General features: G+C 58.4%; 52 protein-coding genes (2 of these 52 cut by a window edge). 24 read left to right on the forward strand and 28 right to left on the reverse strand.

Going from position 1 to position 57671, the window contains the following annotated elements:
• A protein-coding gene (locus tag HBN61_RS08410) for an NADPH-dependent 2,4-dienoyl-CoA reductase (RefSeq protein ID WP_170046493.1) crosses the window boundary here: on the forward strand, positions 1-326 show its end. It extends 1711 nt beyond the left edge of the window; the window shows 326 of its 2037 coding nt (coding positions 1712-2037); its start codon lies off the left edge, out of view; it ends in the stop codon at positions 324-326.
• 108 nt (positions 327-434) lie between these two features.
• A complete protein-coding gene (locus tag HBN61_RS08415; RefSeq protein WP_170046494.1) occupies positions 435-1361 on the forward strand; it encodes a 1-aminocyclopropane-1-carboxylate deaminase/D-cysteine desulfhydrase in 927 nt (308 codons plus the stop codon).
• Here the strand turns inward: HBN61_RS08415 and HBN61_RS08420 are convergent.
• Positions 1358-1906, reverse strand: a complete 549-nt coding sequence (locus HBN61_RS08420) for a cytochrome b (RefSeq protein ID WP_170046495.1) — start codon at positions 1904-1906, stop codon at positions 1358-1360. The genes HBN61_RS08415 and HBN61_RS08420 overlap by 4 nt on opposite strands.
• Before the next feature lie 93 nt (positions 1907-1999).
• Complete coding sequence (locus HBN61_RS08425) at positions 2000-2956, reverse strand: DUF1853 family protein (protein ID WP_170046496.1); 957 nt, start codon at positions 2954-2956, stop codon at positions 2000-2002.
• A 104-nt stretch (positions 2957-3060) separates the two neighbouring features.
• Here HBN61_RS08425 and HBN61_RS08430 point away from each other — a divergent pair, with 104 nt between their 5' ends.
• From HBN61_RS08430 to pepN, 6 genes are all read left to right on the forward strand, one after another.
• Positions 3061-3951: an NAD(+) kinase gene (locus HBN61_RS08430; RefSeq protein WP_170046497.1), complete on the forward strand. Its 891-nt coding sequence runs from the start codon at positions 3061-3063 to the stop codon at positions 3949-3951.
• Positions 3951-4922, forward strand: a complete 972-nt coding sequence (locus tag HBN61_RS08435; protein ID WP_169964745.1) for a metallophosphoesterase — start codon at positions 3951-3953, stop codon at positions 4920-4922. The genes HBN61_RS08430 and HBN61_RS08435 overlap by 1 nt, the downstream gene beginning before the upstream one ends.
• Positions 4919-5791, forward strand: a complete 873-nt coding sequence (locus HBN61_RS08440; RefSeq protein WP_169964747.1) for a rhomboid family intramembrane serine protease — start codon at positions 4919-4921, stop codon at positions 5789-5791. The genes HBN61_RS08435 and HBN61_RS08440 overlap by 4 nt, the downstream gene beginning before the upstream one ends.
• Positions 5792-5866: 75 nt before the next feature.
• Positions 5867-6127, forward strand: a complete 261-nt coding sequence (locus HBN61_RS08445) for a YeaC family protein (protein WP_047276494.1) — start codon at positions 5867-5869, stop codon at positions 6125-6127.
• On the forward strand, positions 6124-6954 hold the full coding sequence (locus tag HBN61_RS08450) for a DUF2797 domain-containing protein (protein WP_178088787.1): 831 nt from the start codon (positions 6124-6126) through the stop codon (positions 6952-6954). Before HBN61_RS08445 ends, HBN61_RS08450 begins: the two co-directional genes overlap by 4 nt.
• 12 nt (positions 6955-6966) lie before the next feature.
• Positions 6967-9624, forward strand: coding sequence for an aminopeptidase N (gene pepN, locus HBN61_RS08455; protein WP_170046498.1), 2658 nt, complete (start codon positions 6967-6969; stop codon positions 9622-9624).
• A gap of 66 nt (positions 9625-9690) precedes the next feature.
• Here the strand turns inward: pepN and HBN61_RS08460 are convergent, their stop codons facing one another.
• Together HBN61_RS08460 and HBN61_RS08465 are read right to left on the reverse strand one after the other, a co-directional pair.
• On the reverse strand, positions 9691-10407 hold the full coding sequence (locus HBN61_RS08460; protein WP_094993949.1) for a FadR/GntR family transcriptional regulator: 717 nt from the start codon (positions 10405-10407) through the stop codon (positions 9691-9693).
• 124 nt (positions 10408-10531) lie between these two features.
• The gene (locus HBN61_RS08465) at positions 10532-12268 is read right to left on the reverse strand and encodes an IlvD/Edd family dehydratase (protein ID WP_094993950.1); all 1737 of its coding nucleotides are present in this window, start codon (positions 12266-12268) and stop codon (positions 10532-10534) included.
• 188 nt (positions 12269-12456) lie between these two features.
• Between HBN61_RS08465 and HBN61_RS08470 the strand changes: the two genes are divergently transcribed.
• The 6 genes from HBN61_RS08470 to HBN61_RS08495 all read left to right on the forward strand — a co-directional run bounded on the left by HBN61_RS08470 (position 12457) and on the right by HBN61_RS08495 (position 22751).
• Complete coding sequence (locus HBN61_RS08470; RefSeq protein ID WP_094993951.1) at positions 12457-13779, forward strand: MFS transporter; 1323 nt, start codon at positions 12457-12459, stop codon at positions 13777-13779.
• A gap of 21 nt (positions 13780-13800) precedes the next feature.
• Positions 13801-14793, forward strand: coding sequence for an AraD1 family protein (gene araD1 / locus HBN61_RS08475; RefSeq protein ID WP_170046499.1), 993 nt, complete (start codon positions 13801-13803; stop codon positions 14791-14793).
• Positions 14794-14806: 13 nt separating this feature from the next.
• The gene (locus HBN61_RS08480; protein ID WP_170046500.1) at positions 14807-16387 is read left to right on the forward strand and encodes an aldehyde dehydrogenase (NADP(+)); all 1581 of its coding nucleotides are present in this window, start codon (positions 14807-14809) and stop codon (positions 16385-16387) included.
• Positions 16388-16512: 125 nt separating this feature from the next.
• Positions 16513-21231: a dermonecrotic toxin domain-containing protein gene (locus tag HBN61_RS08485; RefSeq protein WP_170046501.1), complete on the forward strand. Its 4719-nt coding sequence runs from the start codon at positions 16513-16515 to the stop codon at positions 21229-21231.
• A gap of 58 nt (positions 21232-21289) precedes the next feature.
• Complete coding sequence (locus HBN61_RS08490; protein WP_094993955.1) at positions 21290-21589, forward strand: DUF5629 family protein; 300 nt, start codon at positions 21290-21292, stop codon at positions 21587-21589.
• Positions 21579-22751 carry a lactonase family protein gene (locus tag HBN61_RS08495; protein ID WP_170046502.1) on the forward strand — a complete coding sequence of 391 codons (1173 nt, stop codon included), beginning with the start codon at positions 21579-21581 and terminating at the stop codon, positions 22749-22751. Before HBN61_RS08490 ends, HBN61_RS08495 begins: the two co-directional genes overlap by 11 nt.
• An 80-nt stretch (positions 22752-22831) precedes the next feature.
• Here HBN61_RS08495 and HBN61_RS08500 read toward each other — a convergent pair whose 3' ends face one another.
• From HBN61_RS08500 to HBN61_RS08545, 10 genes are all read right to left on the reverse strand, one after another.
• Positions 22832-23425, reverse strand: a complete 594-nt coding sequence (locus tag HBN61_RS08500; protein ID WP_170046544.1) for a glutathione S-transferase — start codon at positions 23423-23425, stop codon at positions 22832-22834.
• Positions 23426-23427: 2 nt separating this feature from the next.
• A complete protein-coding gene (locus tag HBN61_RS08505; protein WP_170046503.1) occupies positions 23428-27069 on the reverse strand; it encodes an AAA family ATPase in 3642 nt (1213 codons plus the stop codon).
• Entirely contained in the window at positions 27066-28310 is a 1245-nt protein-coding gene (locus HBN61_RS08510) for an exonuclease SbcCD subunit D C-terminal domain-containing protein (RefSeq protein ID WP_169964757.1), read from the reverse strand. The genes HBN61_RS08505 and HBN61_RS08510 overlap by 4 nt, the downstream gene beginning before the upstream one ends.
• A gap of 70 nt (positions 28311-28380) precedes the next feature.
• On the reverse strand, positions 28381-30015 hold the full coding sequence (locus HBN61_RS08515) for a BatD family protein (RefSeq protein WP_094993959.1): 1635 nt from the start codon (positions 30013-30015) through the stop codon (positions 28381-28383).
• Complete coding sequence (locus tag HBN61_RS08520) at positions 30012-31745, reverse strand: tetratricopeptide repeat protein (protein WP_170046504.1); 1734 nt, start codon at positions 31743-31745, stop codon at positions 30012-30014. Before HBN61_RS08520 ends, HBN61_RS08515 begins: the two co-directional genes overlap by 4 nt.
• On the reverse strand, positions 31742-32818 hold the full coding sequence (locus HBN61_RS08525) for a vWA domain-containing protein (RefSeq protein WP_170046505.1): 1077 nt from the start codon (positions 32816-32818) through the stop codon (positions 31742-31744). The genes HBN61_RS08520 and HBN61_RS08525 overlap by 4 nt, the downstream gene beginning before the upstream one ends.
• The gene (locus HBN61_RS08530) at positions 32811-33305 is read right to left on the reverse strand and encodes a DUF4381 domain-containing protein (RefSeq protein ID WP_094993962.1); all 495 of its coding nucleotides are present in this window, start codon (positions 33303-33305) and stop codon (positions 32811-32813) included. Before HBN61_RS08530 ends, HBN61_RS08525 begins: the two co-directional genes overlap by 8 nt.
• Positions 33302-34246: a DUF58 domain-containing protein gene (locus HBN61_RS08535; RefSeq protein ID WP_094993963.1), complete on the reverse strand. Its 945-nt coding sequence runs from the start codon at positions 34244-34246 to the stop codon at positions 33302-33304. The genes HBN61_RS08530 and HBN61_RS08535 overlap by 4 nt, the downstream gene beginning before the upstream one ends.
• A 3-nt stretch (positions 34247-34249) precedes the next feature.
• Positions 34250-35209 carry an AAA family ATPase gene (locus tag HBN61_RS08540; protein WP_016780594.1) on the reverse strand — a complete coding sequence of 320 codons (960 nt, stop codon included), beginning with the start codon at positions 35207-35209 and terminating at the stop codon, positions 34250-34252.
• A gap of 150 nt (positions 35210-35359) precedes the next feature.
• Positions 35360-36256 carry a LysR family transcriptional regulator gene (locus tag HBN61_RS08545; RefSeq protein WP_094993964.1) on the reverse strand — a complete coding sequence of 299 codons (897 nt, stop codon included), beginning with the start codon at positions 36254-36256 and terminating at the stop codon, positions 35360-35362.
• Between the two features lie 146 nt (positions 36257-36402).
• Here HBN61_RS08545 and HBN61_RS08550 point away from each other — a divergent pair, with 146 nt between their 5' ends.
• A complete protein-coding gene (locus HBN61_RS08550) occupies positions 36403-37164 on the forward strand; it encodes an iron-containing redox enzyme family protein (RefSeq protein WP_169964765.1) in 762 nt (253 codons plus the stop codon).
• A 32-nt stretch (positions 37165-37196) separates the two neighbouring features.
• Positions 37197-38027 carry a DMT family transporter gene (locus tag HBN61_RS08555; RefSeq protein ID WP_170046545.1) on the forward strand — a complete coding sequence of 277 codons (831 nt, stop codon included), beginning with the start codon at positions 37197-37199 and terminating at the stop codon, positions 38025-38027.
• An 18-nt stretch (positions 38028-38045) separates the two neighbouring features.
• Here the strand turns inward: HBN61_RS08555 and HBN61_RS08560 are convergent, their stop codons facing one another.
• Together HBN61_RS08560 and HBN61_RS08565 are read right to left on the reverse strand one after the other, a co-directional pair.
• Entirely contained in the window at positions 38046-38417 is a 372-nt protein-coding gene (locus tag HBN61_RS08560; RefSeq protein WP_170046506.1) for a hypothetical protein, read from the reverse strand.
• A 4-nt stretch (positions 38418-38421) separates the two neighbouring features.
• Positions 38422-38613 (reverse strand): hypothetical protein, encoded by a 192-nt coding sequence (locus HBN61_RS08565; RefSeq protein ID WP_170046507.1) that lies wholly within the window; start codon positions 38611-38613, stop codon positions 38422-38424.
• Between the two features lie 313 nt (positions 38614-38926).
• Here HBN61_RS08565 and HBN61_RS08570 point away from each other — a divergent pair, with 313 nt between their 5' ends.
• Positions 38927-43783, forward strand: a complete 4857-nt coding sequence (locus HBN61_RS08570) for an NAD-glutamate dehydrogenase (RefSeq protein WP_170046508.1) — start codon at positions 38927-38929, stop codon at positions 43781-43783.
• A 75-nt stretch (positions 43784-43858) separates the two neighbouring features.
• Here the strand turns inward: HBN61_RS08570 and HBN61_RS08575 are convergent, their stop codons facing one another.
• Complete coding sequence (locus HBN61_RS08575; RefSeq protein ID WP_094993970.1) at positions 43859-44122, reverse strand: DUF4404 family protein; 264 nt, start codon at positions 44120-44122, stop codon at positions 43859-43861.
• Between the two features lie 313 nt (positions 44123-44435).
• Here HBN61_RS08575 and HBN61_RS08580 point away from each other — a divergent pair, with 313 nt between their 5' ends.
• From HBN61_RS08580 to rssC, 3 genes are all read left to right on the forward strand, one after another.
• Positions 44436-45125, forward strand: coding sequence for an MlaA family lipoprotein (locus HBN61_RS08580; protein ID WP_094993971.1), 690 nt, complete (start codon positions 44436-44438; stop codon positions 45123-45125).
• A 337-nt stretch (positions 45126-45462) separates the two neighbouring features.
• Positions 45463-46647 (forward strand): two-component system response regulator RssB, encoded by a 1185-nt coding sequence (gene rssB, locus HBN61_RS08585; RefSeq protein ID WP_094993972.1) that lies wholly within the window; start codon positions 45463-45465, stop codon positions 46645-46647.
• Positions 46644-47126: an anti-sigma factor antagonist RssC gene (gene rssC, locus HBN61_RS08590; protein ID WP_094993973.1), complete on the forward strand. Its 483-nt coding sequence runs from the start codon at positions 46644-46646 to the stop codon at positions 47124-47126. The genes rssB and rssC overlap by 4 nt, the downstream gene beginning before the upstream one ends.
• 60 nt (positions 47127-47186) lie before the next feature.
• Here rssC and dusA read toward each other — a convergent pair whose 3' ends face one another.
• Positions 47187-48197, reverse strand: a complete 1011-nt coding sequence (gene dusA / locus HBN61_RS08595; protein WP_170046509.1) for a tRNA dihydrouridine(20/20a) synthase DusA — start codon at positions 48195-48197, stop codon at positions 47187-47189.
• Positions 48198-48299: 102 nt separating this feature from the next.
• Here dusA and HBN61_RS08600 point away from each other — a divergent pair, with 102 nt between their 5' ends.
• A complete protein-coding gene (locus HBN61_RS08600) occupies positions 48300-49424 on the forward strand; it encodes a site-specific integrase (protein ID WP_170046510.1) in 1125 nt (374 codons plus the stop codon).
• A gap of 1 nt (position 49425) precedes the next feature.
• Here the strand turns inward: HBN61_RS08600 and HBN61_RS08605 are convergent, their stop codons facing one another.
• The 10 genes from HBN61_RS08605 to HBN61_RS08650 all read right to left on the reverse strand — a co-directional run bounded on the left by HBN61_RS08605 (position 49426) and on the right by HBN61_RS08650 (position 55541).
• Positions 49426-49701 carry a pyocin activator PrtN family protein gene (locus HBN61_RS08605; RefSeq protein ID WP_047294219.1) on the reverse strand — a complete coding sequence of 92 codons (276 nt, stop codon included), beginning with the start codon at positions 49699-49701 and terminating at the stop codon, positions 49426-49428.
• Positions 49698-49916: an Arc family DNA-binding protein gene (locus HBN61_RS22810; protein ID WP_170046511.1), complete on the reverse strand. Its 219-nt coding sequence runs from the start codon at positions 49914-49916 to the stop codon at positions 49698-49700. Before HBN61_RS22810 ends, HBN61_RS08605 begins: the two co-directional genes overlap by 4 nt.
• A complete protein-coding gene (locus HBN61_RS08615; RefSeq protein WP_170046512.1) occupies positions 49913-50155 on the reverse strand; it encodes a hypothetical protein in 243 nt (80 codons plus the stop codon). The genes HBN61_RS22810 and HBN61_RS08615 overlap by 4 nt, the downstream gene beginning before the upstream one ends.
• Positions 50156-50241: 86 nt before the next feature.
• Positions 50242-51063: a hypothetical protein gene (locus tag HBN61_RS08620; protein ID WP_170046513.1), complete on the reverse strand. Its 822-nt coding sequence runs from the start codon at positions 51061-51063 to the stop codon at positions 50242-50244.
• 26 nt (positions 51064-51089) lie between these two features.
• Positions 51090-53810 (reverse strand): toprim domain-containing protein, encoded by a 2721-nt coding sequence (locus HBN61_RS08625; RefSeq protein WP_170046514.1) that lies wholly within the window; start codon positions 53808-53810, stop codon positions 51090-51092.
• Between the two features lie 5 nt (positions 53811-53815).
• On the reverse strand, positions 53816-54049 hold the full coding sequence (locus tag HBN61_RS08630; protein ID WP_170046515.1) for a hypothetical protein: 234 nt from the start codon (positions 54047-54049) through the stop codon (positions 53816-53818).
• 72 nt (positions 54050-54121) lie between these two features.
• Positions 54122-54493, reverse strand: a complete 372-nt coding sequence (locus HBN61_RS08635) for a hypothetical protein (protein WP_097192443.1) — start codon at positions 54491-54493, stop codon at positions 54122-54124.
• Positions 54490-54780 (reverse strand): Ogr/Delta-like zinc finger protein, encoded by a 291-nt coding sequence (locus HBN61_RS08640; RefSeq protein ID WP_094993981.1) that lies wholly within the window; start codon positions 54778-54780, stop codon positions 54490-54492. Before HBN61_RS08640 ends, HBN61_RS08635 begins: the two co-directional genes overlap by 4 nt.
• Positions 54777-55250, reverse strand: coding sequence for a YmfL family putative regulatory protein (locus tag HBN61_RS08645; RefSeq protein WP_094993982.1), 474 nt, complete (start codon positions 55248-55250; stop codon positions 54777-54779). The genes HBN61_RS08640 and HBN61_RS08645 overlap by 4 nt, the downstream gene beginning before the upstream one ends.
• 39 nt (positions 55251-55289) lie before the next feature.
• Positions 55290-55541 carry a hypothetical protein gene (locus tag HBN61_RS08650; protein ID WP_170046546.1) on the reverse strand — a complete coding sequence of 84 codons (252 nt, stop codon included), beginning with the start codon at positions 55539-55541 and terminating at the stop codon, positions 55290-55292.
• 101 nt (positions 55542-55642) lie between these two features.
• Here HBN61_RS08650 and HBN61_RS08655 point away from each other — a divergent pair, with 101 nt between their 5' ends.
• The 3 genes from HBN61_RS08655 to HBN61_RS08665 form a co-directional block, all read left to right on the forward strand.
• A complete protein-coding gene (locus tag HBN61_RS08655) occupies positions 55643-56053 on the forward strand; it encodes a helix-turn-helix domain-containing protein (RefSeq protein WP_262498734.1) in 411 nt (136 codons plus the stop codon).
• Between the two features lie 170 nt (positions 56054-56223).
• Positions 56224-57123, forward strand: coding sequence for a hypothetical protein (locus HBN61_RS08660; RefSeq protein ID WP_170046517.1), 900 nt, complete (start codon positions 56224-56226; stop codon positions 57121-57123).
• Positions 57120-57671: the 5' portion of a hypothetical protein gene (locus HBN61_RS08665; protein WP_170046518.1), read on the forward strand. The gene runs 93 nt beyond the window's last position; only the first 552 of its 645 coding nucleotides appear in the window; the start codon lies at positions 57120-57122; the stop codon falls past the right edge of the window. Before HBN61_RS08660 ends, HBN61_RS08665 begins: the two co-directional genes overlap by 4 nt.

Raw genomic sequence — 57671 nt, forward strand, 5'->3', positions numbered from 1 at the left:
CCAAGGTGGGCGACGGGCTGGGCAAGACCACGGGCTGGATCCACCGCACGGGCCTCAAAAACAAGCATGTGCAGATGCTCAACAGCGTTGAGTACCTGAGCATTGACGATGACGGGCTGCATATCCGCATAGGCGACGGTGAGCCTCAATTGCTCGCGGTGGACAACATCGTGATCTGCGCCGGTCAAGACCCGCTGCGTGACTTGCAAGCAGGTTTGGAAGCCGCCGGGCAGCGCGTGCATCTGATTGGCGGCGCGGATGTGGCGGCCGAACTGGATGCCAAGCGCGCGATCAATCAGGGATCGCGACTGGCGGCCGAGTTGTAGGCGCGCCCTGTGTAGCCGCTACGCGATGCCTGGGCTGACACAAGCAGCGGTAGCGGCTATAGAAAAACGTATGGTTTAAACTCCGTTCATTTTTGAGCGGAGTGTGCCATGAGCGTGCCTTTGATTGATTGGGAGCCCCGCGCACCCCTGCAACGTTTGCACCTCGACTGGCTGGTTAGCGCCGGGGTTGAGGTTGCAGTCCTGCGGCTGGACCTGATCGACCCGCTGATCACTGGCAACAAATGGTTCAAGCTCAATCACCCGCTGCAGGCGGCCCATGCTACGGGTGCTCACGGGCTAATTAGCCTGGGCGGCGCACACTCCAACCATCTGCACGCGTTGGCGGCAGCGGGTAAACGCTTTGGTTTTACCACGGTAGGCCTGCTGCGCGGGCACCCTCAAGAAACTCCCACCACTCGAGACCTGCAAGCCTTCGGCATGCACCTGCATTGGCTAGGGTTCGCCGGTTATCGCGCCCGGCATGCGCCTGATTTCTGGCAACCCTGGCAAGCGCTGTACCCGCATTTGCACACCGTGCCCGAGGGCGGCGCAAGTTTGGCGGGCGCGCAGGGGTGCTCACCGTTGGTCAAACAGGTGCGTGAACAACTGGCCGGGCTGGGCTGGGCAGATTACGACGCGTGGTGGCTGGCCGCTGGCACGGGCACGACGCTGGCCGGTGTGGTGCTGGCCGAAGCAGGGCGGCGCAGGGTCTACGGTGCAATGGCGGTCCCCGAGGACCATGGCGTCGCGCGCAATGTGGCATCCATTCTGCAATCGGCGGGCAGGGAGGCTGGCGATTATCAGTTGATCGATGCCAGTCGCGGCGGTTTTGCACGGGTCGATGAGACCTTGCTGGATTTCATTGGGGTCAGCGAGTTGGCGTGTGGCGTGCCCTTGGAGCCGGTGTACACCGGCAAAGCCTTACTGGCACTCAAGGAGGCGATTGAAACGGGACGCGTGGAACGAGGTCAGCGAGTGGTGTTTGTGCACACCGGCGGCTTGCAGGGCCGCCGGGGTTTGGAACAACGTGCTTAGCCGCGTTTAGGCAGCATGCGTAGCAACGTGTTGTCCTTGATCACGTAGTGGTGAAACAGCCCGGCCACTGCATGCAAACCAATCAGCCAGTACCCGATGCTGCCCCCCAGTTCGTGCCAGCCTTTGATCTGTTTGGCCATGTCCACGTCCTTGAGGGTCAGGGGCGGCAGGTCGATGCCATAAAAGAAGACCGGCTTGTCGCTGTAGCTCAGGACCAGATAGCCCATCACCGGCATGGCAATCATGAACACATACAGCGCCCAGTGCATAAGGGTCGCCAACGCCGTTTGCCAAGTGGGCGGGGTGGGGGTGATTTTCGGCGCCACGCCAAGCGTGCGGGCCAGTAAACGCAGCCAGACCAAAGCGAATACGGTTAAACCCAGCATGAAGTGGGCATCTTTCATCAGGGTGCGGCCGTCACTGTCTTTGGGGAAAATCCCGCGAAACTCAATGGCGGCGTAAATCAGTACAAACAACAGCACCATGACCCAATGCAGGGCAATGGACATGCGACTGTAGCTGTCGTTGGAGCTTTTCCAGGACATGGTGTTTCCTCACGGTTGGGTATCCAGCCTCCGTTCTTGTATGACGGAGTACCTTTACAGTAATACGTTTGTGCAACTTTGCGCTGAGGTGCATCAGTTTTCAGGGTTACCCGGCACGCGGGGCCACTGATCCGAGACTAAAAACAGGCGTTCGGCTTCTTCCCAGTCCCCTCCGTGCGTTTGCGTCAGTCGTACCAGCAACTGAGCAGGGGCCTGCGGGTGCAGCGCAGCCAGCCAGTCCTGCAATTGCGTGTCACGCCAAATCGCGTCGGGGCCGTAGTGCGCAGGGGCCAGCCAGGCATGCCGCGGCAAGGGCTGCCAGCACCCGGCGGGGCGTTGATGGACAAACGCTGACCAATCGCGTTGATGCAGCCAGCGGCCGCGTAAGTGCAGCGGATGCGCGCCGGCCGGGGGCTGCGCTTCGCCGGGCCACGGATACAGCAGGTAGCCGCCCAGCCACAGGTGCGCACTGAAATGCTGAATGTCCAGACCCGCCAGAATGTCGCGGCATTCAGGGCGGCTGGACATCGGTAACTGATGCTGGCTGAAATGCGTAAGTTTGCGGTCCAGCCGATCATTACTGCCTGGCCCCAGCCAGTGCGCCGGGTCGTGCCCGTCGCCGTGTTGCGGGCCGAGGTACAGCTTGATCGCCAGCTCCAGATGGTGCGCGCCATCGCGATCACGCAGCAGCATATCCAGCTCGCCCAGTGTATGACCGCCCACGCGAATGGGCAGGTTGGCGGCCACCAGCTCGACACCGGGGGCGTGGGTTACGGCGAACTGCCACAGCCGCTCGTAGTAACGACCCAGCCTGCGGGTGGTGGCCTGCGCAAGCCACTGCTGCAACGGCTCGCTGTGCCGGTCAAGGTCGCGTAGCCAGCCCTCCAGCCGGTGCGGGGCCTGCACCCAGTCGCTACCGGTCAACGGATGCCGTTGAGGCCAGGGCGTTTCGCTGAGCATGGGCGGGGCCAGCATCACCCACGCCAAATCACGCACCTCGGGGTGACGTAACTGTCGGGGCAGGTTGAGCAAGTCGGGGAAGAGGGTCATTCTGCGAGCATAGCCTTTTGCTCACGGGCTGAAAGGGTTTTGTCTATCGTGTCCTTTCGCCCATAATCGCTGTTTTCGCCCGTCACGTACCTCGCAGGAGCCTCATGGAGCAATTTCGTAATATCGGCATCATTGGTCGTTTGGGCAGTTCTCAAGTGCTCGACACGGTTCGCCGACTGAAAAAATTCCTACTCGAGCGGCACATGCACGTGATCCTCGAAGACACCATCGCCGAAGTCTTGCCCGGCCATGGCCTGCAAACCTCGTCGCGCAAAATGCTCGGTGAAGTGTGCGACATGGTGATCGTGGTCGGCGGCGACGGCAGTTTGCTCGGCGCGGCCCGTGCGCTGGCGCGGCACAATGTCCCGGTGCTGGGCATCAACCGGGGCAGCCTTGGCTTTTTGACCGATATCCGTCCCGATGAGCTGGAAGTCAAAGTCGCTGAAGTGTTTGATGGCCACTATCTGGTTGAAAACCGGTTTCTGCTGCAAGCCGAAGTGCGCCGTCACGGCGAAGCCATTGGCCAGGGCGACGCCCTCAATGACGTGGTGCTGCACCCCGGCAAATCCACGCGCATGATTGAATTTGAATTGCACATCGATGGGCAGTTCGTGTGCAGCCAGAAGGCCGACGGCCTGATTGTGGCCACGCCTACCGGATCCACCGCCTACGCCATGTCGGCTGGCGGCCCGATCATGCACCCCAAACTGGATGCCATCGTCATCGTGCCCATGTACCCGCACACCCTGAGCAGCCGCCCGATTGTGGTGGACGGCAACAGCGAACTGAAAATCGTCGTGGCCAAGGACATGCAGATCTACCCGCAAGTGTCCTGCGACGGTCAGAACCATTTCACCTGCGCGCCGGGCGATACCATCACCGTGAGCAAAAAAGCGCAGAAGCTGCGCCTGATTCATCCCTTGGACCACAACTACTATGAAGTGTGTCGAACCAAGCTTGGCTGGGGCAGCCGACTGGGCGGCAGGAGCGACTGATGCTCGATCCGGCGCGCAGTTACGATCTGATCGGTGACGTGCATGGCTGTGCTCATACCCTTGAGCATCTGTTGGAGCGTCTGGGCTATCGCAAACTTGCCGGTGTCTGGCGGCATCCGCAACGCATGGCGGTGTTCCTCGGTGACATCATTGACCGTGGCCCGCGCATCCGCGAATCGCTGCACATCGTGTACGACATGGTTCAAGCCGGTCAGGCGCTGTGCCTGATGGGCAACCATGAATTCAACGCGCTGGGCTGGTGCACACCGGCGCCTGCGGGCAGTGGCAAGCAGTTTGTGCGCGAGCACAACCCGCGTCACACCCGACTGATCCACGAAACCCTGGAGCAATTCGCGCAGTACCCCGGCGAGTGGCGCGAGTTTGTGCAGTGGTTTTACGACATGCCACTGTTTGTCGACGCCGGTCGGTTCCGCGTGGTGCATGCCTGCTGGGACGCCGACGTGATTGCGACCCTGCGTGCACAATTTCCCGATGGCTGCATCGATGAACATTTCCTGCAAGCGGCGGCCGAGCCCGATAGCTTTGCAAGCATGAGCTTTAACCGCCTGTTGCGCGGCACGGACATGCGCCTGCCCGACGGTATGACCTTGACGGGTGGGGATGGCCTGACGCGTTCGTTCTTCCGCACCAAATTCTGGGAAGACGACCCCAAAACCTACGGCGACATTGTGTTCCAGCCGGACGCCTTGCCGGAGCGGGTGGCCCGCAAGCCGCTATCGCCTTCCGAAAAAAGCGCCTTGCTGCGTTATGGCATTGAAGAACCGATGTTGTTCGTCGGTCACTACTGGCGCAGCGGCAAACCCGCGCCGATCCGGCCTAACCTGGCCTGCCTGGATTACAGCGCCGTGCTATACGGCAAGTTGGTGGCCTACCGCCTGGATCAGGAAAAACACCTCGATCCGCACAAATTTGTATGGGTTGAGGTTGAACGCCCGGAGGCTATTCAATGAGTGCTGTAGAGGTTTTACGATTGCCCCTGTCCATTGACCTGAGCGGCTTTGTCAGCCTGCTCAAGCGCATGCAAGTACCGCATCGGGTCAGTGAGGAGGCGGGTGAGCAAGTGATATGGGCGCCCGAAAGCATCGCTGAGGATGTGCGCAGCCTGTATGCGCGTTTTCCTGAGGGTGATCCCGAGGGCCAATTGCCCATCGTTGAGCGCCCGCCCGCCATGGCGCGTCCGGGCCTTATCCAGCAGTTGCGTGACAGCCCGGCCACCGCGACCATCCTGTTGCTGTGCGTGATGGTGGCAGTGGTGACGCAACTGGGTGAAAACCTGCCGCTCCTCAGCGGTCTGACGTTTCTTGATTTCAGCATCCGGGGCCAATACATCCAGTTCACACCTTTGTCGGATAGCCTGGCGGCGGGCCAGTGGTGGAGATTGTTTACCCCGATGCTGATCCACTTCGGTTTCCTGCACATTGCCATGAACGGCATGTGGTACTGGGAACTGGGCCGACGCGTTGAACTGCGTCAGGGCAGCATTAACCTGATCGGGCTGAGCTTGCTGTTCAGCCTGGTGTCCAACTTCGCCCAATATTTGTTTGGCGGCCCAAGCCTGTTCGGCGGAATGTCCGGCGTCCTGTACGGCTTGTTGGGGCATGTGTGGATTTACCAGCTCATGGCGCCGAACCCGCTGTATCGCCTGCCTCGCGGTGTGCTGGTGATGATGCTGGTCTGGCTTGCCGTGTGCATGTCCGGCCTGGTATCGCTGATCGGTTTCGGCCAGATCGCCAATGCCGCACACGTCGGCGGGCTGTTGATCGGCTGCCTCACCGGCTTGCTCGGCGGGCTGTGGGCGCGCCGCAAGCAGGCTAAATGAAACACCTGTGGTCGCGGCCTCGCGCTGGCAGTGGCCACAAACACCTCATCTGATTTTCACGAGTGGAAAAGAACCATGTCCTCTTTCAACGAAATGATCCAAAACATCACCCCCGAGATCTATCAGAGCCTGAAACTGGCCGTGGAAATTGGCAAATGGGCAGACGGCAACAAACTGACTGCCGAACAGCGAGAGTTGTCGTTGCAGGCCATGATCGCCTGGGAAGTGCAAAACCTGCCCGAAGAAGAACGTACCGGTTACATGGGCCCGCAAGAGTGCAGCTCCAAATCCATTTCGGTGCCTAACATCCTGTTCAAATCGGATGCTATCCATTGATTGAGATTGGTCGCGGTGCAATCAGCAAGATGTCGGCCAGCCTTGAGGCGCCGACCGTTCAATACGCATTTCGTTTGGGTGATACCGAGGTGCCGGTCAATCCGTTGATCGGCAGCAAGTTGCGCCTGGAGTTTCTGGGCACTATCAACTGCACCCATTGCGGGCGCACTACCAAGAAAAGCTTCAGCCAGGGGTATTGCTACCCGTGCATGATCAAACTGGTGCAGTGCGACGTGTGCATCATGAGCCCGGAGCGTTGCCACTATGACGCGGGCACCTGCCGTGATCCTTCGTGGGGCGAACAGTTTTGCATGACCGATCACGTGGTGTATCTGGCCAACTCGTCCGGGGTCAAGGTCGGCATCACCCGCGCCACGCAGTTGCCCACCCGCTGGCTCGATCAGGGCGCCAGTCAGGCCTTGCCGATTGTGCGGGTCGCTACGCGTCAGCAATCGGGGTTTGTCGAAGACCTGTTCCGCTCCCAAGTAGCCGACCGGACCAACTGGCGTGCACTGCTCAAGGGCGATGCGGCCCCGGTGGACCTGGTTGCAGTGCGAGCGCAACTGTTTGAGAGCTGTGCCCAGGGCCTGCAACAACTGCAGGAGCGTTTTGGTCTGCAAGCGGTCCAACCCTTGCATAGCGTCGAGCCTGTCGAGATTCGTTACCCGGTGGAGCAGTACCCGAGCAAGATCGTCAGTTTCAATCTGGACAAAGACCCGATCGCCGAAGGCACGCTGATGGGGATCAAGGGTCAATACCTGATCTTCGACACCGGCGTTATCAACATTCGCAAATACACGGCTTACCAGCTCGCCGTGCATCAGTAAAAGGACTCCAGCATGCGCACCGAACAACCGAAAATGATCTACCTCAAGGACTATCAGGCGCCCGAGTATCTGATCGACGAAACGCACCTGACCTTTGAATTGTTCGAGGACCATTCGTTGGTTCATGCGCAGCTGAGGATGCGCCGCAACCCGGACCGTGGCGCTGGCCTGCCACCCCTGGTGCTCGATGGGCAGCAGTTGGAGCTGCTGTCGATCACACTCGATGACGTGGAACTCAGCGCAGAGGATTATCAGCTCACCGATAGCCAGTTGACCCTGCACCCGCAGCGCGAGCAGTTTGTACTGGACACCAGTGTCAAGATCCATCCTGAGACTAATACCGCATTGGAAGGCCTGTATAAGTCCGGCAGCATGTTTTGCACCCAGTGCGAGGCTGAAGGCTTCCGCAAAATCACCTATTACCTTGACCGCCCGGATGTGATGAGTGTCTTCACCACCACGGTGATCGCAGATCAGCACAAGTACCCGGTTCTGCTCTCCAACGGCAACCCGGAGGGCAGCGGCCCCGATGGCGACGCTCGGCACTGGGCCACGTGGCATGACCCGTTCAAAAAGCCAGCCTACCTGTTTGCCCTGGTGGCCGGTGATCTGTGGTGTGTCGAAGACACCTTCACCACCCAGAGCAACCGCAACGTAGCGCTGCGTATTTATGTCGAGCCGGAAAACATCGACAAATGCCAGCACGCGATGAACAGCCTGAAAAAATCCATGCGCTGGGACGAAGAGACCTACGGCCGCGAATACGATCTGGACATCTTCATGATCGTGGCCGTCAATGACTTCAACATGGGCGCCATGGAAAACAAGGGCCTTAACATCTTCAACTCAAGCGCGGTGCTGGCCCGAGCCGAAACCGCCACCGACGCTGCGCACCAGCGGGTCGAAGCGATTGTGGCCCACGAATACTTCCACAACTGGTCGGGTAACCGTGTGACCTGCCGCGACTGGTTCCAGTTGTCGCTCAAGGAAGGTTTCACCGTGTTCCGCGACGCAGGCTTCTCGGCGGACATGAACTCGGCCACGGTTAAACGCATTCAGGACGTGGCGTACCTGCGCACCCACCAGTTTGCAGAAGACGCAGGCCCCATGGCCCATGCCGTGCGTCCTGACAGCTTTATCGAAATTTCCAACTTCTACACCCTGACCGTGTATGAAAAAGGATCAGAAGTAGTCGGCATGCTTCACACCTTGCTGGGGGCTGACGGTTTTCGCAAAGGCAGTGACCTGTATTTCGAGCGTCACGACGGCCAGGCCGTGACCTGCGACGACTTTATCAAAGCCATGGAAGACGCCAATGGCGTGGACCTGACCCAGTTCAAACGCTGGTACAGCCAGGCCGGTACGCCGCGTCTGAATGTCAGTGAACACTACGATGCCGCTCACCAGACCTACAGCCTGACCTTCGCCCAAAGCTGCCCGGCCACCCCCGGTCAGACTGAAAAACTGCCTTTTGTGATTCCGGTGGCGCTGGGGCTGCTGAACGCGCAAGGCGAAGAACTCCCGTTGCAATTGCAGGGTGAATCCTCGGCGGTGGCGACCCATCGCGTGGTGTCGGTGACCGAAGCCCAACAGACGTTCACCTTCACCGGCATCACCCGGCAGCCGCTGCCGTCCTTGCTGCGCGGCTTCTCGGCGCCGGTCAAATTGCACTTCCCGTACAGCCGTGACCAACTGATGTTCCTGATGCAACACGACACCGACGGTTTCAACCGTTGGGAAGCCGGCCAGCAGTTGGCGGTGCAGGTGTTGCAAGACTTGATTGGCCAGTATCAGCGCGGTGAAGCACTGGTCATGGACCCGCCTCTGGTCGAGGCCTTGCGCAGCGTGTTGGGCAATGGGCAACTGGATCAGGCGATGGTGGCTGAGATGCTGTCCTTGCCGGGCGAGGCGTACCTGGCCGAAATCAGCGAGATCGCTGATGTCGACGCCATTCACGCCGCCCGCGAGTTTGCCCGCCAGCACCTGGCCGAAAGCCTCCATGACGCCCTGTGGGCGCGTTATCAGGCCAACCGTGAGGTGTCCAAAGCCACGCCGTACGTCGCGCAAGCCGAACACTTTGCCCGCCGCGCACTGCAAAACATTGCCCTGTCGTACCTGATGCTCAGCGGCAAGCCTGAAGTGCTGGCGGCGGCTCTGGAACAGTTCGAACACAGCGACAACATGACGGAACGCCTCACGGCGCTGGCGGTGTTGGTCAACTCGCCGTTCGAGGACGAGAAGGCCAAGGCCCTGGCCAGCTTCGCCGAGCACTTCAAGGACAATCCGCTGGTCATGGATCAATGGTTCAGCGTGCAGGCCGGCAGCACCTTGCCCGGCGGCTTGCAGCGCGTGCAGGCATTGATGCAGCACCCGGCATTCAACCTCAAGAACCCGAACAAAGTGCGGGCGTTAATCGGGGCTTTTGCGGGGCAGAACCTGATCAACTTCCATGCTCAGGACGGTTCCGGCTATCACTTCCTGGCGGATCTGGTGATCCAGCTCAATGCCTTCAACCCGCAGATCGCCTCGCGGCAGTTGGCGCCACTGACCCGCTGGCGCAAATACGACAGTGCACGTCAGGCCCTGATGAAGGCCGAACTGGAGCGCATCCGCAACGCGGGTGATTTGTCCAGTGACGTGTTTGAGGTGGTGAGTAAAAGTCTGGCGTAACGGCGCCGGGTGACGCTTCGCTCCGGTGGGTTGACTGACCGGGGCGAAGCTGGCGTGATCGGCCGGCTAGTGGTTCTGCCCCAGGACGGTATCCAGCGCAGTGCGCGCATCATCGAGCTGCACCAGGGTGGCATGGCGTGCGCCGAGCGCGTCGTGGTTTTCGATGGCGGTCAAAATCGCCTTGTGCCGGGGCAGCGCCAACTCATGCAGGTTGGGTCGGCGGTTCGAATGCTTCAGTGCCTCGCGCAATGCCAATGACAGCATGTTGCACAAATTGGCCAACAGGTCGTTGTGGGTGGCATCGGCGATGCGGCTGTGAAAGTCCAGGTCGGGTTGCAGCAGGGCTTCAGGGGTGGGGGCCTTTTCCATGCGTTCATAGGCTTCGCGGATCGACGCCACGTCCTCTGCAGTCGCGTGCTGGGCGGCGAGGGCGGCGACGGCGGGTTCTATGATGCTGCGCACGCTGGTCAGCAAGGCAAAGAATTCGTTTTGCGGCGAGCACTGCATCAGCCAGTGCAGCACGTCCGGGTCGAGCATGTGCCATTCGCGGCGCGGCTTGACCACGGTGCCGACCCGAGGCTTGGAATACACCAGGCCCTTGGCCAGCAACACCCGGGTTGCTTCGCGCAACACCGGGCGGCTGACGGCGTACTCCTCGCACAGCAAGGCTTCGGCCGGCAATTTCTCATCCGGTTTAAAACGCCCGGAAACAATCTGCATGCCGAGTTCTTGAACGATGCGCGCGTGCATGCTTTTGCGCTCGGAAGGCTGACGGTAATCCATTGGGGGCGAGTCGATCCTGTGGGTGGAAGGCGCCGATCATAGCAGGCGAGGGCTCAAGGCTTATATACCTTGAGCCGACGCTCATGGCGCAACGCAGCGCCGCGCCATGACCGGTGACTGTCGGTCAATGGGAATGACGCGGCACTTCAGAACCGCGGCACCCCACCAGGAAGTCAAAGTCGCAGCCCTGATCGGCCTGCATCACGTGATCGATGTACAACTGACGATAGCCCCCAATCAGCAGGTTTTTCGGGGGTTCAATATCCGCCAATCGACCCGCCAGCTCGGCGTCGCTGATGTCCAGATGCAATCGCCCGCTAGCGCAGTCCAGTTCAATCCAGTCACCTTCCTGTACGGCGGCCAACGGCCCGCCCGCTGCGGCTTCCGGCGCCACATGCAGCACCACGGTGCCATACGCCGTGCCGCTCATGCGTGCATCGGAGATGCGTACCATGTCTGTCACACCCTGGGCCAGCAACTTGGCGGGCAATCCCATATTGCCGACCTCCGCCATGCCCGGGTAACCCTTGGGGCCGCAGTTCTTCATGACCAGAATCGAATCGGCAGTGACGTTCAGGTCGGGATCATTGATGCGTGCTTTGTACATGTCGAAGTTTTCAAACACGACCGCCTGACCGCGATGCTTCATCAGCGCGGGGGTGGCGGCCGAGGGTTTGAGCACAGCGCCCAGAGGGGCTAGATTGCCGCGCAGTACACAAATGCCGCCATCGGCCACCAGCGGGTTTTCGATGGCGCGGATGACTTCGTCGTCGCCATAAATCGGTGAGTTTTTAACGTTGTCCCACACGCTCTGGCCGTTGACGGTCAGGGCGTTAGGGTGCGGGATCAGGTTGTGTTCACCCAGGCGCCGCAGAACCGCAGGCAGCCCCCCCGCGTAGTAAAACTCTTCCATCAAAAAACGCCCGGACGGTTGCAGATCCACCAGCGTCGGCGTACCGCGTCCGATGCGGGTCCAGTCGTCCAGCTCCAGATCGACACCGATGCGCCCGGCAATGGCTTTAAGGTGGATCACAGCATTGGTTGAGCCGCCAATCGCAGCATTGACGCGGATCGCATTTTCGAACGCTTCTTTGGTCAGCACCTTGGACAGGCGCAGGTCCTCACGCACCATCTGCACCGCGCGCATGCCTGACATGTGGGCCAGTACATAACGGCGCGAATCCACCGCCGGGATCGCTGCGTTGTGCGGCAGTGAGGTACCCAGCGCTTCAGCCATACAGGCCATGGTCGAAGCCGTGCCCATGGTGTTGCATGTACCGGCCGAGCGCGACATGCCGGCCTCTGCCGAAAGAAATTCGTCGAGGCTGATGTTGCCGGCTTTATAGGACTCGTGCATTTGCCAAACGATGGTGCCTGCGCCGATGTCCTTGCCTTTATGTTTGCCGTTGAGCATCGGACCGCCCGTGACCACGATGGCCGGCACGTCGCAGCTGGCGGCGCCCATCAGCAGGGCGGGGGTGGTTTTGTCGCAGCCTGTGAGCAACACCACGCCATCAATCGGGTTGCCGCGAATGGCTTCTTCGACGTCCATGCTCGCCAGGTTACGGGTCAGCATGGCCGTTGGGCGCAAGTTGGATTCGCCGTTGGAGAACACCGGAAACTCGACCGGGAATCCGCCGGCTTCGATAACGCCGCGTTTTACGTGTTCGGCAATCGTGCGGAAGTGAGCGTTGCAGGGGGTCAATTCCGACCAGGTGTTGCAAATGCCGATGATCGGCTTGCCTTGAAACTGATGATCGGCAATGCCCTGATTTTTCATCCAGCTGCGGTACATGAAGCCGTTCTTATCGGCGCTGCCAAACCATTGGGCGGAACGCAGTGGCGGGGTTTTATCAGACATGGCGGCTCTCTTATTGTATGACTAATTGATTTTTATGGAGCTAAAGTAGCTGCAAAAAAGCCACTTTGGAAGAGTTGTTGCGTAAATAGTATTACTATATAGTCGATTCGACTGAGAGCTGATCCTGGTGTGTTTTCACCTGAGGCCACTCCAGAGGTGCCATAACAAAAACAATGGGAGACCGTCTCATGAGCCAGGAACTCCGGCTTATTCGTCGCATCACGCTCAAACTGATTCCCTTTCTGGTCTTGCTGTACCTGATTGCTTACGTGGATCGTTCGGCAGTCGGCTTCGCCAAACTGCACATGGGTGCTGACGTCGGCATTGGTGACGCCGCCTATGGACTGGGCGCAGGCTTGTTCTTCATCGGTTACTTCCTTATGGAAATCCCCAGCAACCTGATGCTTGAGCGTTTCGGCGCCCGGCGCTGGTTCGCGCGGATCATGATCACCTGGGGCGCCATCACCATCGGTATGGCCTTTGTGCAAGGGCCCCATAGCTTTTATGTCATGCGTTTTCTGCTGGGGGTGGCCGAGGCCGGTTTCTTCCCGGGGGTGCTGTACTACATCACCCAATGGTTCCCGGTGCGTCACCGCGGCAAGATTCTGGGGTTGTTCATCCTCTCGCAACCCATCGCCATGATGATCACCGGGCCTATCTCCGGTGGTTTGCTGGGCATGGACGGCGTGCTCGGCCTGCATGGCTGGCAGTGGCTGTTTATCGTGATCGGCACCCCGGCGATTTTGCTGACCTGGCCGGTGCTGCGTTACCTGCCTGACGGCCCGCAACAGGTCAAATGGATGGATCAGCGCGAAAAGGACTGGTTACTGGGTGAGCTGGAAAGCGACCTGCAAGCCTACGGGCAAACCCGTCATGGCAACCCGCTGCATGCGTTGAAAGACAAGCGCGTGTTGCTGCTGGCGCTCTTCTACCTGCCGGTGACCCTGAGTATTTACGGGCTCGGGCTGTGGCTGCCGACATTGATCAAACAGTTTGGCGGCAGTGACCTGACCACCGGTTTTGTGTCGTCGGTGCCTTATGTGTTCGGCATCATCGGCTTGCTGTTCATCCCGCGCAGCTCGGACCGCCTGAACGATCGTTATGGCCACCTTGGCGTGCTGTATGTGCTCGGCGCCATCGGGCTGTTTTTCAGCGCCTGGCTGACCGTGCCCGTGCTGCAACTGGCAGCCCTGTGCCTGGTGGCTTTTGCGCTGTTCTCCTGTACCGCGATTTTCTGGACCTTGCCCGGGCGTTTCTTTGCGGGCGCCAGTGCGGCTGCCGGGATTGCCCTGATCAATTCAGTGGGCAACCTGGGCGGTTACATCGGCCCGTTCGTGATTGGCGCCCTCAAGGAATACACCGGGCACCTGGCCTCCGGCCTGTATTTCCTGTCGGGCGTCATGGTGTTCGGCCTGTGCCTGACTGTTGTGGTGTACCGCCAGCTGGAGCGCAAGCACGTGCTCAAACCCAACGAATTCGCGGCCAGCGCCCAGCCTGCTACCCATCCCTGAACTGCCCGAGTGAGGCTCATCATGCGTTTAGTACAGTTTGAATTGAACAATGGCCAGCGCCGTGTAGGCGTTGTGCAAGACGGCCTGATTCGGGAAGTCGTTGATTGCACCAGCGTGCGTGAGGTGGCATTGGCTGCCATTGAAGCCGGTGTGTCGCTGGCGCAGCAGATTGAGGCACTGGGGCTGGGCATTACCCACGACTATCAGGCGCTACTGGACGAGTGCCGGATTTTGCCGCCACTGGATCACCCGGACCCGGCCCATATGTTGATCAGCGGCACGGGGCTTACCCATCTGGGCAGTGCGGCGGCGCGGGACAAAATGCACCAGCAGACCCACGACGAGACGGCGCTCACTGACACCATGCGCATTTTCAAATGGGGCGTGGAGGGGGGTAAACCGGACGCAGGTGAGGCAGGTGTGCAACCCGAATGGTTTTACAAGGGCGACGGCAGCATTGTTGTGCGGCCCGGTGAAGCGTTTCCATTGCCGCCGTTTGCCGAAGACGCGGGTGAAGAGCCTGAAATCGGTGGGCTGTACGTCATCGGCCATGACTGCAAGCCGTATCGACTGGGCTTCGCCGTCGGCAACGAGTTTTCCGACCACGTCATGGAGCGTAAAAACTACCTGTACCTGGCCCACTCCAAACTGCGCAGTTGCTCGTTTGGCCCGGAGCTGCGGGTCGGCGACTTGCCGCCGCATTTGTCGGGCAGCAGTCGCATTCTGCGTGATGGCCAAGTGCTGTGGGAGAACGAATTCCTGAGCGGTGAAGCCAACATGTGCCACAGCCTGGAAAACCTCGAATACCACCACTTTAAGTACACCCAGTTTTTGCGGCCGGGCGACGTGCACGTGCATTTTTTCGGCACCGCGACGCTGTCGTTTGCCGATGGTGTGCGCACCCGTCCGGGTGATCGCTTTGAAATCACGCAGTCGGCCTTCGGCGCACCGTTGATCAACGGCATTGCACCGGTCGACGCGGTGTTCGAACCCGGCGCTGTCGGTACACTTTGAAAGGAGAGCAGGTATGACTCAGATTCTCGGCCACAACTACATTGGCGGCCAACGCAGTGCGCAAGGCAGCGTCATTGTTAAAAGTGTGGACGCCAACACCGGCGAAGCACTGGCCTACGACTTCTATCAGGCCACGTTGCCAGAGGTTGACCGCGCGGCCCGTGCAGCGGCCGCCGCTTACCCGGCTTATAAAAGCGTGAGCGCCGAGCATCGGGCAACGTTTCTGGACGCCATTGCCGATGAGCTGGATGCATTGGGCGATGAGTTTGTCGCCCTGGTATGCCGTGAAACCGCACTCCCGGCCGCCCGTATTGCAGGCGAGCGTGGCCGCACCAGCGGGCAAATGCGTCTGTTTGCCAAGGTACTGCGCCGGGGCGATTTTTATGGCGCGCGCATCGATCAGGCGTTGCCGCAGCGCAGCCCGTTGCCCCGTCCGGACTTACGCCAGTACCGCATCGGTCTGGGGTCGGTCGCCGTGTTTGGCGCCAGTAATTTCCCGCTGGCATTTTCTACGGCGGGCGGGGATACCGCTTCTGCGCTGGCCGCTGGCTGTCCTGTGGTGTTCAAGGCGCACAGCGGTCATATGGCCACCGCTGAACAGGTGGCCGATGCCATCCTGCGTGCGGCTGAGCGCACCGGTATGCCCCAGGGCGTGTTCAATATGATTTATGGCGCCGGGGTCGGGGAGGCGCTGGTCAAGCACCCGTCGATTCAGGCGGTAGGCTTCACCGGATCGCTCAAGGGCGGGCGCGCGTTGTGTGACATGGCCGCTGCACGGCCCCAGCCGATTCCGGTCTTTGCTGAAATGTCGAGTATCAACCCGGTCATCATTCTGCCGCAGGCGCTGGCGGCGCGCAGTGCCACCGTGGCCCGCGAACTGGCGGCCTCTGTCGTACAAGGCTGCGGTCAGTTTTGTACCAACCCCGGGTTGGTGATTGGCCTGCGCTCGAGCGCCTTCACGGCTTTCATCGAACAACTGGCCGGGCAAATCAACGAACAGCCTGCGCAGACCATGCTCAACGCCGGGACGCTGGCCAGCTACGTGAAAGGCGTCAGCCACCTGGCGGGCCACCCGCACATCCAACACATTGCCGGCCTGGAACAGCACGGTGCGCAGGCCAGGCCGCAGGTGTTCAAGGCCGATGTGCGTCTGCTGCTCGAAGGCGATCCGGTATTACAGGAAGAAGTGTTCGGGCCGACCACGGTGGTGATCGAGGTCGAGCACGCCGAGCAACTGAACGCTGCGATCAACAGCCTGCACGGTCAGCTCACTGCCACCTTGATCGGTGAGCCTGAAGACCTGCAACAGTTCTCGGGGTTAACACCTTTGCTGGAGCAAAAAGTCGGGCGCATCTTGATTAACGGTTACCCGACGGGGGTTGAGGTGTGTGATGCCATGGTGCACGGGGGCCCCTATCCGGCGACGTCCGATGCCCGGGGTACTTCGGTCGGGACCCTGGCGATCGACCGTTTTCTGCGCCCGGTGTGTTTCCAGAACTACCCGGACAGCCTGCTGCCCGATCCGTTGAAAAACGCTAACCCGCTGGGGATTCAGCGCCTGGTGGATGGCCAGAGCACGCGCAACAGCCTGTAAGCGCATCGGGGGGTTGGCCTGTGGTCAGCCCCCGTCATAGCCCGCTACCACTCACGGCGTGGTAAATCCTTTAACTCTTCCTGTCAGGCAGGGGCTCATCCCTGCGCCTTGATAAGGAAGTACGCATGTCTGATTCCGCACCCTCAGCCTTACCGATGTATGCCACTTACGTGATCCAGCGTGCGGTGGCTGCACAGTTTGCAACCCGTCCCACAGTGCGCACCGTGGTCACGCACTTACTGACAGAGCAGTTGGAACAATCCTTCAGGCAACACGCCTTCGATCTCTCTAAAACCTACCTTGTGTTGACGGTCGACGCCGAAGGTAAAGCCCTGTCCACTCAGCGCTACCGTTTGTTGATAGAGGTGTTGCTGGAGCATATCGCCCGCAGAGAACCGCTCAACTACCGGTACTACACCGCCCAAGACTGTTTCGTCGCCATGAGCGATACGGCACCGCCCGCTGGCGGATTCACCTCGATCGAACCGATGCGTCAGATCGAGCCGGTTCTGCTCGATGTCATGCGTCTCTGGCAGGATGCTCTGCAAGAGGCGCATGTTGCGTACTGGAATCAACCTGCCGACACCGGCACCAGCCGCATGCTCTGGCTGGGGCAGATGATTCAGGATCAACTGCTGGCGGGCATTGAACGTGCGGCCGACCTCACGCAACACCAACGCAACACTTTGCGACAGGTTGTGCGCTACCCCCACCGCAATGAACGCCTCAGGCAACGCACGCCAGAGGCGAAGCTATTTGACGCGAGCGTGAAGGTGTACAGCGTGGCAGGCCGTTTTGTCGCCGGGCGTACGTTCAATGTGGTGACGCCGCAGATCCTGATCGAATGCGTCGAAGGCAAGCAGGCCCGCTGGTTCTACTGCACGCCGGGCGGCACCATTGAGTGTTTTACGCAGCTGCACCGTTTTACCCGTACCTGGAGCATGGCGTTCGGCTCCCTCTATCACCTTGAGCGGGTCACGTGTGTGTTGTACGAACCGGCAGGCAATTTTCTGGATACCCAGGCGATGTGTGTGCTGGAACGTCAACTGGACGCCATCCGACACCTGGATCAGCCAATGTCCATTTCGGTTCTGGAGCAGCGCTTGCGCGAAATCACGGACACCGCTGCGGTGTTTGAGGTACGTGAAAACGCTACGCCGCTGAACCTGGCGCCGGTCTATTCAGCGCTTCCACTGTGGTTGCGCGAAGCGTCGGCAGCGGACCGCTTTGAATATCGCTCGCAGTTGGTGGCGCTGGCCAGTGCCTACACGCGGTCGATGGGCAAACGCTTTAACGATGACATTCCTGACCTGCACGCCTACACCGCCCAGGCGTTGCGCCAGCAGATGTTGCTCGACCAGCCACAGGCGCCGGGGTACGACCCTGATGACATAGTGCTGACCTTTGTCGACCCGGTCGGCCCGGGCGGCGAGGGCACCATCGGTACATTGAACAGCTTTACCCTGACCCTGACCGAACTGGCCATTGAGAATTTGAGTGCCGCCCGAGGTAGTCGCATGACCATTCATCATGCCAAGGGACAATTGATCCAGGCGTGGTGGATGACGCCGGACTACATCAGAGGCTTGATACAGCGTGTGGATATCGGCCAACGCTACCCGCAATGGATCAATGAGTGCCTGACGGCCCATCCGGACGAGGCCCTGCGTCGCGAAAAACTGTTCACCGAAGAACTGCGAGCGCAGCTCCCGCTGCAGGCGCTGGAATGCAAGATCCGCCACACGGGTTACTTCACCGAGCGTGGATTTCAACTGGTCAAGGCCTTGATGCACCTCGACCCGCACATGCGCAAAGTGGGCGAGCAGCCCGTGTGCATCAGGCCGCTGATGCTGCTCTCGGCGCCCACCATTGCCCCCCATACCGTGCGCAGCATGTTTATCATCGGCCCGGCCGATGTAAACGCCGGGTGTCATGTGCTGTATCGCCCGTTACACCAAGAGCCCTTGGTGGAGTACCCCTCATGGCGAACCCTGTTCGCTGCGATTGCACGCCCCGGGGAGCTTCAGCGCAGCGTCTTGCAATGGCTGCCAGCCCAAGCGCGTCCGCTGTATGAAGCGGGCGGTTTTTATCGTCTCCATCTGCCGTCGTACAACGTCCACGACGACCACTCGTTCCCCGTGATCCCTGACGCCGCCCGATTGGGAGAGTTCGCCCTGGGTCAGCACTTCATGCACGACTTGTACCTGGAAATGGCGCGAACATTGAGCGAGCTGGCAGACCGACAAACCGTCTCCAATGCCGAACAACGCTGGCAATCGTTGATCACCGGTGGCTGGCTTTTGTTCAGTGCGGTTGTGCCTAACGTGCCGTTGGCCTGGCCGCTGCGCGTGATTGCGGGCGTCAGCCTGACCTACCTGGCCGTGCAAAATGACATAGAGGCCTTGCGCGCACCTGATGAGCAGGGCAAAGCGCAGGCCCTGATTGATCTGTTATTTAATTGTGCATTGGTGTTGCTGCATGTTCGCCCCGTGACCGGCCAACCTGGCGGGCTGCGGCAAACGCCGGATGCAGTGCTTCTGCCTGCCAGGCTGAGGGCGCGCGCCGCACAGCCCCGACCTGCGGTTGCCGCCGCAATTGAACTGGCGCAAGCGCATGACGTGGATATCCCGGTGGGCAATCAACAAACCGAACTGGATTTTTCGTGGTTTACCAGCCCGCAGGTCAAATACACAAAGTGGCAATTGACCTGGTTTGACCGCCATCACATCGAAGGCTTCCAAAGCGACGAGCCCGCCATTGACCGTGGTCCGTACCGGGGTTTGCGTGTGTTGAAGCACCGTTCATATGCCGAGGTCGATAACTGGGTGTATCGAGTGCAACTGGAGGGCGAGGATGTCTATCTGGTCAGTCCTGACGACCCGCAGAATCGGGGGCCTCGTATTGTGAGCAATGACCGGGGCGTCTGGACTTACGACCTAAACCTGCGGCTGCGCGGCGGCGCACCGAAAACACGCTTGCAGGTCAAGAAAGAACAGCGCATCAGGCGCCTGACTGAACTGCGTGAACAATTGGTGCAGTACAACGCGCGTGCCAAAGTGCTGGAAGCTGAGATGACGGCAGCGCAAACACTCAGTGACAAGCTCAATAAGCTCGAACTTGAGTCAACGCCTTTGCCCAAACGGCGCGCTGCACTGGAAAACTTCATTGCCATCATGGAGCGTCAAAAGCCTGAATACGAAGCGGCATTGGAGCTGTTTCGGGAAAAGCAGGAAGTGCTGTCCGAAGAAAAAGATCCCACCAATTTGGTGGGCTTTTACAAGTACCTGATTCGCCTGACCAGCACCCTGTTTGATAGTTACCTGTGGCTGACGGGTATTTACAAGTTGCAGCACCCCGAGGTGTTCAGCACCGAAGGCCGGTTTGTAAGCACCGAGTTGCTGCGTGCCGCGGCCTACCGGGCAGACTGCCGCGCGATCGTGGAGGCTTTTGACAAAGCGGCCGCCTATTATCGCGAACTGGACGATTACATCTGCAAGCTGCGGGCGGTACCAAAGTTGGGGCACGCCACGGCCATCGAGGCGCAGAAGCACTACGTCGCGTTTGTGCAGGCGGACACGGATTACTTTCGCTCCGCTGTGGTATGCCGTGCCTATCAATTACTCGTGCTACCCGACTTGATCATCGATGCCCCCGGCAGCGCGGCCTGGGTTAGCGTGCGAAGCCTGTTGACGGATTTGTTTTACACGGCACAAAGTCAATACGCGCTGGAAGACCGCGCGTTGTTTACCCTGGCCGAGCGCATTGAAATCCTCACTGACATCCGTGAGCGTTACGCCCGTGCAGACGATGCACTGGGGATCTTTCGAGAAGAGGTGGGGCAACACCTGGACACGCAGGCGTTTGAAAAGGTGCTCTCGGCACTGGCCGAGCTGGACCAAGACGCGGAGGCGATGTTGCAAGAGCAGGCCAGGGAGCAATCACAATGGTTGCCCGCGCAGTCATTGCCCGTGCGAACACCTACGTACACGCGCAAGATCGTGCGCACGCGCAAAAAAGGCATATTGGTCGGCACGGCCCGAAAAGACGTGAATCTGGGGGATACCGATGTGGTGGATGTGGGCGATGTGTCAGGCGCCAGTGCACGCAGTACCAGCCCTTCACCCCATTTGACAGTGGCCTTCAAACGCACCGCGCCTGATGAATGGGTTGAAATCGAATCGCCCGTGATCACCCTCGAACGGCCGTTGTCGGTCTTGAAAACCGAAGCCAATGCGCTGATTGAGGGCGTGAGTGGGCAGATCCGCAGGGTCAAAGGGTACGCCAGGCGTTCAAAGTTCCCGGTGGAGCTGGAAGAAATACTGGAGCGGTATGCGCAGAAGCTTGACCAATTGGTGCTTGAAATAAAAAAAGCTGCCCCCGATCAGTCTGCCGTTGAGCATCCCAAACCCGGCACGCCGGGCATGTACATCAAACGTCTGCAAAGCAGTGCCGCCCAGTTGCGGGCCCAAGGGATTGAGTTGCTGTTGTCAGTGCCGCCCACCAGTGCCACGGTCGAGTTTCTGCTGCAAAAGCGCCAGGTCAATCTGCTCAAACTCGGCCCACGGGTGCCGATGCGTGGTGAACGTCAGGATTTTGTTCAGGAATACGCGATCAACAATCAGGCAGGCGTAACCCTCTGGTATGCGCACTTGCATTACAAAGCGCTCAATAGCGCAGCGCAGAGCGTCGAAGCCGCTCACTTCAAACTGGCGGCCCAGCGTTATGCCAGTCAGCCGGCAGAAGATGCCAAAGCCAAGCCCGGGCGAACCCCGGTTCAGGTGTACTACGCACCTATCAGTCAAAAGATGCTGACTGAACGTTTTCTGTCGCTTGACGCCCAGTGAGAGAGCTAAAGACGCTGGTTTGACCTATCATTGCGCCTTTCCAACAGGTGAATGATTAATGAGCGATTCAAACCAGACCTTGCGTGCAGCCCTTGAAACCAGCGACATGCTGATCATCGACGGGCTGCACGCCTGGGATTTTTCTCTGGATGATGTGCAATTGCTCATCAAGTGCATGGATGGACGCGCTGAAAAGCGCTGGCGCTTCGTTACGCAGCAGCTTGAGGTGTCGGTTTTTGATGAAAGCCTGCAAAGCTGGACCCTCGTGGGCGACTCGGGCGAGCACCGCCTGGTTTGCCTCAGTGCTGTGAGCGCAAGCAACGATGACGAAGTCGGTGAGGTGGCTGATGAAGCTTAAATGGTTGCCGCTGTTGATGGCCTCAAGTGTTGGCGCGATGTCGGCGCAGGCTGCCTCCGAGCGCGAAGTGGAGTTGCTCGTCGGTTCCTATACCCAAGGCAAAAGCCAGGGCATTTACCGCTTGCAGTTCGACAGCGAAAAGGGGCGCATCACCCCTGAGCCGCTGCAAGTCTTCAAATCGGCCAACCCGTCGTGGTTGACGCTGTCTGCCGACCAGCAGCGGTTGTTTGTGGTCAACGAGAACGGTAAAGGGCAGGCGGATGTGGTGGGGCGCGTGAGCAGTGTTGCGATCAACCCGCGCACTAATGAGCTGACCCTGGTCAACCAAGTCAAAACCTTGGGCGAGGAGCCAACGCACTCCAGTCTGAGCCATGATGAGCGCTACCTGTTTGTGGCCAACTATGGCGTGCATGCAGACCCCGGCGGCAGCCTTGCGGTGTTGCCGATCAATGCGCAGGGCCAGTTGCAGCCCGTGACCCAAATGAGCAGCCACCCGGCCAGTCTGGTCAATCCCGAGCGCCAGTTGTCTGCGCACGTGCATTCGGTGGTGTCATCCCCGGACGGCAAATTTGTGTATGCCAACGATCTGGGCGCCGACAAGATTTTTGTCTACCGCTACGACCCTGCAGCCAACCCCGAGCATCCGCTGGTCGCCGCCGAACCGGCTGCCATTGAACTGCCCGCCGGGAGTGGTCCACGCCACCTGTTGTTCTCCCGCGATGGCAAACACGCTTACCTGACCACAGAAATGAGTGCTCAGGTGTTTGTGTTCGATTACGCCGACGGTCAGCTCACACAACGTCAGGCGGTAGAACTGGCCCCGGGCCAACCTGCCCGGAACCGCGCCGCAGGCGGCCTGCACACCAGTGCTGACGGCAAGTTCTTGTATGTCAGTAACCGGGGCAAAGCCAACGAATTGCTGGTCTTTGCGATTAACCCGGCCAATGGCGAGTTGACGCAAATCCAGCGCCGCACTGTGGAAGGCGATCACCCCCACGAGTTCGCCTTGAGCCCGAACGGCAAGTTTGTACTGATCGCCAACCAGATGAGCAACAACATCGTGGTCGTCGAACGCGACCCGCAGACCGGCAAGTTGGGCGACACCGTACAAAACCTGTCGATGGATGCCCCGTCCGACCTGAAGTTCATCAACCGGCCGTGAACCCCGGGCCATTGCGTCTATCAAGCGGATCGACAGGCGCAGTGGCTGCGCAGCCCTGTGAGGTCGTCAACCCTGGGTAATCAGGGGTGTTTGGCCATCACCGCGGTGAACAGCTCAGAGGTGAGGAAGCGTTCGAGCCAAGCCTGCACGTGCGGGTAGGGCGCCTGGACGAACCAGTCACGGTCTACGTGGGCAAACTGGCGTATGAACGGCGCCAGCGCCACGTCGGCCAGGGTCAAGGTGGCGCCGGTCAGGTAAGGGGTGTGTTCAAGCAGGGACTCAAGCCGCTGCAAGAATGCCGCCCCTTGCGCCCGGTAGTGTTCCACCGGGTATTCAGGGTAGCGCACGGCGTACTTGTAACGGTCCAGCAGCACCTTGAAACGGGTGTCGTTTTCGTCAATCAACTCATCGATCAAAGGCCGGTCGGGTGGCAGCCACAGGTCGGGGTCATTCTGACCCAGCGCCCAGCGCATGATCTCCAGGCTCTGCTCGATGACCCGCCCGTCGGCGCACACCAGCACCGGCACCGTGCCTTTGGGCGATGCGGCCAGCATCTCGACCGGCTTGGCCTTGAGGCTGACCTCAATGATCGATAACGGCACACCGCTATAGCGCAGGGCCATGCGGGCGCGCATGGCGTAGGGGCAGCGCCGGAACGAGTAGAGGGTATGCAACATCATTTGACCTGCACCGTGCTCAGCCCATTGCCTTGACGCTGAACCTGAATCTGCACCGGAATCCGTTCGTGCATCTCCTGTACGTGGGAAATCACCCCGACCTTGCGCCCTTGAGCCTGCAACCCGTCCAGTGCGTCCATCGCCAGTTGCAAGGATTCGGGGTCGAGACTGCCGAAGCCTTCGTCGATAAACAGCGACTCGATTTTCAACGTGCTCGACGCCATCGACGCCAGCCCGAGGGCCAACGCCAGCGACACCAAAAAGGTCTCGCCGCCTGATAACGAGTGCACCGAGCGCAGTTCGTCGCCCATCTCGGTGTCCATAACCAGTAATCCAAGCATGCTGCCGCCACGCTTGAGGCGGTAGCGGCGCACCAGTTGGCGCAGTTGGGCATTGGCATGATGGACCAACAGGTCGAGGTTATAGGCCTGTGCAATCTTGCGGAATTTGTCCCCGGTGCCCGAGCCGATCAAATCACTGAGCCGCGCCCAGCGCTGCCACTCCTCATAGGCCTGTGCCGTGCGCTGCGCCAGCGCCTGATTGGCCTGGGTGCGCCGGTCGTCTTCAGCTTGTTGCGCGCGCAGCCCGGCGCTCAGTTGTTCACAGTCCTCAAGTTGTGCGGTGAGCGCTTCAAGTGCCTGGGTCAGGGCCTGGGCGTCCAGATTGCCGTTGGCCTGCGCCTGATGCCGGGCGAGTTGCTGTTCGCGCTCCTGAAGCAGAACCCGTGCTTGTTCCAGCTGTTTTTCAGTGCTTTGCAGACGCTCGCGCAATGCCAGCACCTGCGGCTCGTCATGGGCCAATAACTGGCGCAGACGTGCGTCATCCACGCCGGTGTGCACGCCACGCCATTGGGCGACGTGAGCCGTTAACGTGGTGTGCTCCTGCTCAAGTGCTTGCAAACGCTCACGCTGCGCCTTGAGCTCGGCCGTCAGCTGGATCTGCTGGCGCGTGGTGGCCTGCAGCGTATCGTTGGCTTGGGCTTGTGCTGCGCGGGCCTGCTCCTGTGTCTGTTCAAGGTGCTGCTGCCAGGCCTCGGCGCTGCTGTGTTCGCCCAGCAGCGCCTGCAAGGCTTGGCCGCTCGAATGGTGCTGCGCGCGCAGTTCGTTCAGCGCCTGCTCCAGCGCGTCGCGCTGTGAGCACTGATGGCTGTGCTGAACCTGCTCGTGCTCGATTGTCTGATTGCGCGCCGCGTACGCGTCGAGTTCGTCGCGTTGTTGTTCCACTTGCGCAAGCCGCTCGGCCACCTGCTGATCCAGCGCCATGAAACAGGCCGACGTGTGCTGGCGCAGTTCGGTCAAGCGCTCGGCAGTCAACACGCTGGAAAAGGCCGTCAGTTCTTCTTCAAGCCGCTGGGCATCGGCGTTGAGCTGCACTTGCTGGTCGGCCAATTGCCGGGCTGCCAACTGGCTGGCGTCGTTGTTGCGCTGGATGTCGCCTTGCAGTTGTGCGGCGTCCTTTTGCAGGGCGAGCAGGGTGTTCTGGCGCGCCTCGTCACGGCTGATGCTGTAGTGCAGCTGTTCAAGCCGATGGGCCAGCCACTGCTCACGTTTAGCCGGAGGTTGGTCTTGCCATTGCGCATGGTGTGGGTGCGCTTCCAGGTGCGGGGCGAGCGCCTGTTGGTCGTCCAGAAGCTGCTGATGTTGCAGGCGCAGTTCGCGCAGTTGTGCATTCAGGCCGCTGACGTTTTCACGCAGTTGGTCGAGGGTGGCCTTGAGCGTGTCCACGGCCTTGCGGGCATTGGCTTCTTCGCTTTCGTCGTGGCGCGTCAGGCTCTGCAACATCGCTTCGGGCTGATGGTACGGGTGCTCATGGCTGCCGCAGACCGGGCACGGCTGGTTGTCCTGCAAGTGTTCGCGCAGCTCTTCAACACTGGCGCTGCGGGCCAGTCGCTGGCGCTCCAGCAGTTGGCGCGTGACGTTCAGCGCCTGGTCGGCCGCCTCGTACTGCTTTTTGGTCTGGGTGCCGTGTTCGATCAGCTGTTCGCGTTCGGTTTGCAGCGCCTGCAATTTGCTTTGCAGGGCCAGCAGCCGGGCGTCCTGCGCCTGTTGAGTGCTGCACAGGCGTTGCAAGTCTTCGTAATCGCGCTGCTGCTGGCGATTGTCCTTGAGCAGGCTGCCCAAGGTCTGGATTTGCTCGTTGACGGCATGAGGTTCGGCCGCGGCTTCCTGAAACAGGATTTCCAGGCTATTGCGCAGCGCAGTCAGCTGTTGCGCAGCGTGCAGAGCACGTTGCTCCAAGGCCGGCAACTCTTGTTGCCCTGTGTTCAAGGTGTTGTTCAACCGTACCAGTTGCTGCAAGCGCGGCCGCCAGACGTCCCAGGCACTGGCCAGCGGTGCCAGTTCCGCGCTGTGTTCAAGCTGTTGCGCAATCAGCGACAGGTGTTCGGTACTGCGTTGCTGGCGCTCGACGAGGGTGTCGAGCCGCTGCTGGCCCGATGCACTGGCGGTGTCGGCTTGCTGCTTGAGGGCATGTTGCTTGTCGAGCGTTTGATTGAGCCGTTGCAGGTTGGCCTGTTCTGCAAAGGCGTGTTGCAGGGGCGTGGCGCACTGCTGGTGCGTGGCCAGGGCCTGTTCTGTCGCCAGGCGCGCAGCCTCTAACGTGTGCTCCAGTTGCGCATGTTGGGCCTGCAATTGCGTGTGTTGCAGTGCCTGGCTGGCAATCTGGGCGGCGAGTGGACTGACCTGCGCGTCCAGCTCGGCCAACCGTGAAAACTGATGGCGCTGGGGGGCCAGTTGGTCGAGCAAATGCAGGTTTTCGCGTTCGCTGCACTGGCTGTCCCACAGCCCTTGCGCCTGTTGCAATTGCTCGGCGGCGCTGTGTTGCTGTTCCTGCAGCTCGCGCAAGACCTTGAGCCACGCATGTTGCTGCTCTAGCTGTTTGAGTTGCAGTTGCCGTGCCTTGAGCTGTTCCTGGGCCAGGGTGAAGTGTTGGTTCAGTTCGCTGCGCGCTTGCGGCGACAGAGGCGTAATGCCCACCGCTTGGTCCTGTAGCTGCTTGTGCAGGTCGCGGGTTTCCTTGGCCTTGTCGAAAGCGCGTTTGCCCAGCCGGGTGTACAGCGCGGTGTCGGTGAGTTTTTCCAGCAGTTCGCTGCGTTCGTTGTCGTCGGCCTTGAGGAAGGCGCTGAACTCGCTTTGGGCCAGCATCACGGCGCGGGTGAACTGTTCGAAGTTCAAGCCCAGCCGGGCTTCAAGCTGGACCTTGTAGTCACCTTTCTGGCTGGCCAGCAATTGATCGCTGTCCAGATCGCGCAGGCTTTGGCGGCTGGCCTGGAGCTTGCCAGTGGCCTTTTCCCGCGCCCGGTTGGCCTCCCAGCGCGCCCGGTAGCGGCGACCGTCAATGCCGACAAAATCCACTTCGGCATAGCCTTCACCCGTGCCGCGGCGCAGCAGCGTGCGGGGGTCGCCGGTGGCGATCTCGCCGTCGACGTCTGGCACTTTGGCATCGCGGCCGGTGTTGTTCAGGCGCGGCACGGCGCCAAACAACGCCAGGCACAAGGCGTCCAACAGGGTGCTTTTACCGGCGCCTGTGGGGCCGGTAATGGCGAACAGACCGGCGCTGGCCAAGGGCTCGGCGGTGAAATCCAGCTCAAACGGCCCCGCCAGCGAAGCGAGGTTTTTCAGGCGGATGGCGAGAATTTTCATGGCTGTTCGCCCTCCAGCTGTACGTCTTGCAGCAACACGGCAAAGTCCTTGAGGGTCTGTTCATCGGCTTCTCGGCCGTAGCTTTCTTGCCAGGCCCGGCTGAACAGCTCCTGCGGGGTCAACTGGTCGAGTTCGATCAGCCGCGAGCCGTCATCCTCGTCCGCACCTTTGCCCTTGCCCGCGTAGTCGGCGCTGATGCGCACCAGGCGCACGGACTTGCCTTGCAGGGCGGTTTCAATCTGCTGGCGCAGGTCCGGCTGGGGTTCGTCGAGTACCACGCGCACTTCGAGCCAGGGCTGGCGCTGGGGATCGGCCAGCAGGTCAACGTCCGGCAGGCCGCTCAACTGCGAGAGAATCTCGGCCAGAGGCGCCGGGCCGATGCGTTGCAGGTTCACAGCACGAGGGATCAGCAAGGGCTCCACGCTGACCAGGGTTTCGCCCTCCAGTTGCACTTCCAGCACCTGGTGCGGGTAGCTGATTTCTGAAAAGGACAGGGGGATGGGCGAACCGCAATAGCGAATCCGCTCTTCACCATTGACCTTCTGCGGCTTGTGCAAATGCCCCAGGGCCACGTAGCTGATGCTTGGGCCGAACAGGCTGGCGGGCAGCGCTTCGGCGTTGCCGATGATCAGGCTGCGCTCCGAGTCTTCGGACACCGAGCCGCCGGCCATGTGTGCATGGCTGATGGCTATTAATGCCTGGCCGGGATGGCGCTTGGCGTTAGCGGCCTCGATCAACCACTCATGCACCTGACCGATGCCACGCAGGTAGTCATCGCCCAGATGTGCGCCCGTGACCTCGGCAGGGCGCAGGAAAGGCAACGCCAGGCACCAGGCCGCGATGCGTCCGCTGGCATCGGGCAGCGGGATCATCAGGCGTTCGGCATCCAGTTGACCATCGTCCAGCCACAACACGCGGCCCAGCGCGTGGGTGCGCAGACGCCGCATCAACGGGGCGGGCAGCTCAATGCGTGAGCCGGAGTCATGGTTGCCGGCAATCATCACGATGGTCAGCGCGGGTTGTTGTTCATGGGCGCTGACGATGAAGTCGTAAAGGCGCTCCTGCGCTTTGACCGGCGGGTTGACCGTGTCGAAGATGTCGCCGGCAATCAACAGCACGTCGGGTTGTCGGGCGGCCAGTTGGCTCAACAGCCAGTTAAGAAAACAGGCATGTTCGAAGTCACGTTCCTGGCCATGGAGGTTTTGCCCCAAATGCCAGTCAGATGTGTGAAACAGGCGCATAACAGAATCCGTTAAAAAAGGTCATCAGCGGTGGCGACAGGCATGCTGAATTGCTGTCGATACCTCGAAATTATTTGGGGTAGAGCGGCGGCAGGCTGCTCGGCTCGCTGCCGGGGTCTTGCTCGCGTTCGATCGCCGGAATGCTGCGAATGGCCTTCCATAAGTCTTCACCTTGCCAATGCTGGCCGGACTCGCTGTAGAGGGCGCCATTCAGGCCGTCCAGCGCATCCGACAACAACACAAAGCGTGCGGCCATGTCTGCCAGGGTTTCCGGCTGCTGGCGGGCCCAGGCATCCAGTGCCTGTCGGGTTGCCTGCGGGTCGTTGGCCAAGCAAGCGCGCTTGAGGTCATCCAGTAGCGTGCGGGGGCTGGGCCCGGTGTGCGCGGCTCGCAAAATGGCCGGCTGCCAGCGGGCGCGCCACCACAGGCCGAAGCCGATCAGCGTCGAGCAACCCAGTACGAAAGTGCTGAGTTGCCACAGCCACAGCGACGAATTATCGCTCAGGGGGCGTGCCGTATTGCTGGCCGCAGCGTCCACGGCCAAGTCCGGATTGGCGGCGACTTGCAGCGTGCGCGCCGGTAAATAGCTGCGCTCAAGGCGATCTTCGTGGGTGTTCCACCACACCACTTCAACAGCGGGCAATTCGACTTGGCCCACGCGGGTGGGCACCAGCGCCTCGCGCTCCTCGCGGCTGCCGATCAGGCCGTTTTCGGTGATTTGGTTGCTCAGTTGCGGCAGGTCCGGGTAGCGCCGTAACCCGTTGACGTCGGTAGCGGTGAGCGCGGGTAATTGCGCGCTGGACAGCCCTTCAGCCTTGAGCGTAAGGGTTCGGGTAAGCGAGTCGCCGACCATGCAGTGATCGGGCTCGGGGTTCCAGGTTTCACTCATGCTCAGGCTGCGAGCGGGCAGCCATGCAGCGTTGCTCGGGTAGTCTTGCGGCTTGGGTTTGACCTTGAGCGGGATGTCCGGCGAAGTCACATGCACCAGCTTTCCCGGTATCGGGCCCAAGGGCGCCGGGGCGTTGGACTGTTGGCTGTCGACCTGAGTGGCGCTGAAGGTTTGCGCAGGCACCAGCAGCTCGCCGCTGTGCTGCGGGTAGATCCCGTAGCGCATTTCGATGACGCCGTGGCGCACGCCGTTAATCAGCTTTTCGTAGGTGCGCGACTCACCGAGCTGTTCGACGATGGCATCGCTCAGGTGCAACGGGGTCAGGCTGCTGTCGTCGTACAACGCAACCGAGTGGTAAATGCGCAGGGTCAGGATGGCTTGCGCCTGCACATAAACGCTGGACTGGTCGAGGCTGGACTCAATAAAAACCGGGGCCAGTTCGTTGTCGCTGACCACACTCTGGCTGACCGTCAGGCTGATCGGTTGACTGCGGTGATCGCCAACCTGCAGCGGCGGGATCACCACCGTGCCGGTGCGTTTGGGTTGCAGGGTGATGATCCAGCGCGTGTTGGCCTTGTTGCTGTCGCTCAGGTTGGTCAGTTGATTGACCTGGCGCGTGCCGCGCACCTCAAACAGGTCGTTGAGGGGCGTGAGGTCAGGCTTGCCAAATTGCGTGGCGTCATTGGATTCCAGCGTCAACTCGACGGTTTCGCCCGAGTTAAGGTGATCGCGGTCGACACTGGCGACCAGCCCCAGTGCTTGGGCGGGCAGCGTCCAGCACCACAGCAAAAGTAACAAAGCACAAAGGCGGTTCATTGAGGCGTGTCCTGATGTTGCTGCTGTTCGTACCAAAATTTTCGTCGCAACAGTTCGCTGGGGTTGTCGGGAATCTGTTTCAGCCATTGCTCCAATGCCTGCCGGTGTTCTTCTTCGATGGGCCGGGCGGCAGGCGGTGCTGGGGCGGTAGCGGGCTCTGCCTCGGGTTCGCCCGGTGCAGCGGGTTGGGCGTCCGGTGGGGCGGCATCGTGTGGATTGAGCTCGCCCGAGGGCGTCGCCACCGTGCTGTTGTCTTGCTCGCGGGTGTTGACGCCGGCCGTGCCCGGGGTTGGCGTGCTGATCGGGGGCGGGGTGTCAGGTGCCGGGTGCTCGGCTTCGGGTGGCGGGTCCGGCGCCGGGGGTTGCGCGTGCTGCTCAGCCAGCAGTTTCTCGATCAATGCTTTGTTCTGGGCTGCGGCCAGTAGTTCGGGCTCACGTTCAAGCGCCTGCTCGTAGGCGTCAACGGCAGCTTCCAGCTCGCCCGCCATGGCCAGCGCATTGCCGCGATTATAGTGGGCGCTGGCGCTGTTGACCTCGGCAAAACGCTGGGCTGCAGCGGTGTAGTCACCCGCTTGATACAGCGCCAGCCCTTGCCACATCGGATCATCAAAATGCTCCACAGCTTGCAGCGGTTTTTTCTGCTCCAGCAAGCGTTGGCCCTGTTGGTCGGGACGTAGCCAAAGGTCGGTAAAGCTGAAGGCATAGCCGGGCTGCGGCAACATGAGCAGCAGCGGCAGGCAGAACAACCAGCCGCGACGCCCGGCACAGGCTGCGAGCAGCAACAGTGGCAACAACAGCCAGTAACCCTGGTCGGCCCATGTATCAAGGCGTTGGGTCTGGCCGTCCGCACGCAGGTGTTGTGCTCCGTCCAGCAGGCCCAGCCCGCGCAAATCGTTGTCATCCAGACGCGCCTGACGGTAGCGGCCGCCGACGTCCAGAATGAAGCTGCGCAAATCGGGGCTGTCGAGGCGAGGCAACAGGATGGCGCCTTGGTCGTCTTTGAGCAGTTGACCGTTTTCATCGACCACCGGCGCTCCGTCGCGCGTACCGACACCGAGCATCAGCAGCGGCGGTGCGCGGCTATCCAGCACTGCGCGGATGCCTTCACGTTCCTGCTCGCTGAGGGATGAGCCAATCAGCAGCAGTCGGCCCTGACCCAGCCCGCCCTGATTCAGCAGCTGCAAGGCTTTACCGACCGCCAGATCGGCGCGATGGCCCGGCTCAGGCATGATTGAGGGTTTGAGCGCTTCAAGCAGGTTGCGGCTGGTCGCCAGGTCGTCAGACAGAGGCACCAGCGTGTGGGCGCTACCGGCGTACACAATGACTGCTGTTTGCGCGTCGCTGCGGTTTTGCAGCAGGTCGTATACCTTGCGCCGTGCTTGTTCCAGGCGATTGGGCGAGCTGTCGGTGGCCAGCATCTCGGGGGTCAACTCCAGCATCACCACCAAAGGATCGGCGGTTTTTTGCGTGGATTGCTCCACCCGTTGCCAGCTCGGGCCCATCAGTGCCAGCGCCGCCAACAGCCAGGCCAGCCCCAGAATCATCCATGGCAGTTTGCTGTCGCGGCCATTGCCGCCGCTCAGCAGCACCCGCTGAAACGCCACGGGCAAGATCATTTGCCAGCGTCCCGCCCTTTTTTGCCGGCGCCAGAGCTTCCACAGTAACCAGCCGAGCAGGGGCAACACCGCCAACCATTCGGGGCGGAACCAGTGCGGCCAGAAGGCGCTCATCGGCGTCTCCGCAGGCGCAGCCGTTTGAGGCGCTGGCGCCATTGAGGATGAGGTTGCAGAAGGTGCTCCTTGGTCAGCCAGCGTTGCAGCAGATTGTTGGGCCACAGTTCGCGAATCACCAGCAGCACACTCAGCAGCAATGCGCACGCCAGTGGCCAGCTATACAGCGCCTTGGCCGGGCGGGCCTGGGTGGGTTGTTGCGCCACCGGTTCGAGTTGATCAAGGGTGTCCTTGATGGCTGCAAGCTCTTGACCGTCATGGGCGCGGAAGTACTGGCCGCCGGTCAGGCGGGCGATTTCCTGAAGCGCGGGCTCGTCCAGATCAACCCCGGGGTTAATGCCGAAGAGGCCTTTGGTGCTGCTGTCTTCATGGTCAGCGCCGATGCCGATCGGGTAGATTTTGACGCCTTCTTCAGCGGCCAGGCGCGCAGCGGTCAGCGGGTCGATTTGCCCGCCGTTATTTGCGCCATCGGTGACCAGGATCAGTACGCGGCTCTGGGCAGGGCGTTGGCGCAGGCGTTTCAGGGCCAGGCCGATGGCATCGCCAATGGCCGTGTTTTTGCCCGCAATGCCAATGCGCGCTTCGTCCAGCCAGGTGCGCACGGTATGCCGATCAAATGTCAGCGGCGCTTGCAGGTAAGCCTGACTGCCGAACAGGATCAAGCCGACGCGGTCACCCTCGCGGTTTTCCAGAAAGTCGCCCAGCAGGCTTTTGACCAGATCCAGGCGGCTGACGTCTTCGTCCCGCCATTGCATGTCCGGGAAATCCATCGATCCCGAAACGTCGACGGCCACTAACAGATCCCGGCCACTGGCGGCAATGGGCAGCGGCTCCCCGACCCAATGCGGGCGCGCGGCTGCTGTCAGCAGCAACAGCCACAACAGCATGTAGGGCGCTTGTTGGCGCCACGAAGGCAGTGTCGAACGCGCTTTGCGACGCGCCAGTTCTTCGAGGTCGCCGAGAAAACTGATTTTGAGCGCAGCTTCGCCGCTGTCCGCTACCGGCAACACAGCGCGCATCAGCCACGGCAGCGGCAACAGGGCGAACAGCCAGGGCCAGGCGAACTCAAACATGTTTGCGGATCCAGGTTTCAACCGCTTGATTGAGCCCGGCGATGGCTTTGTCATCGAGCTTGCATTCGGGTTTATAGGCGCCTTCTACCAGCACCATCCAGCGTGTCAGCCCGGCCGCGGGGCACCGGTTATCAAGGAACGCCAGCCATTTGCGGCCATTGAGGGTGTGGCTCTGGCTGTAGGGGTAATGGTTGCGGCACAAGCGTTTGAGCAAGCCATTGAGCTGTTGCAGCCAGGCGCCGGCAGGAGCGCCGTCGTAGGGCTTGGGAAAGCGCGCGAGTTCCTCAAGGGCAGCCAGACGCACCGGGTCAAGCGGTTGCTCAGCGCGCTTGGGCGAGCGTTTGGCCGGCAAATAGCGGCGTAACCACCACACGCCCCAGCCCAGCGCGGGGAGGATCACGAGCAGCAGCCACCAACCCGGAGCAGGCGGCCACAGGCCTATCGCTTGAGGCGCGATTAACGGTTGCAGTTGCTCAAGGGCGCTCATAGCGTTTTGCCGGGCCGTTTGGCATTCAGGTAATCGCGTAATTGCTCGATCATTTCGCTCTGGGTGCTCAAGGGCATCAGCAGCACCCGCAGTTTTTGCGCGAGCAGTGCCCAGCGTGCGATGCGGGCTTCGGCTTGCGCGCGGTAAGCCTGCCGCAAATCATAGTTGAGCGTGTCGAGTTCAAGCTGGGCACCGCGTTCCGCGAAGCGCAGCAAGCCCGCCGCAGGCAGCGCATGATCCAGCGGGTCGGAGAGCGGTAACAGCATCAGGTCGCAATGGCGGGCCAGCAGGCTCAATTGTTGTTCAGCCGCGTCGGTGAGGGCGCGCTCGTCGCAAATCACGATGACCAGACTGCCGGGCCGCAGTACTTCTCGAGCCCTGATCAAGGCCATGCCCAAGGCATCGCGGTCTGATTGCACCTCGGTGTGCAAGGACTGATTGACCCGCACCAGCCGGTTGAGCAGTTGCAACAGGCTTTGTTTGCTGCGCCGCGGCTTGATTTCGTAATGTTCATGGTCCCCGAACACCAGCCCGCCCACGCGGTCGTTATGGCCCAGTGCGGCCCAGCCAATCAGGCTGGCTGCTTGCGCGGCCAGTACGGATTTGAACATCAACCCCGAGCCGAAAAACAGGCGGCGGCTTTGCTCGGCAAGGATGAAAATCGGCCGTTCGCGCTCTTCATGGAACATTTTGGTGTGCGGCTCAAGGGTGCGGGCAGTGACGCGCCAGTCAATGGTGCGCACATCGTCTCCGGCCTGATACACCCGTACCTGATCGAAATCGACCCCGCGCCCGCGCAGTTTGGAGTGGTGCAGGCCCACCAGCGGGCTGCGCTGGCTGGGCGAGGAAAACAGTTGCACTTCGCGCACCCGATGGCGCATTTCGATCAACTCGGCGAGGGTGACGCGAATGCCGGGTTCGGCGGGCAGGGGGCTGTTCATCGGTCAGGCAACGGCTACGACGTCGAGAATGCGCTGCACCACGCGGTCCTGGTCGATACCGGCGGCTTCGGCCTCAAACGACAGAATGATGCGGTGGCGCAACACATCGAATAATACGGCTTGTATGTCCTCCGGGCTGACAAAGTCGCGCCCGGCGAGCCACGCGTGTGCCCTGGCGCAGCGGTCCAGCGCAATCGAGCCGCGCGGGCTGGCGCCATAGGCGATCCACTCAGCCATCTCCGGGTCGAATTTGCCGGGGGTGCGGGTGGCCATGACCAGTTGCACCAGGTATTCCTCCACGGCGTCGGCCATGTACAGGCCGAGGATTTCCTTGCGCGCTGCAAAAATGGCTTGCTGGCTGACTCGGCGTTCGGGTTTGGTCTCACCGTTCAGGGCTTCGCCACGGGCTTGCTGCAGGATGCGGCGCTCGACGGCGGCATCCGGGAAGCCGATTTTGACATGCATCAGGAAGCGGTCGAGCTGGGCTTCAGGCAACGGGTAGGTGCCTTCCTGCTCGATGGGGTTCTGGGTGGCCATCACCAAGAACAGCGGCGACAGTTCGTACGTGCTGCGCCCGACGCTGACCTGACGCTCAGCCATGGCCTCCAGCAAGGCTGACTGTACCTTGGCCGGGGCGCGGTTGATTTCATCGGCCAGCACCAGGTTGTGAAAAATAGGCCCTTGCTGGAACACGAAGCTGCCGGTTTCCGGGCGATAGATCTCGGTGCCGGTAATGTCGGCGGGCAGCAGGTCGGGGGTGAACTGAATACGATGGAACTGCGCTTCGATGCCTTCGGCGAGTTCTTTGATGGCCTTGGTCTTGGCAAGGCCAGGGGCGCCTTCGACCAGCATGTGGCCGTCAGCCAGCAGCGCGATCAGCAGCCGGTCGATCAGCTTTTCCTGACCGAGAATCTGCGTTGAAAGAAAGGTTCGCAGCGCAAGCAGCGCTTCACGATGTTCCATCGATGACTGTTCCTGAAAAGGACACCGGCGGCGCATGAATTGCGCCGGGGCTGGGGGCGTTACTTTAATCCATTGCAGGGGGTTGGGACTAATGCCAGTCGGGGTTTTTGTGGAAAAAGCACAAAACAACCCGGTTGTTGAGAATGTTGCTTATTTGCGAGCAGTGTCCAGCGACGGGTTCTGCTGTGAAAAACGCTCTGCCAGCAGGCTGGCGAAGGCATCGCGTGCCGTATGACAACCCGTTTCTCGGTGCCACACCAGCCGGTTTTGCACCGGTTGCAGGTCGTTGAAACGATAGCGCGTCAGCGCTGCGCCGGCGCCAAAGCGCTCCAGAATGCCTTCGGGCACGATGGCCAGCCCCGCCCCGGCGTCGACACAGCCGATGATACTGCCCCAGTTGGCGTACGCGACGCTGTTGATCCGCAGGTTGTGTCCGCCTAGCCACTGCTCAAGTGTGGCGCGGTAAGGGCAGCCTGCTGGCCACATGAACACGGTTTGCCGGGCGATGGCACTCAGCTCCGTCAGCGGCGCATGGGAAGCTCCTGCAATCAGGATCAAGGGCTCGTGATAGAGGTCAGTGGCAAGCAATTTTGGGTGCTGAACATCGATGGCGACAATTGCAGCGTCCAGCCGATGATGCTGAACGTCATCCAGCAACTGTGGCCATTGGCCGGTGACCAGTTCCAGGGTGACGTCGGGGTAGCGCTGGTGATATTCGGCCAGCAGCGGCGGCAGGCGCCCCGATGCGCAAGAGTCGATGGCGCCGATCCGTAGAATCCCGTGGGGATTGGCATCGGGTGTGACCGCCCGTTTGGCTTCCTCGACCAGTGCCAGGATGCGTTCGCAATAGCCGAGAAACAACTGGCCCGCCGAACTGATTTTCAACCCTCGGCCCGCCCGGGTGAACAGCACGGTGCCCAGTTCAGTTTCGAGGTGTTTGATGCGCGTTGTGATATTGGACGGCACGCAGTGAAGTTGTTGAGCAGCCAGCGCAATGCTGCCGCATTCGGCCACTGACTTGATCATCCTGAGTTGGCTCAATTCCACGGTTCACTCCCCATGAGTTCAGAACTCTTAATTAATCACTTGTTCGCCCTTGCGAGGCTGACTGACATTAACTTCTGAAACACGTCCGGCTGACGTTTGTGTGCGCTGGATGAAGGAAGCGTAACCACTCTGTCATCGAGGTCAATATGAAGATTACAAAAACAAACGTCGAGGCATTGGCACGGACCGTGTTTACACACGGTGCACTCAATAATGACTTTTATACGCGTTGGCTCAACGAAACCCTGACGTTTGATGAAGTTGAAGTGTTTGCCCGTAATTATTGGGCCCGTACCCGGCGGACAGCGACGATGGTGGCCTTGTCGCTGCTACGGGCCAAAACCCTGCACGCACGGGTTGAAATCGTCAAAAACCTCTACTCGGAGTTGGGCGGCGGGGATGTGCACAAAGCGCACAGTGTGCTGTTGCAAGGCTATTTGCTCGATTTGTTGAGCCGCTTGGCCAAACGGCCTTATTCGTTGCAAGAACTTGAAAGCGGTCCTCTGTTGTCGTCCACCCGACTGTTTATTGATGAACAAGATGCTTTATATGCACCGCAGGGGCTAGGGCGTTCTGAACCTCACGTATTAGGGGCGCTCTTGGCTCAAGAATGGTTGGCGTATTCCATGTTGACGCGTTTATATGAAGGGGCGAGAAACTATCAATATTTGTATACAGACAATGATGAGTTTCATGAACAGTGTGAATATTTTCATATCCATATTGGCGACGCAGAAAAAGAACATAAAGTTCAGGCGGTAGAAGCCGCAGCCATCGAATGTTGCACCGAAGAAGATTTCTCCGGGTTGTGCCAGGGATTTAATCGGTTTCTCTCTATTACTGAGCGTTATTGGCAGGGCATCGCCGTTGCCATGGGCGATATCCCGGCGGCTGCGGTGCGCGCTTGAACGCGGCGACATCACCTGCATTGCTTGCAGCGATGGCGGGGGTGGTGATGTGCTGGGCTTATTCGCCCATCGGTATTCATATAGGCCTGCAAAGCTATACCCCCGGTCACTTGGCCTTGCTGCGCTTTTTGGTGGCTTCACTGTTCATGGCCGTGGTTGCGCTGGTCCGCGGCATCGGTTTGCCTCGCCTGCGTGATGCGCTGTGGCTCACGGTGTTGGGGCTGTTTGCGATTGTGATTCACCATGTGGCCTTGAACACCGGCCAGCGTTGGGTCAGCCCTGGCGCATCCAGCGTGCTGGCGCAGTCAACGCCGATTTTCAGTACGTTGATTGCGGCAATATGGCTCAAAGAGTCAGTCAGTGCCTGGCGCTGGTGCTGGGTGGGCACGGGCCTGCTGGGTGCGCTGGTTGTCATTTGGGGTGACAAGGGGCTGGGTGGTTTCCGCCCTCAGGGGTTGCTGATACTGCTGGCTGCGTTGTCCTGGAGCATTTATTTCGCGCTGCAAAAGCACTATTCCAGCCGCTATAGCCCGTTGACCATCGTCTGCTACACGATTTGGGCCGGGACCCTGCTTTTAGGCGTATACGCACCGGGCCTGATCGCAGAAGTGAGGGCCGCGCCTGTCAGGGTCAACCTCGCCGTGTTGGTGCTGGGAGTCTTCCCCAGCGCATTGGCCTATCTACTGTGGGCCTATGTGCTGGCCCACACCGAGGTGAGTCGTTCGGTGTGCGTGATGTACCTGGTGCCGCCCGTCGCCATGTTGATGGCTGCCGTGTTGCTGGGCAACACGGTATCAGGCGGGGTCTTGATCGGCATGGCGATTGTCTTGGGCAGCGTGTTTGCGATGCGGCGGGCTGCCTGATCAGGCACGCATTGCTGGTTAAGTTTTCGCGACGTCAAGTTCGCTGACGTAGGTGCCTGTGCCGTCGAGAATGAGCGTGAGGGTCTGCTCAAGTTCAATGGTGTCCGTTAAATTTTCGTCAAAAAAGATTTCAAGGTGATCTTCGCCATTGAATGCGTCAATGTCATCGGCTGCCACTTCAATCAGCAGGCGGCCAGCGCTCAGGGTGACCTTGACCCCTTCAAGTGAGGACGGATCGTTGTCCCCCAGCGAGATCTCCAGCTCATCTTCATCCGGATAGCGGCTCATCAGGAACATGTCGCCCTGCGTGCTGTGGCAGCATACCGTGGCGAGGTTTTCCTCTTCGTCGTCGCACGGGTTGGCAAGCAGGAGGGGGGCTGTGATTTTCATGGGCTTATTCCTGACGCGTGGGCGCCTGCAGAGCAATCAAAACAGCAAGTTTGCCAGCCCGCGCACGTTTTTGCAGGTTTGAATGCTGAAACAGCCAACTGAAGCGAATTGTGATGTCAGTCATTTCAGAACCTGACGTCAGTAAATCGGTTTTTTCTGTGAAGATTTTTTGCTCTCCAGTGCTAGGGTTGAACATGGGCAGCACCTGCGGTTACGTCCAGATGACTGAATATGTCGCCGCATCGCAAGTATCTCGGGCATGCCTCTCGTTAAGCTGCATCCAGGATAGCTATCTCTAAAGACACAGCCCGCTGATCGGGCAGTCGTTTTTGTAGATACCCCTCCCGGAATGTGAATGTGACCCCCGGGTCGCGGCCAGCTTCACTTCCCTGTCATGCTGAGCATTGAGGGCGGTTGCCAGACCAAACCTTGCTCAGCATGGGCAACTCCCCCTACGGGAATAGCACGCGACGCGTCTCTCAATAACAAGCCCAAGCGGAGTACCACAGATGGCGTTCTTCACCGCAGCCAGCAAGGCCGACTTCCAGCATCAACTGCAAGCGGCACTGGCGCAGCACATCAGTGAACAGGCACTGCCACAAGTGGCGCTGTTCGCCGAGCAATTCTTCGGCATCATTTCTCTGGATGAACTCACTCAACGTCGCATGTCCGACCTTGCCGGCTGTACGCTGTCGGCCTGGCGCCTGCTCGAACGTTTTGACCCGGCCCAACCTCAAGTGCGGGTCTACAACCCGGATTACGAACGCCACGGCTGGCAATCGACGCACACTGCCGTCGAAGTGCTGCATCACGATCTGCCGTTTCTGGTGGACTCGGTACGCACCGAGCTCAACCGACGCGGTTACAGCATTCACACGCTGCAAACCACTGTGCTGAGCGTTCGTCGGGGCAGTAAGGGCGAGTTGCTGGAAATCCTGCCAAAGGGTACGCAGGGCGAGGGTGTTTCCCAAGAGTCGCTGATGTATCTGGAGATTGATCGCTGCTCCAATACCGCTGAATTGAATGTGCTGAGCAAGGAACTGGAACAGGTTCTGGGTGAAGTGCGTATTGCTGTGGCTGACTTTGAGCCAATGAAGGCCAAGGTTCAGGAGTTGCTGGCGAGCATCGACAGTTGCCAGTACGCCGTGGCGGCTGATGAGAAAGCCGAGATCAAGAGTTTTCTGGAATGGCTGGTGGGCAACCACTTCACGTTCCTGGGCTACGAAGAGTTCGTGGTGCGCGATGAAGCGGACGGTGGCCATATCGAATATGACCCGGCTTCTTTCCTCGGTCTTACCAAGCTGCTGCGCGCCGGGCTGACCCCCGAAGACCTGCGCATCGAAGACTATGCCGTCAGTTACCTGCGTGAACCGACCTTGTTGTCGTTCGCCAAGGCGGCCCATCCAAGCCGTGTGCACCGTCCTGCTTACCCGGATTATGTGTCGATCCGCCAGATCGATGCTGACGGCAAGGTGTTGAAAGAATGCCGCTTCATGGGCCTTTACACCTCGTCGGTGTATGGCGAGAGCGTGCGTGAAATTCCGTACATCCGCCGCAAAGTGGCTGAAATTGAACGCCGCTCCGGCTTCCAGCCCAAGGCGCACCTGGGCAAGGAACTGGCGCAGGTGGTGGAAGTGCTGCCCCGCGATGACCTGTTCCAGACCCCGGTCGACGAACTGTTCAGTACCGTGATGTCGATTGTGCAAATTCAGGAGCGCAACAAGATTCGCGTGTTCCTGCGCAAAGATCCGTACGGACGTTTCTGCTATTGCCTGGCGTATGTGCCGCGCGATGTCTACTCCACCGAAGTACGGCAGAAAATCCAGCAAGTACTGATGGATCGCCTGCAAGCGTCGGACTGCGAGTTCTGGACATTCTTCTCGGAGTCTGTGCTGGCACGCGTTCAGTTGATCTTGCGGGTTGACCCGAAAAATCGCATCGATATCGACCCGTTACTGCTGGAAAAAGAAGTCATTCAGGCCTGCCGTAGCTGGCAAGACGATTACGCGAGCCTGGTGGTTGAAAGTTTCGGTGAGGCCAACGGCACCAAAGTACTGAGCGACTTCCCGAAAGGCTTCCCGGCGGGCTACCGCGAACGTTTTGCTGCGCACTCGGCCGTGGTCGACATGCAGCACCTGATGAGCCTGAACGAGCAAAACCCGCTGGTCATGAGCTTCTACCAGCCGCTGGGGCAGAGCGCCGGTCAGGAATTGCATTGCAAGCTTTATCACGCCGACACGCCGCTGGCCCTGTCGGATGTGTTGCCGATTCTGGAAAACCTCGGTTTGCGCGTGTTGGGTGAGTTTCCGTATCGCCTGCGCCACGCCAACGGTCGCGAGTTCTGGATCCACGATTTCGCCTTTACCGCGGGCGAAGGCTTGAATCTGGACATCCAGCAACTTAACGACACCCTGCAAGATGCGTTTGTGCACATCGTCAGTGGTGATGCAGAAAACGATGCGTTTAACCGTCTGGTGCTGACCGCCGGTCTGCCATGGCGCGATGTGGCGCTGCTACGTGCCTACGCCCGTTACTTGAAGCAAATCCGTCTGGGCTTCGATCTGGGCTACATCGCCAGTACGTTGAACAACCACACCGACATCGCCCGTGAACTGACCCGGTTGTTCAAGACGCGTTTTTACTTGGCGCGCAAGCTCACCGCTGAAGACCTTGAAGACAAGCAGCAACGCTTGGAACAGGCAATTTTGACGGCTCTGGACGATGTTCAGGTGCTCAATGAAGACCGCATCCTGCGCCGCTATCTGGACCTGATCAAAGCGACGTTGCGTACCAACTTCTACCAGCCGGATGCCAACGGGCAAAACCGTTCGTATTTCAGCTTCAAGTTCAATCCGCACCTGATTCCCGAGTTGCCGAAACCGGTGCCCAAGTTTGAAATATTCGTCTATTCGCCGCGAGTGGAAGGCGTGCATTTGCGCTTCGGCAACGTGGCGCGCGGCGGTTTGCGCTGGTCGGACCGAGAAGAGGACTTCCGCACTGAAGTGCTGGGGTTGGTCAAGGCCCAGCAGGTGAAGAACTCGGTCATCGTGCCGGTGGGTGCCAAGGGCGGTTTCGTTCCTCGTCGTTTGCCATTGGGCGGCGGCCGCGACGAGATTCAGGCGGAAGCGATTGCCTGCTACCGGATTTTTATTTCCGGTTTGCTGGACATCACCGACAACCTCAAGGACGGCGCACTGGTGCCGCCATTGAACGTCGTTCGTCACGATGAGGACGACCCGTACCTGGTGGTGGCTGCGGACAAAGGCACCGCGACCTTCTCCGACATCGCCAACGGCATCGCCATTAACTATGGCTTCTGGCTGGGTGACGCATTCGCCTCGGGCGGTTCGGCCGGTTATGACCACAAGAAGATGGGCATTACCGCCAAAGGCGCCTGGGTCGGTGTGCAGCGCCACTTCAAAGAGCGCGGGATCAACGTTCAGGAAGACAGCATCAGCGTAGTCGGTATCGGCGATATGGCCGGTGACGTATTCGGCAATGGTTTGTTGATGTCCGACAAGCTGCAACTGGTGGCTGCGTTCAACCACTTGCATATCTTTATCGATCCAAATCCGGAGCCTGCCAACAGCTTCGCGGAGCGCAAGCGCCTGTTCGACTTGCCGCGTTCGGCCTGGTCAGACTACGACACGAGCATCATGTCGGCCGGTGGCGGCATTTTCTCGCGTAGCGCAAAAAGCATCGCCATTTCCCCGGAAATGAAAGAGCGTTTTGCAATCACGGCTGACAAGCTGACCCCGACCGAGTTGCTTAACGCTTTGCTCAAGGCGCCGGTAGATCTGTTGTGGAACGGCGGCATCGGTACTTACGTCAAAGCCAGCAGTGAAAGTCATGCAGATGTTGGCGATAAGGCTAACGATGCACTGCGAGTCAACGGTAACGAGTTGCGCTGCAAGGTGGTGGGAGAGGGCGGCAACCTCGGCATGACGCAACTGGGGCGTGTGGAATTCGGCCTCAATGGCGGTGCGACCAACACCGACTTCATTGACAACGCCGGCGGTGTTGACTGCTCTGACCATGAAGTGAATATCAAGATCCTGCTCAACGAAGTGGTGCAGGCTGGTGATATGACCGAGAAGCAGCGTAACCAGCTGTTGGGCAGCATGACCGATGAAGTGGGCGCTTTGGTGCTGGGCAACAACTACAAGCAGACGCAGGCCATTTCGTTGGCGGCGCGCCGTGCTTATGAGCGAATTGCCGAGTACAAGCGCCTGATGAACGACCTGGAAGCGCGTGGCAAGTTGGACCGTGCCATCGAGTTCCTGCCGTCTGAAGAGCAGCTTAACGAGCGTGTGGCGGCAGGTCATGGCCTGACCCGTGCCGAGCTGTCGGTGCTGATTTCCTACAGCAAGATTGACCTCAAAGAGGCGCTGCTCAACTCCCAGGTGCCGGATGACGCGTACCTGACCCGCGACATGGAAACTGCGTTCCCGCCGATGCTGGTCAGCAAGTTCGCCGAAGCGATGCGTCGTCATCGCTTGAAGCGTGAAATCGTCAGCACGCAGATCGCCAACGATCTGGTCAACCACATGGGCATTACTTTTGTTGAGCGGCTCAAGGAGTCGACCGGCATGAGCGCAGCCAATGTGGCCGGTGCTTACGTGATCGTGCGTGACATTTTCCACCTCCCGCACTGGTTCCGTCAGATCGAGGCGCTGGACTATCAGGTGCCGGCCGAAATTCAGCTGGCCTTGATGGATGAACTGATGCGTCTGGGGCGTCGCGCCACGCGCTGGTTCCTGCGCAGTCGCCGCAATGAGCTGGACGCCGCGCGGGATGTGGCGCACTTCGGGCCGCATCTGGCGGCATTGGGCCTCAAGCTCGACGAACTGCTGGAAGGCCCGACCCGTGAAGGCTGGCAAACGCGCTACCAGGCGTATGTCGAGGCGGGTGTGCCGGAGTTGCTGGCACGCATGGTGGCGGGCACAACGCACTTGTATACCTTGCTGCCCATCATTGAAGCCTCGGATGTGACCGGGCAGAACGCGGTGGACGTGGCCAAGGCGTATTTCGCTGTAGGCAGTGCGCTGGACCTGACCTGGTATTTGCAGCAAATCAGCAACCTGCCGGTGGAAAACAACTGGCAGGCGCTGGCCCGTGAAGCCTTCCGCGACGATATCGACTGGCAGCAGCGGGCGATCACGGTCTCGGTCCTGCAAATGACCGATGCCGGTGAGAGCATCGAGGCGCGTCTGGCGCTGTGGCTGGAACAGAACCAGACCATGGTTGAACGCTGGCGCGCCATGCTGGTGGATTTGCGTGCCGCAACGGGTAATGACTATGCGATGTATGCCGTCGCTAACCGTGAATTGCTGGACTTGGCCATGAGTGGTCAAACCGCGATCTGAGGGTCAGCGCGGTAAAAAAAGCCCCGGCTCATTTGAGTCGGGGCTTTTTTATTTTCTTTTAGGGGCGGCGACCGTTTAGATGCCAATGTTGCCGAGTGTCTGGACAATATTGCGCAATGTGCCGGCCAGGGCCGGGTGTTCCACCTCAAAGCGTTCTACAGCCAGATTAACGCTGTCTGCGAGGCTGTTGTCTTGCGTGGCTGTCTCAAGTTTGATTTGAGCATCGATTTTCTGCGCCAGGTCATCCAGCTCTTCCCGTTCCTTTAAAGACAAGGGCGAATTTTGGTCCAGTTGCGCGCGCAGGGTGTCGAGTTGTTTTTGCAGTTCGCGAGCAGGCATAACGTTCATCCTTTATTGAGAGGCTGTGAGATAGACCTTCGCAATGAACAAAAGGTCGATCAAGCGGGCCTTTAGAGTAATCCACTCATGTTGAATTGGCATGATCCATCTCATTTTTGTGAAAAGTCATGCGTTCTGCCACCTGCCGCACCCAGGCATCAGGCGTAAATCGTGATGACTTGAGCCCGCCGGGTGTGAATAGATTGCATGTTGTGTATTTAAGGGGGCTGCCTGTTTGACATTTCTCGTTATACTAACGCCCAAAACCAGGGCATAGCGCCCGAGTGTAAGTGCTGCTTAGGAGTTTTTTGCTATGCGCTGGAATGATCGTTTGGCTCAATTGTGTCTGTGTGCAGGTGTGGCAATGCTGCCATTTACCGCTCACGCGGCTACCGAAGATGACCCATGGGAAGGCGTTAACCGTGTCATTTTCAAGTTCAACGACACGATTGATACCTATGCCTTGAAGCCAATTGCTCAGGGCTACCAGTACATCACGCCTCAGTTCCTTGAGGACGGCATTCACAACATGTACCGCAACATCGGTGACGTGCGTAACCTGGCCAACGATGTGTTGCAGGCCAAGCCACACGCAGCGGGCGTGGACACGGCACGTGTGTTGATGAACACCATCATCGGCGTGGGTGGCTTCTTTGATGTAGGCACCAAAATGGGCCTGCAGCGCAACGAAGAAGACTTCGGTCAGACGCTGGGTCGCTGGGGTGTTCCAAGTGGTCCCTACGTGGTACTGCCGTTGCTTGGCCCAAGCACCGTACGTGATGCGGTCGCTATCTACCCGGACACTTACGCCGAACCCTACCGTTACATGAATGACATCCCGGCGCGCAACATGGCGATCGGCATGGACGTGATCGATACCCGCGCTAGCTTGCTCTCGGCGGAAAAACTGATCACGGGCGATAAGTATGTGTTTATCCGCAATGCTTACCTGCAAAACCGCGAGTTCAAGGTTAAGGATGGCCAGGTAGAAGACGATTTTTAAACCGTTTGCTACCGCTTGCGCAAAAGAGCCCTTCGGGGCTCTTTTTTGTTTTCAGGGCGTTTATGAGCACGAATCAAACGTGACCGACCATGCTTTTAGTCAGCTCGGCGCAGGTTCTTATAACTGTGGGGAATTTCTCTTATGAAGCTCCGTCCCTCAGCTTCGGGCCGAGCTTGAAACCCCCCGCGGATGGGAGTACCGTCTGCGCCTTACGCGAGCACCTTTGTAGAACTGAGCAATACTGAATACCAGTTCCAGGTGTTTCAAAGTACATTCAGTCGTTGAACCCGCTCAGTGCGTGTTTAATGCCAACCTAATTCTGGCGCCATTTGCCCACATGCAAAAAACCAGTGCCACGCTGCTGATCATTGATGACGACGACGTCGTACGCGCCAGTCTGGCGGCTTATCTGGAAGACAGCGGATTCAGCGTTCTCCAGGCCAGTAATGGCTTGCAGGGACTTCAGGTGTTCGAGAGCGAACGGCCCGATTTGGTCATCTGTGATTTGCGCATGCCGCAAATGGGTGGCCTTGAGCTGATTCGCCAAGTGACACTTCAGTCTCCCGTGACTCCGGTGATCGTTATTTCGGGCGCAGGGGTCATGAGTGACGTGGTCGAGGCGTTACGCTTGGGCGCTGCCGACTACCTGATCAAGCCTCTCGAAGACTTGGCAGTGCTTGAGCATTCTGTTCATCGCGCCCTTGATCGTGCGCGTTTGTTAGTAGAAAACCAGCGTTACCGTGAGAAGCTCGAATCCGCCAATCGCGAGTTAGAGGCCAGTCTGCACTTGTTGCAGGAGGATCAGAATGCAGGCCGGCAGGTGCAGATGAATATGCTGCCCGTCAGTCCCTGGTCTATTGATGCGTTTGATTTTGCGCACCAGATCATTCCGTCCTTGTATTTGTCGGGCGACTTTGTTGATTACTTCAGGGTGGACGAGCGCCGCGTGGCGTTTTACTTGGCTGACGTTTCAGGTCATGGGGCGTCTTCGGCTTTCGTGACGGTCCTGCTCAAATTCATGACCACGCGCTTGCTGTTTGAATCCAGGCGTAGCGGTACACTGCCTGAGTTCAAACCTTCGGAGGTGCTGGGGCATATCAACCGTGGTCTGATCAACTGCAAGCTGGGCAAGCATGTGACCATGGTCGGCGGGGTCATCGATGAAGAGAGCGGCCTGCTGACCTACAGCATTGGCGGGCATCTGCCCTTGCCGGTTTTGTACACGCCTGACAGTGTCAGTTATCTGGAAGGCCGCGGTTTACCGGTAGGCTTGTTCAATGAAGCCACCTATGAAGATCACACGCTCAAGCTGCCTGACAGATTCAGCCTGACGCTGATGTCTGACGGAATTTTGGATCTTTTGACTGAGCAGACGCTCAAAGAAAAAGAAGCTGCCTTGCCACAATTGGTGAAAGCAGCGGGCGGCAGCCTGGAAGGTCTGCGCCAAGTGTTTGGTTTAGCTACGCTCGGGGAGATGCCGGATGATATCGCCTTGTTGGTGTTAAGCAGGAATCTGAAATGAGTACCGGTAGAATTCAGTTCGCCGAACAGGATGGCACTTTCGTCCTGAAGTTTGTAGGTGAAGTGCGCCTGACCTTGTGTTCGGCACTGGATGCAACGATTGAGAAAATTTTCACGGCGTTGAACTTTTCCGCCATCGTGATCGATCTGACCGAAACGCGCAGCATTGATAGCACTACGCTGGGGCTGCTGGCGAAATTGTCGATCCTTTCCCGGCAGAAAGTCGGCTTGTTGCCCACTGTCGTGACTACCCACGAAGACATTACCCGTCTGTTGCAATCCATGGGCTTTGATCAGGTTTTCAATATCGTGGGCACGCCCTTGCCCTGTCCTGAGTGCCTGACAGATCTGCCTTCACAGGATCAGTCGGAAGAAATCGTACGGGTCAAAGTGCTGGAGGCGCATAAAATCCTCATGAGCCTTAATGACTCCAATCATGAAGCTTTCCATGATCTGGTGAATGCGCTCGAGCGCAGCTGAATCAACCGTACGAACAAAGGAGCCATCCTGTAGCGGGGTGGCTCCTTTTTCGTCGTGGCGTTAGCGTCCTTCCAGCAGCTCCCCGGCTTGATCCAGCAGTGCCAGCGGATCCTCGGCCTTATGAATATCCACTGAGAGCAACTGGCGAAAGCGTCGAGCCCCCGGGAAACCTTGCCCAAGCCCCAGGATATGCCGGGTAACGTGATGCATAGCTCCCCCTGCAGCCAAATGCTGCGCAATATAAGGCCGCAACAACGCTAATGCCTCAGCGCGGGTAACGATTGGCGCCTCCCTACCAAATAACTGCTGATCGACACCGGCAAGAATATAGGGGTTGTGATAAGCCTCGCGCCCCAGCATTACGCCATCAAAAACCTGCAAATGCTCTTGGCATTGCTCAAGCGTTTTTATCCCGCCATTAAGAATGATTTCGAGGTCAGGGAAGTCTGACTTCAGCTGTGCTGCGACGTCGTAGCGCAAGGGAGGGATATCCCGATTTTCCTTGGGTGACAGCCCTTCAAGAATCGCGATTCGAGCGTGTACCGTAAAACTTTCGCATCCCGCATCGTTCACCGTCCCGACAAAATCACACAGCTGAGCATAACTGTCGCGGCCATTAATACCGATGCGGTGCTTGACCGTCACGGGAATAGACACCGCATCGCGCATGGCTTTGACGCAATCAGCCACCAGTGCGGGATGTGCCATCAAGCATGCGCCAATCATATTATTTTGCACCCGATCACTCGGGCAGCCGACATTTAAGTTCACTTCATCGTAACCGGCGTCTTGCGCCAGACGTGCGCATGCTGCCAGATCGGCAGCCGTGCTTCCCCCCAGTTGCAATGCCAGCGGATGCTCGGACACGTCATGCCGGAGAAAACGCTCAGCATCGCCGTGTAACAGTGCACCGGTAGTGACCATTTCAGTGTAGAGCAGGGCGTTTTTGGAAAGCAGTCGCAAGAAGAAGCGGCAATGACGATCAGTCCAATCCATCATAGGCGCCACGCTAAAGCGTCTGGACACCGTAGAGCCTGTGTTTACGTGGGGTGTAGCTGAATTCTGTACCATTTTGCTCTACGTGTTTTAAGCGTGTTTTAGGGGGTTTTAGGGCGTTTTTCGAAGGTCGCTGGTACAATGTACCATCTCATTTTCGAATTGTACCAGTTGACTATGGCCACGATCAGAGTACGCAAACGCACCAACGGCAGCAGCAGTTACACGGCACAAATACGCCTGATCCGTGATGGGGCGCAAGTTTACCAAGAGAGCCAGACATTCACCCGCAAACAGACGGCTCAAGCGTGGATTCGAAAGCGTGAAGCTGAACTTGACCAACCCGGCGCGATTGAGCGGGCAAACCGCGAAGGCGCTACGGTCAAGGAAATGATCGAGCGCTACGTGCTCGAAATGGAAAAAGCCCGTGCACTGGGAAAAACTAAGCTGGCCACGCTCAAAGCGATCAGCGAATCCTACTTGGGCCAGATAAATGACCAGGACTTGAACTGCCAGATACTGGTCGAGTATGCGGTCTGGCGAATGGGACCAGAAGGCGGCGGTGTGCTGCCGCAGACAGCCGGTAATGATTTGGCGCACTTGGGCGCCGTTCTATCCATCGCCCGCCCTGCATGGGGCTATCAGGTTGATCCTCACGCGATGGGTGATGCCCGCAAGGTATTGCGTAAACTGGGTTACAACATGCGCAGCCGTGAACGCGACAGACGCCCGACACTCGATGAGCTGGACAAGCTGCTGACACACTTCCAAGGCATCCTTGCCTACCGCCCCAGTTCAATCAACATGCTCAAGATGACCGCGTTCGCGTTGTTCTCCACGCGCCGCCAAGAAGAGATCACCCGTATCAAGTGGTCTGACCTGGACGAAGAAGGCAACCGTGTCCTGGTGCGGGACATGAAGAATCCCGGGCAGAAACTTGGCAACGACGTTTGGTGTCATTTGCCACCCGAAGCAATGGCCATCATTAAGACAATGCCCAAAGCAGTAGAGGAAATATTCCCCTACAACGCTGAGTCCATATCCGCATCCTGGACACGCGCCTGCAAGTTTTTGGGGATCGAGGACCTGCATTTTCACGACCTGAGGCACGAAGGCGTCAGCCGACTGTTTGAAATGGACTGGGACATTCCCAGGGTCGCCAGCGTATCGGGGCACCGGGACTGGAATTCAATGCGCCGTTACACGCATTTGCGGGGAAGGGGTGACGCCTATGCAGGCTGGCAGTGGCTGGATGTTGCCCTGAAGGCGCCCGTAAATTTGGGCGCCCGGACCTTGAAGTGAGTTAACTGCTACGCGGTGCGCTGTTGAGCTGGTGACTCTCCTTCATCGCGGCAGCGCGCTGGCCGTCCAGATACTCGGACAAATCCGAGATGTGCACGCCCTTGGCACTTTTCTGGCTGGCTTCCATCCGTGTGATCGGGATTTTTATCAAACCTGCCATTACCTTGCGTTCAAACATACTGGTGGTCAGGTGGGTGAAGTAGTCCTTGCACAACCTGTCCAGGGGGATCACCACCTGCCCGTTGTATTGGGCCATCAGGACAAAGAGAGTTTTCAATGCTTGGCTTCCAATTCAGTAATTCGGTCTAGCAGTTGGGCAATGACCCTGTTTTTTTGGTCGAGAACTAACTCCAAGGCGAGTGAGCGCTCCAGTCGATTGATTATTTCGCCATTCATGCTGCGTTGATTCCTCGACGCTACAGCAGCGATTTCCGGGCGTAAGCCATCGGGCAAGCGGATCACAAACTTGTCCTGTACGCGAGAGTCATTCATTGGTTCGCTCCTGTGACGATAGATCTGGCCAGCAACTGTGCAACCACTGCGGCATCGCGCTCTGATAACTCACCCAAGGTTTGGGCCATAGTGCTCAAGCTCTCCAGCCGCACCCGTGCCTCAGGCGATTTGTGCACCAGGTAACCGATCATCGCGGCGCCGATAATGGCGGTGGCCACAAGGTACCTGGCTGGTGTGGTAGCCTTCACTTCGCTGCTGCTTTGGTTTTTCACTTTCATGGTGTGCTCCTTAGTAGTGGTTGGTGTCGGGGAGGGCCAACTCCTCGACACCTCTTCATTTTCTGGCTTATGCCAGCCTCACTTGCTTAATACGGTACAAATTCAGCACAAACGCAGTACTTCACCGCTCTCAACGCACTGGTGTGTTGTGTATTGCTGAGGCCGAGTATCAGGTTGAGCACGTCAATTAAAGCCATGAGTTGCCCGCCGTTTTTGGCAGCTCGCGCACTCAGCTGATCTCCGTGCTCCTTAAGCAAGGCGGCGGTGTAAGTAGGGGCGAGCTTGTTGATGTCGTTGAGCAACTTGGTTGTGTTGCGGGTGATAGCCAGACCGAAAATGCCCGCTTGCTCGGCGCTCAGTTGAAGCAGACTTTCGGCCTGTCGGGGGTTGGCGTGATGTGATTTATTCAAAACGATGCGGGCGAGCCTGGTTTCTACTGCCTCGCTGTATTCGACGGGTTGGTTCGCGCAGATCACCAGCGCGCCTTTGAACGTGTGTTCAACACTTTCAGCGATGTTCCCGGAATGGATGTAAAAACTAGCGGTGTTGTAAAGCGCCTTTAGTTCATCCCAGTCGAACTCGCTTGCTGTTGGCTCTGTGGGTTCATAGATAACCACTCGGTTTACTGGATTTGTGATGGTTCTGGTGCGTGCTGCGCGTGTAGTTCGTACTGGGTCGTGATGCGATACCGACTGCGGGCCAGTCAGTTTCGACAAGTACTCCAGCAAAAACGTCTTGCCGCTTCCTGCTTCACCGCAGATATGCAGAAAAGGGAAGCTCCACTGTTCTTCACGGATGGGCTCAGCCAATTGCCCGCCGAGCCACCAAGCCATTGCGACAACCCCTCTGTCACCAAAAAGCGCGTAAAAGTCGTCAAAACGGATTGCCTGTTTCAGTTCGTTATGCATGGTGTTGCTCCTGTAGGTACAGCGGTTTAAGCACTCTGAAAAATCCAGCAGCGCACGGTTTTAGGTTTGTCGAACAAGGGGTTTGCCGCCGACTGCGCTGCCCGGATAACGCTGTAGGTCGGTTTGTTGGTTTCCAGCAGCTTGCGGCTGCGGCAGTCGCCCAGCAGGGTGCGCAAGGTTTTGAGGTCAGCCAGGTTCTGGCGGTGCTCGCTGGCCTTTTCGGCAAATTCGTTGAGGTTGATCGCAATCAGCTTTGTATCGTTGCTGTGGTTGACCTGCGGGCCTTCGCCCAGGCTTTCGAGGTAGTCGTAGACTTCCCAGAACTCGGCCACCAGCGGGTGATCGGCGCTGATAGCCGATTGGCGCTCAAGGGCCATCGTCACCAGTTGCTGTTGAGTGGTTGCCAGTTGGTTTTCATCCAGCGGGCAAACCAGGTGCAGGCAGTCGAGCAGGGCCAGCATCTGGCTGTGGTTTTTGATAATCCGCTCGACGCGGATTTCTTTTAGTTTGCGCAGGCGTTCTTCGTGGACGATCACGCGCTCGGCAAACTTGACCATCACCTGTGGCTCTGCGCGTACGGCTTTCAACAGGAAGTGGCTCAGCAGCTCGACCGGGATCTGGTTCAAGTTGTCAGCAGCAATCCGACTCTCTGTCGTTACCGCTGGGCGTGCAAAGTGCAGTTTGACGATACGGGTCAAGATCGCTTCGGAGGCGCTGACAGCAGCGTTTTGGCTGATGGCAATGGTGGCGCGAAACGGTGGTTCATAAGTCTCGTTGCCACTGGTTTTCATGCCTTTCGTGCCCAAGGTGCCGCCGCCGAAAAATTCCTTCAGTTCGTCCCAATCAAAACCCTTGGCGTGCAGCTTGTCCGGCTCGTTGCGGTCACCTTCGATCAGCACCACCGGCATGTTGGACACTTGGCCCATCGCCCGTTGCCGGCCTGCTCGGGTGGATTTGGACGGGTCGAAACCTTCCTTCTCCTGTCCCAGCAGCTTCCACAGGAACGTGAGCAGCGTGGTTTTACCGGCGCCGGCTTCACCGGTGGCTTCCAGAAACGGAAAGGATTTGTACTGCGCCCGGATTTGCTCTGCGAACAGTGAGCCAAACCAGAAGGTCAGCGCGACCACACCATTTGCTCCGAAACACGTCCAGAGCATGGGGAGCCAGTCTTCGCGGTATTCCTTGGCGTCCCGCTGTATGTGCATCGGGTTGGATTTTTGCAGCGTTTTCAAACGCAGCTTGCCGAACTCAAAGTAGTCCTCTTTGTTGACCTCGCTGAGCACGCCGTTGCGCACGGCGATGTCGCCGAACACATAGCTGCCGTGCTGTTTGCTGTAACCGATAAAATCGATGGTTTCGACAGTTTTCAGGCCAAACAGCTGGTCTTTCATGATCTTGTCGAGGTGTTGGCCACTGCCGGTGAAGACTGCGCCGGCAGCCATCCCCAGCAGGCGCTTTTTAAACTCGCTGGCTGCTGCGACCTGACCACCTGTGAAGGTATTTTTGACGCTGCCGCCGTCATGCGGGAAGTCGATGCGGAAGTAGTACCAGGACTCGTCCGTCACTTCGTTACGCTGGAAATACAACGCTTGTGGATAGCAGTTAGCGATTTCCACTACGCCGCCGCATTGGCGCAGAGCCTTGTCGCGGCGCTGTTTGTCGGTGAGTACCTGGTCTTCTTGGCGCTCAGAAGAGTCGAGGGTCTGCATGGCCTTATCGAATTTCAATAAATCCATCTTGAACCAGTACAGGCGGCTGTCGAATCCGAAGTGGAACTCGTGCCGTTCGCGCCATTCGTACATCAGCACGCCTTTCTCGGCGGCGCTTTCCGCAATCAACAGAGCGCCGTGATACCGGGCTGCTTTCAGGTCTTGGTCTATGCGGTCTGCGCGTTTATCAAGGTCGTCGATCACGGCCCAGCGCTGGTGCAGGTCATTCCAGTCGTGCTTGCGGTTGTCCTGCTGCGGGATTTGCGCGGCCTCGCAGATATAGCCGAGGTCGCGTGCCATTCGCACCCAGCGTTTGGTGTAACGGTGCGCGCCGGGCTCGTTGTCCAGTGCCCAAATCAGTTTGGGCAACTTACCGCCGCGCTGCCGCGACAGCTCTTTCAGGGATTCTTCGGGAAAGGCGTTGGATGACATGGCCGAGACAGCGGCGATGTCATGGTGTACCAGGGCAATGGCATCGAAAATGCCTTCGACAATCCACAGCTCTTTGACTTCAAGCAGATCAACACAAGGCGGACACCACCAGACACCCTTGTAGCTTTCGCCTTGTTTAAAGCGGGCTTTCTGTTTGCCGAAGCGGTGAGGGCGGTCGATCAGGCGTTCCCAGTAGCCCCCTTTCTCAAGGGCGAAACGCACTGTCGCGCTGCCAGCGTTATGTTGGGCCGAGTAAAAGGAGTCTTGGGTAAACCAGCCCTGAATCAGCTCAAAACGAAAGCCGCGTGCAAACTCCAGATAGGCGCGGGCGGTCGCATTGGGATACTGGTCGGTTGAAGGCGCACGTTTAGTCCAGTCGTCAAACAAGTTCTCGTACAGTTCTTTGACGTGCCAACTCTGTGCGCATTTTCCTTCCCTGCCGCAAATGATCAGCCACGGGTTTTTGTGGTGGGTGTATAGCTCTTTTTTGCCGCATGCCGGGCAACGACCGCCACGCATAAAGTGGGTGCCTGAGCGGTGTTTAAGATCGTAGTCGCTCTCAAGTCGCTTGAGTACTTCGACGCGCAGTTCATGTTCCATATTCATCGGGATTACTTCACTGCTCTGAGGCTGTGTGTGAGCGCGCCCATCAGGCGCTTTTGTGCGGCCATCACCGGCATGGCGCTGAGAATGGAGCCATGACGCAAGCCTTCGGGTATCAGGCGGAATTGGTCGGCGTACCAGACTTCGTTCAGTACCTGGCTATAGCGCCCACGCAGTTCGGCAAGCAGCAGCTCAGCCTCTTGCTGGGTCAGTTCGGTGCTGATTTCGACTGGCTGTTTCATGGTCCACCTCAAATTTCGGGCGTAGCTCACCCAAACCCATTGCAAACAGGTCTGGAGACGGGTGGTTAAGGGTTAGGGGGTAACGAGGCGCAGTCGGCGATTGTCGGTTGCGTTGATAATGCGTTCGTAAATCAGATTGACCGGGACCGCCCACGTAAGGCCGCTGGAGGGGTCAGTCACAACGGCGACAGTGGTAGAGCTGGCATCAACATCCAGTTGGTGACGATTGCTACTGCACTTCAGTTCGCCATAAGCCCGCGTAACTAACTTTTCAGCCATGTGCAGTGGCACCTCAAGACTGCCGGTCAAGTGCTGCACCGCACGGCTAAATAGCAACTGATCATTGCCCAGGTGCTCGGATTGGTGGCGTTGCAAGAAGAACAGGGCTGCCAACTGCATGCTGGCCTCATATTCCTGATGCTCGGTGTGGGTTGCTGCATTCATATCGCACGCTCCATTTCCAGTTGGTCCAGCAGGTCAGGGTGATCGGTGGGTGAGAGCATCGCCGCGCGGCGCTGGGCGACATTGGCTATTGGCAGCTTGACCGCTGGGTTCGCCATACCGCTTGGGCTCATCTCATGAGTCATTTCAAATTCGGCGCGGACTGACCAGCCACAGGCTTCGTTCGTGCATTGCAGATAAGCAACGCGCAGAAAAATATGTGTGCCCTCACTGGTGCGAATGCGCATACGGGAGTGGCAGTGGGGGCAAACCAGTTTGTAAGTGCTCATGACGCGGCTCCTGCGCTGTAGAGCTGGATGGTCGCCAGCACTTCGGCGTAGCGGGCAGACATATAAAGACTCAACGCGTTGATGATGGCTTCGGCTTCGTGTTTCTCGATCACACCATCGTCCAGTGCCTGAGCGATGATTTGATCAACACAGCCACGTTTCGCGGCGGCTTTGACTGAGCGACTGAACAGTTCGATGTTATCCAGCGTGCCCGGCGCTGCCAGGGGTACAAACATGCCGCCGTACATCGTGGCGACATAGCTGGGCAGGAAGGTCGTACCCGCTTGCTGCTCAAGCCTGAAAATGTGCTCATCCGTCAACGGACGGCTGCCGGCGTTTTCATAAGCCTGGTTATCAAACTTTTTGAGATTCATGCCGAGGTTCGCAGCGGCATAGGCTCGACCACCGGGGTAGCTACAAATCACTGCACTGACCACATCTTTTCGGGTGCCTAGAACCGGGCGTTTCATCTTCTGGTTTCTCCCTGGAGTCATCGCCCCTACAGTTGCTTACGCCGTTCTTGAAACAAACGGCTGCTTATCGCTCTCAGCCAAAATGCCGGGAAGCACCTCTTTGCCAATCAATCGGGACAAGTCCTGCATGATGCGAAACGACAAACGGCCTCTCGGCAGCGTTTTGTGACCGGCCCAACGCTCTACCACCTGAGTAACTGTGCGCACTTCATAGCCGTGACTGAGAGCGAACTGACGGAAATTACTGCCGCATTCGATCAATCGCGCTTGGATCTGGCGCTTCTTCATGGCTTGACTCATGGTTTGAGTGTTCCTAGTTGGTTAAGATGTACCTGTTTGTTCGCAGTATACGCACCCAAACGAGTGCGTCAACCGGATTATATGAAAAAATGAGTATAGCCACGCGTCTGCGCAGTGTTCTCGACAAGAAAGGCCTTTCTATTAAGGAGGCCTCGGAGTTGGTCGGAATCCCCTACAGGACGCTCCAGAACTACCTTTTGGACGAGCGAGAACCAAACGCGAAAGCGCTTTCGGCTATTCGCACCCATTTGGGTATAAGTGTTGATTGGCTACTCACCGGTGAAGGCACCATGACCGGTGATGCTCCGCAGCAGGAGCAAACAGGCACAGCCACCGTTAACCCCCAAGAAGAAGCCATCCTTGAGTTGTTCCGTTCGCTGGGAGAGGCGGGTAGGCGGGAGATACAAAGCGCTGCTGAAGAAAAGAAACGCCTGATGGACGTTGAGCAGCGACTAAAGGATTTGACGGAAATCCTTGCTGATACCAAAAGGCCAGCTTAGTCTGTACGTATTAGGAACGGTATAGGAGAGCTTGGATGCTCGGTCATGAAATTCTGAGCTCTAGGCTCTTCAGCCTCTCGGTACAGCAGGCAGATGCATGTCTAAGGGCCTCATACCCTCCCAATAGAATATCTCCATATATTAACTATAACTAAATTTTTAGGTTCTCTATGCATTCGTTCCGCCCATACTCGCTGAAGATCTATGATAAATACCTGCCAGGCGAGGTGGTAGAAAGATATCATGCTCTAGATAAAGTAAGGTCTAAAGATCTACTTGATTATATCGAGGCTTTTTTTAACTCTTTAACTACAACAGTTCATAATGATACTGTGGCTAAAAAAACAGTTAAGGTGACAGAGGTTAGTAGGGTTGGGCGCAGTGTGTTTGGTTGGGTCGAATATGGCGAGTATGGTATTCCAGGGACGATTTATAGCCTAAAGAATAAGGCCAAGGCGTATGACAAGCAACATGATGATTCTGATGTGCGTTTTTGCTATTTTAATTTTTGTGTTCCTGTCGGTGGTAAAACGGCTGTGGCACTTCTTCATAGTGCGGGTAATCGAGGAATTAAATCTTTTTTTAAAGATAAATTTGGCGAATACTTTAAAAAAACAATTGATCTGAATATAAAAATATCACCGCTTTCACACGAAAAAACCGTTAGGGAATGGCTGGATAATTCCAGCGTTAAAGAGCTCAGGCTAGCAAACTATAATGTTCAACTTGCAGGCGATCTTGCGGATCAGCTAGATGTAGATCGTACCGAATTTATTATTAAACCTAAGCGTGGTAGTGGATTTGGTTCGTTTTCTTTACTACAATCTAAAGCTGCAAATGGTGGAGATAGTACAGTCGAAATTTTGAGTAAGCTATCTACTGATGTTCGAGCGGTAATTGAGTCTAACGGGCGGAAGAAAATTGTATCGCTTAAGATGAGCGACCCTATTTCTGCGATTGAGATCACTGACGATAATGTCAAAATTGTAGACGGAGCACCGGATCGTGTTGAACTGCATAGCTATGCAGAGGTCCTAATGGAAGAATTCATAGGAAAGGTCTCCATATGAGTGGAAAAATCAAGGTCGGCTTCATAATTAAAAAACATTTCAAGGCTGCGGTTTGGAATGCTGCAAATGATAAGGTTGATTGGCCTGATTTTTTTGTTTTTATTGTTCTTCCATTCTTGCTGGCGGGTCTTTTTTATTGGATTGGAATGCCTGATAAGGCAGGAATCATTAGTCTTTTAATGTCGGTTTCATCTATTTTTGCAGGTTTGCTGCTTAATTTATTGGTTTTGGTCTATGATCAAAATAAAAGAGTTCATGAGAAAATATTTGCGTTGGACGAAGTAAGTGCTGTTCCTCCCGATTTGCGGGCGGGCTCTCTTGACGACTTGTTGAATAATCCAACACCGCCTGCCCGCTCTGAAATGCGCTATAGAAATTATTCTAAGCATGCGCAGCTACTTGAGGAGCTGTTTTCAAGTATATGCTTTGCTATAGTCGTGTCTTTGTCTTCTATTGTGACAGGGATTTTATCAAGTCTTCTGAAGGAAGATGCTATACCGTTTTCAATATATAAGCTGTCTTTTTCTGTGGATTTTAAATCGTTGTTT

The sequence above is a fragment of the Pseudomonas sp. WS 5071 genome (assembly GCF_012985765.1).
Classification (GTDB): Bacteria; Pseudomonadota; Gammaproteobacteria; order Pseudomonadales; family Pseudomonadaceae; genus Aquipseudomonas; species Aquipseudomonas lundensis_A.

Coding starts and splice junctions, on each gene's coding strand:
- HBN61_RS08520 (WP_170046504.1), bottom strand. CDS start 31,745: ATGAGCGCCTTCTGGCCGCACTGGTTCCGCCCCGAATGGTTGGCGGTG.
- HBN61_RS08660 (WP_170046517.1), top strand. CDS start 56,224: ATGCATTCGTTCCGCCCATACTCGCTGAAGATCTATGATAAATACCTG.
- HBN61_RS08575 (WP_094993970.1), bottom strand. CDS start 44,122: ATGCCTGCTCGCGAACTGCAAAAACAACTCGACACCCTGCGCGCGCAA.
- HBN61_RS08420 (WP_170046495.1), bottom strand. CDS start 1,906: ATGTCCTGGAAAAGCTCCAACGACAGCTACAGTCGCATGTCCATTGCC.
- HBN61_RS08440 (WP_169964747.1), top strand. CDS start 4,919: ATGAGTGCTGTAGAGGTTTTACGATTGCCCCTGTCCATTGACCTGAGC.
- HBN61_RS08535 (WP_094993963.1), bottom strand. CDS start 34,246: ATGAACAGCCCCCTGCCCGCCGAACCCGGCATTCGCGTCACCCTCGCC.
- HBN61_RS08635 (WP_097192443.1), bottom strand. CDS start 54,493: ATGAATGCAGCAACCCACACCGAGCATCAGGAATATGAGGCCAGCATG.
- HBN61_RS08425 (WP_170046496.1), bottom strand. CDS start 2,956: ATGACCCTCTTCCCCGACTTGCTCAACCTGCCCCGACAGTTACGTCAC.
- HBN61_RS08480 (WP_170046500.1), top strand. CDS start 14,807: ATGACTCAGATTCTCGGCCACAACTACATTGGCGGCCAACGCAGTGCG.
- HBN61_RS08530 (WP_094993962.1), bottom strand. CDS start 33,305: ATGAGCGCCCTTGAGCAACTGCAACCGTTAATCGCGCCTCAAGCGATA.
- HBN61_RS08540 (WP_016780594.1), bottom strand. CDS start 35,209: ATGGAACATCGTGAAGCGCTGCTTGCGCTGCGAACCTTTCTTTCAACG.
- HBN61_RS08415 (WP_170046494.1), top strand. CDS start 435: ATGAGCGTGCCTTTGATTGATTGGGAGCCCCGCGCACCCCTGCAACGT.
- HBN61_RS08630 (WP_170046515.1), bottom strand. CDS start 54,049: ATGAAACAGCCAGTCGAAATCAGCACCGAACTGACCCAGCAAGAGGCT.
- HBN61_RS08550 (WP_169964765.1), top strand. CDS start 36,403: ATGAAGATTACAAAAACAAACGTCGAGGCATTGGCACGGACCGTGTTT.
- HBN61_RS08495 (WP_170046502.1), top strand. CDS start 21,579: ATGAAGCTTAAATGGTTGCCGCTGTTGATGGCCTCAAGTGTTGGCGCG.
- HBN61_RS08555 (WP_170046545.1), top strand. CDS start 37,197: ATGGCGGGGGTGGTGATGTGCTGGGCTTATTCGCCCATCGGTATTCAT.
- rssB (WP_094993972.1), top strand. CDS start 45,463: ATGCAAAAAACCAGTGCCACGCTGCTGATCATTGATGACGACGACGTC.
- HBN61_RS08485 (WP_170046501.1), top strand. CDS start 16,513: ATGTCTGATTCCGCACCCTCAGCCTTACCGATGTATGCCACTTACGTG.
- HBN61_RS08490 (WP_094993955.1), top strand. CDS start 21,290: ATGAGCGATTCAAACCAGACCTTGCGTGCAGCCCTTGAAACCAGCGAC.
- HBN61_RS22810 (WP_170046511.1), bottom strand. CDS start 49,916: ATGAATGACTCTCGCGTACAGGACAAGTTTGTGATCCGCTTGCCCGAT.
- HBN61_RS08580 (WP_094993971.1), top strand. CDS start 44,436: ATGCGCTGGAATGATCGTTTGGCTCAATTGTGTCTGTGTGCAGGTGTG.
- HBN61_RS08465 (WP_094993950.1), bottom strand. CDS start 12,268: ATGTCTGATAAAACCCCGCCACTGCGTTCCGCCCAATGGTTTGGCAGC.
- HBN61_RS08615 (WP_170046512.1), bottom strand. CDS start 50,155: ATGAAAGTGAAAAACCAAAGCAGCAGCGAAGTGAAGGCTACCACACCA.
- HBN61_RS08625 (WP_170046514.1), bottom strand. CDS start 53,810: ATGAATATGGAACATGAACTGCGCGTCGAAGTACTCAAGCGACTTGAG.
- HBN61_RS08510 (WP_169964757.1), bottom strand. CDS start 28,310: ATGCGCCTGTTTCACACATCTGACTGGCATTTGGGGCAAAACCTCCAT.
- HBN61_RS08525 (WP_170046505.1), bottom strand. CDS start 32,818: ATGTTTGAGTTCGCCTGGCCCTGGCTGTTCGCCCTGTTGCCGCTGCCG.
- HBN61_RS08600 (WP_170046510.1), top strand. CDS start 48,300: ATGGCCACGATCAGAGTACGCAAACGCACCAACGGCAGCAGCAGTTAC.
- HBN61_RS08640 (WP_094993981.1), bottom strand. CDS start 54,780: ATGAGCACTTACAAACTGGTTTGCCCCCACTGCCACTCCCGTATGCGC.
- HBN61_RS08645 (WP_094993982.1), bottom strand. CDS start 55,250: ATGAAACGCCCGGTTCTAGGCACCCGAAAAGATGTGGTCAGTGCAGTG.
- HBN61_RS08560 (WP_170046506.1), bottom strand. CDS start 38,417: ATGAAAATCACAGCCCCCCTCCTGCTTGCCAACCCGTGCGACGACGAA.
- HBN61_RS08515 (WP_094993959.1), bottom strand. CDS start 30,015: ATGAACCGCCTTTGTGCTTTGTTACTTTTGCTGTGGTGCTGGACGCTG.
- HBN61_RS08435 (WP_169964745.1), top strand. CDS start 3,951: ATGCTCGATCCGGCGCGCAGTTACGATCTGATCGGTGACGTGCATGGC.
- HBN61_RS08570 (WP_170046508.1), top strand. CDS start 38,927: ATGGCGTTCTTCACCGCAGCCAGCAAGGCCGACTTCCAGCATCAACTG.
- HBN61_RS08565 (WP_170046507.1), bottom strand. CDS start 38,613: ATGTTCAACCCTAGCACTGGAGAGCAAAAAATCTTCACAGAAAAAACC.
- HBN61_RS08650 (WP_170046546.1), bottom strand. CDS start 55,541: ATGAAGAAGCGCCAGATCCAAGCGCGATTGATCGAATGCGGCAGTAAT.
- HBN61_RS08505 (WP_170046503.1), bottom strand. CDS start 27,069: ATGAAAATTCTCGCCATCCGCCTGAAAAACCTCGCTTCGCTGGCGGGG.
- dusA (WP_170046509.1), bottom strand. CDS start 48,197: ATGGTACAGAATTCAGCTACACCCCACGTAAACACAGGCTCTACGGTG.
- HBN61_RS08655 (WP_262498734.1), top strand. CDS start 55,643: ATGAGTATAGCCACGCGTCTGCGCAGTGTTCTCGACAAGAAAGGCCTT.
- HBN61_RS08445 (WP_047276494.1), top strand. CDS start 5,867: ATGTCCTCTTTCAACGAAATGATCCAAAACATCACCCCCGAGATCTAT.
- araD1 (WP_170046499.1), top strand. CDS start 13,801: ATGCGTTTAGTACAGTTTGAATTGAACAATGGCCAGCGCCGTGTAGGC.
- HBN61_RS08620 (WP_170046513.1), bottom strand. CDS start 51,063: ATGCATAACGAACTGAAACAGGCAATCCGTTTTGACGACTTTTACGCG.
- pepN (WP_170046498.1), top strand. CDS start 6,967: ATGCGCACCGAACAACCGAAAATGATCTACCTCAAGGACTATCAGGCG.
- HBN61_RS08430 (WP_170046497.1), top strand. CDS start 3,061: ATGGAGCAATTTCGTAATATCGGCATCATTGGTCGTTTGGGCAGTTCT.
- HBN61_RS08470 (WP_094993951.1), top strand. CDS start 12,457: ATGAGCCAGGAACTCCGGCTTATTCGTCGCATCACGCTCAAACTGATT.
- HBN61_RS08460 (WP_094993949.1), bottom strand. CDS start 10,407: ATGGATTACCGTCAGCCTTCCGAGCGCAAAAGCATGCACGCGCGCATC.
- rssC (WP_094993973.1), top strand. CDS start 46,644: ATGAGTACCGGTAGAATTCAGTTCGCCGAACAGGATGGCACTTTCGTC.